Source organism: Azospirillum ramasamyi (assembly GCF_003233655.1).
Classification (GTDB): Bacteria; Pseudomonadota; Alphaproteobacteria; order Azospirillales; family Azospirillaceae; genus Azospirillum; species Azospirillum ramasamyi.
Genome location: NZ_CP029833.1, coordinates 280,825 through 338,495, shown reverse-complemented (window position 1 = coordinate 338,495; position 57,671 = coordinate 280,825). Strand labels below are relative to the sequence as shown.

The 57,671-nt window shown below is 69.4% G+C and carries 45 protein-coding genes, 3 tRNA genes and 2 pseudogenes (1 of these 50 running past the window's edge); 20 read left to right on the top strand and 30 right to left on the bottom strand.

The features are described from left to right. Positions 1-415: 415 nt before the first annotated feature. The gene (locus DM194_RS23795) at positions 416-2,800 is read left to right on the top strand and encodes a cellulase family glycosylhydrolase (RefSeq protein WP_111070029.1); all 2,385 of its coding nucleotides are present in this window, start codon (positions 416-418) and stop codon (positions 2,798-2,800) included. Between the two features lie 95 nt (positions 2,801-2,895). On the opposite strand, the gene DM194_RS23790 is transcribed toward DM194_RS23795, so the two are convergent. The 14 genes from DM194_RS23790 to DM194_RS23725 all read right to left on the bottom strand — a co-directional run bounded on the left by DM194_RS23790 (position 2,896) and on the right by DM194_RS23725 (position 26,627). Beyond that, on the bottom strand, positions 2,896-3,666 hold the full coding sequence (locus DM194_RS23790; protein ID WP_111070028.1) for a polysaccharide deacetylase family protein: 771 nt from the start codon (positions 3,664-3,666) through the stop codon (positions 2,896-2,898). Beyond that, the gene (locus DM194_RS23785; protein WP_111070027.1) at positions 3,663-4,820 is read right to left on the bottom strand and encodes a glycosyltransferase family protein; all 1,158 of its coding nucleotides are present in this window, start codon (positions 4,818-4,820) and stop codon (positions 3,663-3,665) included. The genes DM194_RS23790 and DM194_RS23785 overlap by 4 nt, the downstream gene beginning before the upstream one ends. Further along, complete coding sequence (locus DM194_RS29090; protein ID WP_111070026.1) at positions 4,817-5,572, bottom strand: histidine phosphatase family protein; 756 nt, start codon at positions 5,570-5,572, stop codon at positions 4,817-4,819. Before DM194_RS29090 ends, DM194_RS23785 begins: the two co-directional genes overlap by 4 nt. Further along, the gene (locus DM194_RS23775) at positions 5,569-6,714 is read right to left on the bottom strand and encodes a glycosyltransferase family 4 protein (RefSeq protein ID WP_111070025.1); all 1,146 of its coding nucleotides are present in this window, start codon (positions 6,712-6,714) and stop codon (positions 5,569-5,571) included. Before DM194_RS23775 ends, DM194_RS29090 begins: the two co-directional genes overlap by 4 nt. Next, positions 6,711-8,006: a glycosyltransferase gene (locus tag DM194_RS23770; protein WP_176581495.1), complete on the bottom strand. Its 1,296-nt coding sequence runs from the start codon at positions 8,004-8,006 to the stop codon at positions 6,711-6,713. The genes DM194_RS23775 and DM194_RS23770 overlap by 4 nt, the downstream gene beginning before the upstream one ends. Then, the gene (locus tag DM194_RS23765) at positions 8,003-9,298 is read right to left on the bottom strand and encodes a glycosyltransferase family protein (RefSeq protein ID WP_111070024.1); all 1,296 of its coding nucleotides are present in this window, start codon (positions 9,296-9,298) and stop codon (positions 8,003-8,005) included. The genes DM194_RS23770 and DM194_RS23765 overlap by 4 nt, the downstream gene beginning before the upstream one ends. Before the next feature lie 261 nt (positions 9,299-9,559). Next, a complete protein-coding gene (locus DM194_RS23760) occupies positions 9,560-10,717 on the bottom strand; it encodes an ABC transporter permease (protein WP_111070289.1) in 1,158 nt (385 codons plus the stop codon). Between the two features lie 83 nt (positions 10,718-10,800). After that, a complete protein-coding gene (locus DM194_RS23755) occupies positions 10,801-11,832 on the bottom strand; it encodes an ABC transporter permease (protein ID WP_111070023.1) in 1,032 nt (343 codons plus the stop codon). 6 nt (positions 11,833-11,838) lie between these two features. Next, the gene (locus DM194_RS23750; RefSeq protein WP_111070022.1) at positions 11,839-13,794 is read right to left on the bottom strand and encodes an ABC transporter substrate-binding protein; all 1,956 of its coding nucleotides are present in this window, start codon (positions 13,792-13,794) and stop codon (positions 11,839-11,841) included. Between the two features lie 104 nt (positions 13,795-13,898). After that, positions 13,899-15,701, bottom strand: coding sequence for an ABC transporter ATP-binding protein (locus DM194_RS23745; protein WP_111070021.1), 1,803 nt, complete (start codon positions 15,699-15,701; stop codon positions 13,899-13,901). 207 nt (positions 15,702-15,908) lie between these two features. Next, positions 15,909-19,058 (bottom strand): ABC transporter transmembrane domain-containing protein, encoded by a 3,150-nt coding sequence (locus DM194_RS23740; protein ID WP_246024561.1) that lies wholly within the window; start codon positions 19,056-19,058, stop codon positions 15,909-15,911. Between the two features lie 186 nt (positions 19,059-19,244). After that, the gene (locus DM194_RS23735) at positions 19,245-19,766 is read right to left on the bottom strand and encodes a class I SAM-dependent methyltransferase (RefSeq protein WP_111070020.1); all 522 of its coding nucleotides are present in this window, start codon (positions 19,764-19,766) and stop codon (positions 19,245-19,247) included. Between the two features lie 121 nt (positions 19,767-19,887). Then, positions 19,888-21,192: a homogentisate 1,2-dioxygenase gene (gene hmgA, locus DM194_RS23730; protein WP_111070019.1), complete on the bottom strand. Its 1,305-nt coding sequence runs from the start codon at positions 21,190-21,192 to the stop codon at positions 19,888-19,890. A gap of 128 nt (positions 21,193-21,320) precedes the next feature. After that, positions 21,321-26,627 (bottom strand): two-partner secretion domain-containing protein, encoded by a 5,307-nt coding sequence (locus tag DM194_RS23725; protein ID WP_246024560.1) that lies wholly within the window; start codon positions 26,625-26,627, stop codon positions 21,321-21,323. A gap of 458 nt (positions 26,628-27,085) precedes the next feature. Between DM194_RS23725 and DM194_RS23720 the strand changes: the two genes are divergently transcribed. Then, a complete protein-coding gene (locus DM194_RS23720) occupies positions 27,086-27,709 on the top strand; it encodes a ParA family protein (protein WP_246024559.1) in 624 nt (207 codons plus the stop codon). Between the two features lie 2 nt (positions 27,710-27,711). Further along, a complete protein-coding gene (locus tag DM194_RS23715; RefSeq protein ID WP_111070017.1) occupies positions 27,712-28,446 on the top strand; it encodes a DUF3102 domain-containing protein in 735 nt (244 codons plus the stop codon). 7 nt (positions 28,447-28,453) lie between these two features. Here the strand turns inward: DM194_RS23715 and DM194_RS28505 are convergent, their stop codons facing one another. After that, positions 28,454-29,221: a hypothetical protein gene (locus tag DM194_RS28505; RefSeq protein WP_176581494.1), complete on the bottom strand. Its 768-nt coding sequence runs from the start codon at positions 29,219-29,221 to the stop codon at positions 28,454-28,456. Positions 29,222-29,528: 307 nt separating this feature from the next. On the opposite strand from DM194_RS28505, the gene DM194_RS23705 reads away from it, so the two are divergent. Continuing rightward, positions 29,529-30,434: a LysR family transcriptional regulator gene (locus DM194_RS23705; protein ID WP_111070016.1), complete on the top strand. Its 906-nt coding sequence runs from the start codon at positions 29,529-29,531 to the stop codon at positions 30,432-30,434. Between the two features lie 11 nt (positions 30,435-30,445). Here the strand turns inward: DM194_RS23705 and mmsB are convergent. From mmsB to DM194_RS23665, 8 genes and pseudogenes are all read right to left on the bottom strand, one after another. Then, positions 30,446-31,339, bottom strand: a pseudogene (gene mmsB / locus DM194_RS23700) (3-hydroxyisobutyrate dehydrogenase); the annotation flags it as partial. Positions 31,340-31,370: 31 nt separating this feature from the next. After that, on the bottom strand, positions 31,371-32,516 hold the full coding sequence (locus DM194_RS23695) for an isobutyryl-CoA dehydrogenase (RefSeq protein WP_111070014.1): 1,146 nt from the start codon (positions 32,514-32,516) through the stop codon (positions 31,371-31,373). An 83-nt stretch (positions 32,517-32,599) separates the two neighbouring features. Beyond that, complete coding sequence (locus DM194_RS23690; RefSeq protein ID WP_111070013.1) at positions 32,600-34,099, bottom strand: CoA-acylating methylmalonate-semialdehyde dehydrogenase; 1,500 nt, start codon at positions 34,097-34,099, stop codon at positions 32,600-32,602. A gap of 138 nt (positions 34,100-34,237) precedes the next feature. Continuing rightward, positions 34,238-34,999: an arsenical resistance protein ArsH gene (gene arsH, locus DM194_RS23685; RefSeq protein ID WP_111070012.1), complete on the bottom strand. Its 762-nt coding sequence runs from the start codon at positions 34,997-34,999 to the stop codon at positions 34,238-34,240. Next, positions 34,992-36,023 (bottom strand): ACR3 family arsenite efflux transporter, encoded by a 1,032-nt coding sequence (gene arsB / locus DM194_RS23680; protein WP_111070287.1) that lies wholly within the window; start codon positions 36,021-36,023, stop codon positions 34,992-34,994. Before arsB ends, arsH begins: the two co-directional genes overlap by 8 nt. A gap of 54 nt (positions 36,024-36,077) precedes the next feature. Beyond that, positions 36,078-36,512: an arsenate reductase (glutaredoxin) gene (gene arsC, locus DM194_RS23675; RefSeq protein WP_111070011.1), complete on the bottom strand. Its 435-nt coding sequence runs from the start codon at positions 36,510-36,512 to the stop codon at positions 36,078-36,080. Further along, positions 36,509-37,027 (bottom strand): arsenate reductase ArsC, encoded by a 519-nt coding sequence (locus DM194_RS23670; protein WP_111070010.1) that lies wholly within the window; start codon positions 37,025-37,027, stop codon positions 36,509-36,511. Before DM194_RS23670 ends, arsC begins: the two co-directional genes overlap by 4 nt. Positions 37,028-37,079: 52 nt before the next feature. Next, on the bottom strand, positions 37,080-37,430 hold the full coding sequence (locus DM194_RS23665; protein WP_246024558.1) for an ArsR/SmtB family transcription factor: 351 nt from the start codon (positions 37,428-37,430) through the stop codon (positions 37,080-37,082). Positions 37,431-37,639: 209 nt separating this feature from the next. Between DM194_RS23665 and DM194_RS23660 the strand changes: the two genes are divergently transcribed. Continuing rightward, on the top strand, positions 37,640-38,722 hold the full coding sequence (locus tag DM194_RS23660) for a ParA family protein (RefSeq protein ID WP_246024557.1): 1,083 nt from the start codon (positions 37,640-37,642) through the stop codon (positions 38,720-38,722). 63 nt (positions 38,723-38,785) lie between these two features. Next, positions 38,786-40,186: a M20/M25/M40 family metallo-hydrolase gene (locus DM194_RS23655; RefSeq protein ID WP_111070007.1), complete on the top strand. Its 1,401-nt coding sequence runs from the start codon at positions 38,786-38,788 to the stop codon at positions 40,184-40,186. A gap of 48 nt (positions 40,187-40,234) precedes the next feature. On the opposite strand, the gene mgrA is transcribed toward DM194_RS23655, so the two are convergent. Continuing rightward, positions 40,235-41,278, bottom strand: coding sequence for an L-glyceraldehyde 3-phosphate reductase (gene mgrA / locus DM194_RS23650; RefSeq protein WP_111070006.1), 1,044 nt, complete (start codon positions 41,276-41,278; stop codon positions 40,235-40,237). 399 nt (positions 41,279-41,677) lie between these two features. Here mgrA and DM194_RS23645 point away from each other — a divergent pair, with 399 nt between their 5' ends. The 4 genes from DM194_RS23645 (at position 41,678) to DM194_RS23630 (ending at position 44,314) form a co-directional block, all read left to right on the top strand. Next, positions 41,678-41,929 (top strand): DUF1127 domain-containing protein, encoded by a 252-nt coding sequence (locus DM194_RS23645; RefSeq protein ID WP_246024556.1) that lies wholly within the window; start codon positions 41,678-41,680, stop codon positions 41,927-41,929. A gap of 4 nt (positions 41,930-41,933) precedes the next feature. After that, complete coding sequence (locus tag DM194_RS23640; RefSeq protein ID WP_111070004.1) at positions 41,934-42,368, top strand: GNAT family N-acetyltransferase; 435 nt, start codon at positions 41,934-41,936, stop codon at positions 42,366-42,368. Between the two features lie 49 nt (positions 42,369-42,417). Continuing rightward, entirely contained in the window at positions 42,418-43,434 is a 1,017-nt protein-coding gene (locus tag DM194_RS23635) for a threo-3-hydroxy-L-aspartate ammonia-lyase (RefSeq protein WP_111070003.1), read from the top strand. A 76-nt stretch (positions 43,435-43,510) separates the two neighbouring features. Continuing rightward, the gene (locus tag DM194_RS23630; protein WP_111070002.1) at positions 43,511-44,314 is read left to right on the top strand and encodes a PhzF family phenazine biosynthesis protein; all 804 of its coding nucleotides are present in this window, start codon (positions 43,511-43,513) and stop codon (positions 44,312-44,314) included. A gap of 177 nt (positions 44,315-44,491) precedes the next feature. Here the strand turns inward: DM194_RS23630 and DM194_RS23625 are convergent, their stop codons facing one another. The 3 genes from DM194_RS23625 to DM194_RS23615 all read right to left on the bottom strand — a co-directional run bounded on the left by DM194_RS23625 (position 44,492) and on the right by DM194_RS23615 (position 47,149). After that, positions 44,492-45,025 (bottom strand): GNAT family N-acetyltransferase, encoded by a 534-nt coding sequence (locus DM194_RS23625; protein ID WP_111070001.1) that lies wholly within the window; start codon positions 45,023-45,025, stop codon positions 44,492-44,494. A 41-nt stretch (positions 45,026-45,066) separates the two neighbouring features. Continuing rightward, positions 45,067-45,957, bottom strand: a complete 891-nt coding sequence (rpoH, locus tag DM194_RS23620; RefSeq protein WP_111070000.1) for an RNA polymerase sigma factor RpoH — start codon at positions 45,955-45,957, stop codon at positions 45,067-45,069. 163 nt (positions 45,958-46,120) lie between these two features. Further along, positions 46,121-47,149, bottom strand: coding sequence for an RluA family pseudouridine synthase (locus DM194_RS23615; protein ID WP_246024555.1), 1,029 nt, complete (start codon positions 47,147-47,149; stop codon positions 46,121-46,123). Positions 47,150-47,249: 100 nt separating this feature from the next. Between DM194_RS23615 and DM194_RS23610 the strand changes: the two genes are divergently transcribed. The 5 genes from DM194_RS23610 (at position 47,250) to DM194_RS23590 (ending at position 49,040) form a co-directional block, all read left to right on the top strand. After that, entirely contained in the window at positions 47,250-47,591 is a 342-nt protein-coding gene (locus DM194_RS23610; RefSeq protein WP_111069998.1) for a hypothetical protein, read from the top strand. Between the two features lie 18 nt (positions 47,592-47,609). After that, on the top strand, positions 47,610-48,644 hold the full coding sequence (locus tag DM194_RS23605) for a threonine aldolase family protein (RefSeq protein ID WP_111069997.1): 1,035 nt from the start codon (positions 47,610-47,612) through the stop codon (positions 48,642-48,644). 43 nt (positions 48,645-48,687) lie between these two features. Continuing rightward, positions 48,688-48,763: transfer RNA gene (locus DM194_RS23600), tRNA-Glu, on the top strand. Positions 48,764-48,830: 67 nt separating this feature from the next. Next, positions 48,831-48,906 (top strand) — tRNA-Glu (locus tag DM194_RS23595). A 58-nt stretch (positions 48,907-48,964) separates the two neighbouring features. Further along, positions 48,965-49,040: transfer RNA gene (locus tag DM194_RS23590), tRNA-Glu, on the top strand. Positions 49,041-49,211: 171 nt separating this feature from the next. Here the strand turns inward: DM194_RS23590 and DM194_RS23585 are convergent. Together DM194_RS23585 and DM194_RS23580 are read right to left on the bottom strand one after the other, a co-directional pair. After that, the gene (locus DM194_RS23585; protein ID WP_111069996.1) at positions 49,212-50,402 is read right to left on the bottom strand and encodes a THUMP domain-containing class I SAM-dependent RNA methyltransferase; all 1,191 of its coding nucleotides are present in this window, start codon (positions 50,400-50,402) and stop codon (positions 49,212-49,214) included. A gap of 174 nt (positions 50,403-50,576) precedes the next feature. Continuing rightward, complete coding sequence (locus DM194_RS23580; RefSeq protein WP_111069995.1) at positions 50,577-50,969, bottom strand: hypothetical protein; 393 nt, start codon at positions 50,967-50,969, stop codon at positions 50,577-50,579. Positions 50,970-51,326: 357 nt separating this feature from the next. Between DM194_RS23580 and DM194_RS23575 the strand changes: the two genes are divergently transcribed. Then, entirely contained in the window at positions 51,327-52,130 is an 804-nt protein-coding gene (locus DM194_RS23575; protein WP_111069994.1) for an SDR family NAD(P)-dependent oxidoreductase, read from the top strand. A gap of 236 nt (positions 52,131-52,366) precedes the next feature. Continuing rightward, complete coding sequence (locus DM194_RS23570) at positions 52,367-54,415, top strand: methyl-accepting chemotaxis protein (RefSeq protein WP_176581493.1); 2,049 nt, start codon at positions 52,367-52,369, stop codon at positions 54,413-54,415. Between the two features lie 50 nt (positions 54,416-54,465). Here DM194_RS23570 and gntR read toward each other — a convergent pair whose 3' ends face one another. Beyond that, complete coding sequence (gntR, locus tag DM194_RS23565; RefSeq protein ID WP_111069992.1) at positions 54,466-55,494, bottom strand: HTH-type transcriptional regulator GntR; 1,029 nt, start codon at positions 55,492-55,494, stop codon at positions 54,466-54,468. Between the two features lie 428 nt (positions 55,495-55,922). Here gntR and DM194_RS23560 point away from each other — a divergent pair. From DM194_RS23560 to DM194_RS23550, 3 genes and pseudogenes are all read left to right on the top strand, one after another. Beyond that, positions 55,923-56,486, top strand: a pseudogene (locus tag DM194_RS23560) (gluconokinase); the annotation flags it as partial. 122 nt (positions 56,487-56,608) lie between these two features. After that, complete coding sequence (locus tag DM194_RS23555; protein WP_111069991.1) at positions 56,609-57,190, top strand: TRAP transporter small permease; 582 nt, start codon at positions 56,609-56,611, stop codon at positions 57,188-57,190. A gap of 34 nt (positions 57,191-57,224) precedes the next feature. Continuing rightward, positions 57,225-57,671, top strand: partial view of a TRAP transporter large permease gene (locus DM194_RS23550; RefSeq protein ID WP_111069990.1) — the beginning only. It continues 831 nt past the right edge of the window; 447 of the gene's 1,278 nt are visible here — the first part of the coding sequence; it begins with the start codon at positions 57,225-57,227; its stop codon lies beyond the right edge, outside the window.

The window sequence follows — 57,671 nt, the reverse complement described above, 5'->3', positions numbered from 1 at the left end:
TTACCCCCGAGGTCGTAATTCCGTGCGCCGGTCTAATTTCAATCAAACCCGTGATCGTGTGAATATACGTGGTACATATCAGGCAGGATGTCGCGGATTTTTTGAAACTATGATGCGCGTCCCCGGATGATGGCTATATTGTGTCATCTGTGTCCTTTGGGGTCTTCTTTGACGAAATCAGTGCGTGGAAAGTAGATTTTGAGTAGAGGCAAGAAGGATTGTGGAGATGACCGGATATCCTGTGACCATGATGGGATATAGTTCGTTGCCCTGATCCGTACCCCTCGAACTGTCCTGCGACCGGATGGGCCAAATTTGCCACAAGCTTCGAAAAAACTTAACTGGATTTGGAAAGGTTTCGTTAACCATTGGAGCGCCAGCATGGCTTCAACGAAACGGACATAGGATCAAAGTCATGAGCACGACCACCTCGCCGAGCAAGATCGTCGTAAACGCCTACGGCCAGTCCGCGGACGGCGTCGCGCCGAATTTCAAGCTTCTGGTGGATGGTCAGGAGGTCGGGACGGCCAGTGCGGCGACCACCTCGTCGAAGGCCTACAGCTTCACCGCCGACCTCGCGGCCAACACGGCGCACAGCATCCAGGTCGTTTACGACAACGACACCGCGACCGCCGCCAGCCGCGACCTCTACGTCCAGTCGATCGAGGTGAACGGCCACACGCTGAAGCCGACCGACGCCGTCTACGAACGCCATGACGATGCCGCCCCGGTGCCTACCCAGGCCGGCCAGGAAGCCATGTGGTGGGACGGCGCGCTGACCTTCAGCACCCCCGCCAGCTACTACGCCGCGGCCCCGGCCGCCGCCCCGGCCGCCGGCACCGCGCAGAACACCATCGTCGTGAATGCCTCGGGCAGCACGGCCGGCGGCGAAGGCGCCCGCTTCACCGTTCTGGTGGACGGCAAGGAGATCGGCAAGGCCATCGCCGACAGCACCGATCCCAAGGAATTCAAGTTCACCGCCGATCTGGCCCAGGGCGCGGCCCATTCGGTGCAGGTGAAGTACGAGAACGACACCGTGATCGATGGTGCCGACCGCAACCTGTACGTCCACAGCATCAGCGTCGACGGCAAGACCGTTGCGGCCACCGACGATGCGGTTTCGGTCCAGCGTGAGGCCGACGGTGCCGACCTCGGCGCCACCTCCAACCTCTATTGGAACGCCACGCTGACCGCGAAGCTGGATGCCGGCAACTTCGACGGCTCCACCGGCGACGCCGGCGGCGATACCGGCGGCACCGACGGCGGCAATTCGGGTGGCGGCAATTCGGGCGGCGGCAGCTCGGGCGGCACCACTGGAGGGTCCACGGGCGGCTCCACCGGCAACGGCAGCACGCTGTCGGTCAAGGTGAGCGACGTCACCGTTGCCGATCCCGGCATGGTCGAAAGCCAGAGCAGCGGGACGATCAACGGCTTCCTGAGCACCAAGGGCAACCAGATCGTCGACGAAAGCGGCAACAACGTCCGCCTGACCGGCGTCAACTGGTTCGGCGGCGAGGGCTACAACTATGTGCCCGCCGGCCTGTGGGCCGACAGCTACCAGGGCCATATCGACAGCATGAAGGGCCTGGGCTTCAACGTCATCCGCCTGACCTGGGCGGACGACATGTTCGAGAGCGAGGCCGTCACCAACGGCATCGACTATTCGAAGAACCCGGATCTGGTCGGCCTGACCCGTCTGCAGGTCTATGACAAGGTCATCGACTACGCCGGCAAGGTCGGCATGAAGGTGATCCTCGACCACCACCGCAACGACGGCGGCGCCGGCACCAACGAACACGGGCTGTGGTACACCGACAAGAACCCGGAATCGAAGGTCATCGAGAACTGGCAGATGCTGGCCAAGCACTATGCCGGCAACGACACGGTGATCGGCGCCGACCTGCACAACGAGCCGAGCGTGTCCGCCACCTGGGGCGGCGATCCCGCCACCGACTGGGCCTCGGCCGCCGAGCGCATCGGCAACGCCATCCAGTCCGTGAACAAGGATTGGCTGATGATCGTCGAAGGCACGGAGTGGAGCAGCACGCTGGCCGGCGTGAAGGACCGTCCGATCGAGTTCGACGTGCCGAACAAGCTGGTCTACTCGCCGCACGCCTACGGCCAGAGCGTCTTCAACTTCAGCTGGCTGCAGGACGCCAACTTCCCCAACAACCTGCCGGCGCAGTACGACGGCATGTGGGGCTACATCTACAAGAACAACATCGCGCCCGTGCTGATCGGCGAGTTCGGCGGCCATCTGACCAGCTCGGCCGAGCAGACCTGGGCCAACGCCTTCGTCGATTACCTGAACGGCGACTGGGATCTGGACGGCAAGAGCGACCTGCCGGCCGGCCAGCAGGGCATGAGCTGGACCTACTGGGCCTGGACGCCGGAATCGCATGACGTGGGCGGCCTGCTGAAGGACGACTACAAGACCATCGACATGAACAAGATCAACATCATCAAGTCGGGTCTGGCGTCCGGCACCGGCACGGGCAGCTCCGGCACCGTGGCGGGCACCGACGAGGCGGTCTTCACCGTGCAGCTGGCCAACGCGGTCACCACCGCCACCACCATCGACTATGCGACCGAGGACGGCACGGCCAAGGCCGGGTCGGACTACGCCGCCACCAGCGGCAGCCTGACCTTCCAGCCGGGCGAGACCACCAAGACGGTCACCGTCCAGATCCACGGCGACAACGCCGGCAATGAAGGGACGGAGAACTTCCTGCTGAACCTGACCCACGGCGACACCAGCATCGGCAGCGCCATGGGCTACATCACCGATCTCGCGGCGTAAGCTCTCCCGCGAGGGACGAACCGAAGCAAGGGGGCCGATCCGCGTCAGAGATGGCGCGGGTCGGCCCCCGTCGCTTTTTCAGGGCCGGCACATTTTCAGGGCCGGCACAATGCGCCGACGGCCGGCCATTCCACCGCCGGATGCCCGGCCAGCCGGTCGAGCAGGCGGTCCAGCAGGTTCCAGATCGCCTCGTCATGGACCCGGTGGTGGGTCAGCAGGCCGATGGGCTCATGCGGGCCGCGCCGGCCCTCCCGCCTTTCGCGCAACTCGCGGCACAGCGTGTCGAGCAGGGCGGCGGGCGGCACCGCGGATCGGCCGCCGCGCCAGTCGATCAGGTCCAGATGGGTGTTGATCCAGGCAACCCCTCCCCGCTCCCGCGGCGGCGTGCCGAAGGCGGAGACGGCGCGATAGCCGGCGGCGGCCAGCCGGACGGGCATGTCGGCGGCCATCCGGTTCCAGGGCGGGACGAACAGCGGGAAAAGCCGGCCGCCGAACAGGGCGCGCAGGACGGACAGGCCGCGCTCGGCCTCCACCTGCCGGAGATCGGCGGGACGCTCCGGCCCGAATTCGCATTTCCTGGCGCCGGGGGCGGCATGGTCGGCGTGGGCCCAGCCATGGACCAGCACGGCCGCATGGGGCTGATCCGCCAGCGCGTCGGCGAGGGAACGGCCGGCCTCCGCCGGGATGACGGCAAGGCAGAGCGGGATGCCGGCCGTTGCACAGCGCCGCAGCAGCCGGTCGAGTTGCGGGCCGGCGGCGACCGCGTCGTCGTCGCGCAGCCAGAACGCGCAGCGCCGGCCGAGGCCGCTCCAGCGCGACAACTCCTCCTCCACCGGGTTCCAGTTCGCGGCGCTCCAGTCGCTCATGATCTCTTCTCCGCCAGCATGGCCTCGGCGATCTCGACGCTGCGCGCCGCGCCGGCCAACGATTCCGGGTCGAGCGGCGGGATGCGTGCGCCCATGACGGACTGCAGGGCGCCCGCGAGGCTGTCGGGGGTCAGCTCCGCCTCGCGCAGCATGGCGATGCCGGGGCGGCGGGCCAGGATGGCGGCGCGGATCGTCTGCTCGACCTCCTTGCCGTCCTCGAACGGGCAGAAGACGCTGGGCACCCCCACCGTCAGGCAGTCGAGCGCGGTGTTGTAGCCGCAGCGCCCGACCGAGGCGGATGCCCGGCCCAGCAGGGCGCGGAAGTCGGGGCGTACCGGCTCCACCAGCAGACGGTCGGGCGGGGCCATGGCGCGCAGCCGGTCGGCCAGCGCCGCGTCGCCCTTCGCCACCAGCAGGCGCCAGCGTTGCGGCAGGGCGCCGGAGGCGGCGCATAGGGCGGCGCAGCGGGCGGCGGCCTCGAAGACGGGACGGCCGACCGGGCCGCCGCCTGCCGTGACCAGGATCTCGCCCTGCCCGTCCGTGCCGCCGTCGGCAAGGGCCGGCGGCGGCACGACGAAGCCGGTGTAGCGCAGCAGCGGACGCATCGCCATGGTCAGCGGCCAGCTGTCCTCCAGCGGCGCCACGGCCGGATCGGAATGGACCAGCACGCCGTCATAGAAGCCGAGCAGCCGCCGCTCCGTCTCCGCCACCCGCGCCGGCTTGGAGGGCGGGGCCAGGATGTCGCGTACGGAGGCGAGCGCCAGCGGCGGGGCCGGCAGGCTGCGGGCGCGTTCCAGCAGGGCGTCGAACTCGGCGGCGAGCGCGCGGCGGCCGAAGGGGAACAGCTCGGTGACCAGCACGTCGGGGCGGAGGCTGTCGAGCAGGCCGGTCAGCATCGCCCGCCGCGCCGCGAAGATCCCGGCATCGGCGGGACGCCCGTCGGCGGTCAGCAGGGTGGCGAAGTCGGCGCCGTCGCTCGCCAGCGGCGGCAGCTGGCGCAGGGTGGCGCCGCCGCTGCCGAGATGGGGGGCAGGGCGCCCGCCGCTGACCACGTCGACGCTCCAGCCGCGGGCGGCGAAGGCTTCGGCCAGGGCGAGCGCGCGGCTGAGATGGCCGGTGCCCAGCAGGTGGGTGACGACGATCATGAGCTTCACGACAGGCGCTCCCCCTCGTGGTTGCCGTCCGGGCGCAGGCTGCCGTCATCGCTGAGCGTCATGGCGTAGAGGCGGTCGCGCCTCACCGGAACCGGCGGCGGGCCGCGGAAGTCCCAGCCCCAGGCGAGCGCCAGGGCGACGCGAATCACGCCGATATGGGTGACGGCGAGGTGTGGGCGGGGCATCTCCGCGGGGACAATCGCCCTCTCCTGTCCCGGGCGAGGGAAGGGGCCCGCGCCGCAGGCGTGGGGAGGGTGAGGGGTGGGGCGAGAATCGGGAACCGCATGGATCCTTGGATTACCCCTCACCCTTCCCATGCTTCGCATGGGCCCCTTCACTTTCCCGGGGCGGGAGAGGGAGTGCAGCCAGTCGGTCAGGCGCTGGCGGATGTCGGCGGGGCTTTCGCCGGCGGGGGGGCGGAAGTCCCAGCCCCAGGCTTCGAGGTCGCGGTAGCCGCTGGCGGGGTCGGCGCGCAGGTCGATGCCGCGCAGCCCCTCCCAGGAGCCCCAGTCCATTTCGATCAGGCGGCCGTCGGTGCGGACGGGACGGCCGTTGCCCAGCAGGCGGGCCGTCTCGACGGCGCGGGACAGCGGGCTGGCGTGCAGGACGGCGTCGCGCCAGTCCTCCGGCAGGGTCAGGCGGGACAGGCGCTTGCGGCCCTCGGCGTCGAGCGGGATGTCGGTACGGCCCTGGATGCGCCCCTCGCGGTTCCAGCCGGTGACGCCGTGGCGCAGGAAGGCGAGCCGGATCATGCCGGCGCCCGCCGGGTCAGGCCGGTCAGCAGGGCGCGCAGACGCTCCGCCGCCGCCGGCAGGCCGTGATGCGCCTCGACATGGGCGCGGGCGCCTTGGCCGAGGGAGCGCAGGGCCGGCGGGTCGGCGAGCAGGCCGGCCAGCGCCGCGGCGAAGTCCTGCGGCGTCGGGCCGGTCAGCCGTCCGCCGACGCCGTCGCGGATGACGGTGCCGGTGCCGGCGCTGTCGACGGCGAGCACGGGGAGCCCATGGGCCTGCGCCTCCAGATAGACCATGCCGAAGGCCTCGTTCAGGCCGGGCCAGACCAGCAGGTCGGCGGCGCGGTAATGGCCGGCGAGGTCGGCGGGAGCGCCGGCGCCCAGCAGCCGCACGCGCGGGCCGAAGGGGGCGAACAGCGCCGATACCTCCGCCGCCGCCGGGCCGTCGCCGACGATGTCGAGCGTCCAGGGGCGGGCGGTCGGAAGTTGAGCGGCCAGAAGATGAAGGGACTCGGCCAGCAGGCGGTAGGAGGCGAGCTTGTCGCCCGGCCGCATCATGGCGACGGTCAGCAGGCGGGTTGGCGAGCCCGGCGCCCCGCGCTCGGCGGTGCTCGGTTCCGGGGCGGGCGGCAGGTCGAGGAAGGGGGGCAGCATCGCCACGCGCTGGCCGGGCGGGCCGTAGGCCTCCACCGCCTGCCGGTCGCGGTCGCTGACGCAGAGCACGAGGTCTGCGGCCTCGACGGCGGCCTCGGCGGCGGCGGCGAAGGCGGACCAGGGGCCGGTCAGGCGCTTGCGGGCGCGGGTCGCCTCCGCGACGACATAGGGGATGCCGAGGCTGCGGGCGATGCGCGGCCCGATCAGGTCGGGCGCCTTGTAATAGACATGGTAGCTCAGCCACAGCGACGGGCGGCGCTCCGGCGCGGCGGCGTAGAGGGAGAGCAGGCGGCCGCATTCCGCGTCGGCCCTGGCCGTCAGACGGGCCTGGAGCGCGGCGTCGCCGCTGCCGTCATAGACGCGCAGGCCGCTCGCCACCTCCACCGGTCCGGTCACAGCCAGCGCGCGCAGGATCAGCCGCGCCATCTGGCGGTCGCCGGAGGGCACCGGGTGGTCGACCGGCTTCAGCGGGGCATAGAAGGCGATGCGCGGCGGGGACGGGGCGCTCATGCCGCGGCCTCCGCCAGCCGGCGGACGAGGCGGTCGATGCCGGCGGTCATGCCGAACTCGGCGCGCAGGCGGGCATGGGCGGCCTCGCCCAGCCGCAGGCGCAGCGCCGGGTCGGTGGCCAGCCGTTCCAGCGCGGCGGCGATGGCGGGCGGGGTGCCGTCGGTCAGCAGGCCGTGGACGCCGTCGGCGATGAATTCGGGGATGGCCGACACGGCGGTCGAGAGGATGGCGAGGCGCTGGCTCGCCGCCTCCATCAGCACGTTGGGCAGGCCGTCGCGGTCGCCGTCCCCGGCCACCACGCTGGTCAGCACGAACAGGTCGGCGCGGCGCAGGGACTCGATCACCGCCGCCTGGTCCTGCGCGCCGCGCCAGTCGATGCGGCCGGCCAGCCCCAGCCTTTCGGCCCGCGCGCGCAAGTCCTGCTTCAGGTCGCCGGAGCCGATATGGACCAGCCGCCAGTGCAGACCGTCCGGCAGCATCGCCAGCGCGTCGAGCAGCCGGTCGTAGCCCTTCTTCTCCACCAGCCGGCCGACCGACAGGATCTCCACCGCGCGATCGGGGGCGGAACCGTCGCGGGCGGGGGCGTCCGCGCGGTCCGGCGGGGCGGGAAAGCGACCGAGGTCCAGCCCGTGATAGACGAGGTCGATGCGCGCGGGATCCGCCGCCAGCCCGCGCAGATGCGCCGCCCCGACCGCGGTGCAGGTGACGCCGAAGCGGGCGTCGGCCAGCTTTTCCCGCTTCTCCCATTCCGGGGTGGTCCAGATGTCCTTGGCATGGGCGGAAAAGCCCCAGCCGACGCCGCGGATGGCGGCGGCGTAGCGCCCGACCGAGGCCGGGGTGTGCAGGAAATGGACATAGAGGAAGGGCATGGCGGCGGGCAGCTCCGCCGCCAGCACCAGCGCCTGACCGAAGCGGCGCCCCCGGTTGGCGGTGCGGTCGCGCATCAGGTCGCGCAGCCAGCCCCGCGCCGTGCGGGCCAGCCCGGCCGGATGGCGGACCAGCAGGCGGCCGAGCGCGCGCAGCACCCGCCCCGGCTCGTCGCGCAGGTATTCCGGCAGGTAATGGACCGGCGCGGTGATGCGGTCGTGCAGGGCGTGGCGGCGGGCGTCGGTGGGGCGGCGCAGCGACCAGATCGCCAGATCGACTCCGCGCTCCTGCAGGGCCAGGATCTCCTGCGCGATGAAGGTCTCCGACAGGCGGGGGTATCCCTTCACCACCACGGCCAGCGTGACCGGCCCGCCGGACGGTGCTCCGGGCGGTACAGGGCCGCCCTTCCCCGGTCCGGACGTCATGCGCGCTTGCTCATCGCCATGCGGGACAGGCGCAGCGCCGCGCGGCGGAGCGGGGTGAGGGCCGCCGTCCGGCCGGACGGCCCTTCGGCCTCCAGCAGATCGCGCGTCAGCCCGGCGATGCGGTCCAGACCGCCGAGCAGGCCGGGCAGCGGGCTGGCCGAGGGCGGCGGCTGGGCGGGCAGCGCGCGGATGGCGTCGGCCATCGCCCGCGGGTCGCCGCCGTCGCGGTCGCTGTCCAGCATGCGCAGCAGGCCCAGCGCCTCCGCCGCCTCCGCCCGGATGCGCTGTTCCAGCCGCGGGCGGGTGCGCGGGGCCAGCACCGACGGCTTGTCGAAGGACAGGATCTCGCAGAAGGTGTTGTAGCCGCCCATCGCCACCACGCCCACGGCGCCGGCAAAGAGGTCTTCCATGCGGGAATGGAAATCCAGGGTCTCGACCCGGCCCTTCAGCCGGCCGATGCGGCGGGCGAACGCCTTGCGGTGGGAATCGTCCAGGAAGGGGCCGTAGACGATCAGCGCGCGCGGGCTGAGGTCGGGATCGGCCTCATAGGCGGCGATGGTCCAATCGACCAGGGCGGCGCCGTCGCCGCCGCCGCCGGGGGTGACCAGCACATAGGGAGCGCCCGGCCGGACAGCCGCCCCCTCCGTCGGTTCGCGGCGGAGATAGCCGGTGTAGCGCACCCGAGCCGCCACCTCCGGCGGCAGGTCCAGCCCGTCGAGCGGACGGTAGACCTGCGGCAGGCCGTAGACCCACAGCTGGTCGTAATAGCGCTCCACGGCGGTCACCGCCTCCTTGCGCTCCCATTCCGGCTGCAGGGCCTCGGGCGCGTCCAGCACGTCGCGCAGGCCCAGCACCACGCGGGTGCCGCCGCGCGCCCGCATCTCCTCCAGCGCCGGCAGGAATTCGCCGTGCAGGCCGGTCGGCTCCTTGTCGACGATGGCGAGCGTCGGGCGGAAGGCGCGGGCGGTGGCGCGGATGATCTCCGCCCGGATGGCGGTGGTCTGCTCGATCGGCAGGCCCAGGTTGCGGGCGGTGTAGCCGCCGTCCGGCTGCTTCACCACGCCCGGCAGGCGCACATGGTCGACCCGCTCGGGAAAGTCGAAGCGGCCGGCGACGGGCGAGCCGGTGAGGATCAGCGCCGAGGCGTCGGGAAAGGCCGACACCAGAGCTTGGGCAATCGTCCGCGATCGCCGCAGATGTCCCAGCCCGAAGGTGTCGTGGCTGTACAGCAGGATGCGCGGCGGTGTTCGGTCGGGGTGGATGGACCGAAAAGGAGCCAGGGGCCGGTGCATGCTCGGGCACTCCGCGTCAGCAAGGAGTCGGAACCGAAAAGGCTTGGGGGATCAAGTCATTATGTTCGTCCGATGACCGGTGTGGCCCCGGTGGCCGCGCGTCCGGTCCAGGCGGCGGCGCTCCAGCCTGGACAGAACCCCTCACATGGATCGCGCCGCGCATCAAGCCGACTTCCGGCCAGGCGGAAAAACCAAGCTATGAGGTGCGATATATGAGAGGGGCGCATGCTTGCAGGGCTTGCCGGCCGCCGGGAAAAGGGCTCAGTCGCCATGATAGGGATCCAGGGCGTCACGCAGTCCGTCGCCGAAGAAATTGAAGGACAAGACTACTAGGATCACCGGCAGCATCGGCAATGACACCCATGGATAGGTTTCCACCGCCATAAGGTTCTGGGCGTCGTTCAGCATCACCCCCCAGCTGGTGGCCGGCGGGCGCAGGCCCAAGCCCAGGAAGGACAGCGCCGTCTCGCCCAGGATCATCGCCGGGATCGACAGGGTGGCGCTGGCCAGCAGGTGGCTGGCGAAGTTGGGCAGCAGGTGGCGGCGGATGATCCGCGCCGGGCTCGCCCCCATCAGCTCCGCCGCCATGACGAAATCCTCCTCGCGGAGCGCCAGGAAGCGGGAGCGCACGGCGCGGGCCAGCGACGGCCAGTCGAGCAGGCCGAGGATGACGGAGATGCAGAGGAACACCGTCACCGGGCTCCAATGCGCCGGCACCGCGGCGGAGAGCGCCAGCCACAGCGGCAGCTCCGGCAGGGATTTCAGGATTTCCGACAGGCGCTGCACCCCGGCGTCGATCCAGCCGCCGAAATAGCCCGCCATGCCGCCCAACGTGACGCCGATGGCGAAGGAGACGGCGATGCCCAGCAGGCCGACGGTCAGCGACAGCTGCGCCCCGATGGCCAGCCGCGACAGCATGTCCCGGCCCAGCCGGTCGGTGCCCAGCAGATGCAGCGTCGCCCCCGGCGGCGGGCAGACCAGCCGCATCCGCATCTCCACCAGCCCCAGGAAGCGGTAGGGCTTGCCGGGGCAGAAGAACTCCAGCGGCATCGGCCGGCTGGTGTCCGCCTCGTAGCGCCAGCGATAGTCCTTCAGGTCGGGCTGGCCGGTGGTCGGGTAGACGAAGGGGCCGATGAAGCGGCCGTCGTGGAACAGGTGGATGCCCTGCGGCGGGGCGTAGAGATGCTCCACGTCGCGTTCGTTGGCGCCGTAGGGAACCAGGAAATCGACGAAGGGCAGGCTGAGATAGGACAGCCCGAGGAACAGCGCGCCCAGCACCGCCAGCCGGTGGCGCAGGAACCGCCGCAGCATCAGCCGCCCGGTCGAGGCGCCCGGATCGAAGCGGGGCGCCGGACCGTCCATCGCCGCCGGATCGGGATAGGGCCGGCTGTCGACGTAGTGGTCCCAGCCGCCGCCCATGCCCTCGCCGGTGCCCCCGCCGCTCATGCCGCCACGTATTATGCCCGGTTCTTCCGCGCCCGGACCCGTCATGTCCTGGTTCTTCATGACTGGGCCTTCCTTGCCTTGCCCAGCCGGATGCGGGGATCGAGCAGCGCCAGCGCGATGTCGGAGATCAGCATGCCGACCAGCACCAGCAGCGAGATGAACATCAGGATGAAGCCCGACAGGAAGATGTCCTGCGCCCGCAGCGCCTCCAGCAGGGCCGGACCGATGGTGGGCAGGCTCAGCACGACCGAGATCAGAACCGACCCCGACACCAGCGACGGCAGCAGCGACCCGATGTCGGAGACGAAGGGGTTCAGCGCCATGCGCAGCGGATAGCGGGTCAGCCGGCGCAGCGGCGGCACGCCCTTGGCCTTGGCGGTGACGACATAGGGCTTGCCCAGCTCGTCCAGCAGGTTGGCGCGCAGGCGCCGCACCATGGCGGCGGTGCCTGACAGGCCGATGACGACGGTGGGAACGATCAGGTGCTGCAGGATCGAGCCGGCCTTGGCCCAGCTCATCGGCTGGTTCTCGTATCGGGCGTCCACCAGCCCGCCGATCGGCAGGCCCAGCCATTTCTGGCCGTAATAGAGCAGGATCAGCGCCAGCAGGAAGTTGGGCGTCGCCAGGCCGATATAGCCGATGGTGGCGGCGAGGTAATCGACCCAGCTGTTGGCGCGGATCGCCGCCAGCGCCCCCAGCGGGAAGGAGACCAGATAGACGAACAGCACGGCGGCGACGTTGAGGATGACGGTGAACCACAGGGTTTCGCCCACCACCTCCGCCACCGGCCTGTTGAACTCGAACGACCAGCCGAGGTCGCCCTGCAGCAGGCCGTTGAAGCCGTTCGGCCCCGGCCACAGGCCGATCCAGATCAGGTATTGCTCGGGCAGCGGCCGGTCCAGCGCATATTCGCGGCGCAGGAACTCCGCCTTGGCAAGCCCGGCCTCCTGGCCGGTGGCGCGCAGCTCGGCGATCTGGTTGGACAGATAGTCGCCGGGCGGCAGGTTGATGACGATGAAGATCACGATCGACACCACGATCAGCGTCGGGATCATCACCAGCAGCCGGTGCAGGATGAAACGCGGCATGGGCGGTCATTCCCCCCTGCGGTAAACGCCGGCCGGCTCGGGATCGGCCGGGCGGGCGTCGGCGAAAAAGAACTCGTCGGGCCGGTAGATGCCGAGATAGGCGCCGGGATCCCACAGCCACAGCCCCTTCTCCGGCACGTTGCGCAGGCGGTTGGCGACGGCGATGGGCTGCGGCGTCTTCGCCACCACGCCGATGACGAAGATCTGGTCGGCATGGATGTCGAGCATCGCCGACCACAGGGCGCGCCGTTCCGTCTCGTCGGTGGTTTGGCGCCAGCGGCGGGCGAACTCCATCAGCTCGCGCGCGACCGGCATGTCGATGGCCTCCCCGGCACCGCCGGAGGTCTGGTAATACTGCCCCCATTTCGGCCAGCTGAAATTCTCCTGGGTCATCGGGGCCAGCTCCCCCGGACTGCTGTCGGGATCGGGGACGCCGTTGTCCCAGCCGCCCCACACCGCCATCATCGTCTGGCCGGCATAGACGCGGTTGCGCAGCACGTCGCGGTCCACCATGCGCACCAGCAGCCGGACGCCGATGTCGCGCCAGGTCTCCGCGATGATCTGCAGCGCGTCGGCCACCTCCGGCTTCTCGCCGGCCGATTCCACGATCACCTCCAGCGGGCGGCCGTCGGGCAGGTCGCGGTACAGCTCGCCGCGCTGGCGCTTCAGCCCGATCTCGTCGAGCAGCGCCGCGGCCCGTTCGGGGTCGTAGCCGGTCCAGACGCCGGTGCGCTCCGGCTTGTAGAGCGGGCTTCCCGGCAGCACGTCCACGCCGCTTTCGCGCGCCAGCCCGAAGAAGAGCGAGCGGTTGACGATCCGCCGGTCGATGCCCATCGACAGGGCGCGGCGGAACCGGGGATCGCGCAGCAGGCCGCGCCAGACCGGGTCGTTGTAGTTCAGGTTGGGATAGAGCGCGATCTCCGCCGCCTTGCCCTCCGGCCACAGCAGGGTGCGGTAGTCGCCGCCCCTCTCCCCCGCCACCAGCACCGGCACCTGGGAGAAGGTCAGCCCTTCGGCCTGGAGGTCGGCCTTGCCGGTGGCGACCTGCGCCGGGATCAGCCCGCCGGCCATCACCGTCACGTCCAGCCCGTCGGCGTAGGGCAGCTGCATGCCGCGCGTGTCGAAGCGGTGGTAATAGGGGTTGCGCTGGAACAGCAGATGGCTGCCGGTGCCCTTCGACATCGCCATCCAGGGCTGGAGTGTCGGCTCGTCCGGGTTCTCCATGCGGAACATGTCGTCGCGGGCGTTGTGCAGCGCCGCCCAGTTGCGGACCTTGTACTTTGCGATCAGCGGCGCCAGCTCCGCCTCGCCGGTGTAGCGGGCGTGGAAGCGCCTCAGGTAATGGGCCGGCCGGTAGATGAAGGGCGGCCGGGCGGCGGCCAGCGCGGGCAGGAAATAGGGGTTCGGTTCCTCCCAGGTGAAGCGGGCGGTGACCGCGTCGGGGAAGCTGACCTGCGGCGGCTTGCCGCCCGCCAGCATGAAGCGCGGCGGGCCGGAGGGCGACAGCATCGGATCGTTGGCGACGTCCTCCCACCAGTAGCGGATGTCGTCGCTGGTGAAGGGGGCGCCGTCGGACCAGCGGTGGCCGGCGCGCAGGGTCAGGGTGAAGTCGCGCCCGTCGACGACCGTCACGTCCTTCAGGATGTCGGGCACCAGCTCCCGCTTCTCGTCGTAGCCGACCAGCCGGGCATAGCCGTAGAGCACGGCGATGCGGCTGTTGCGCCGCTGGGTGATGAAGGTGCGGATCCAGCCGCCGGACCGGCCGAGGTCGCGGCCCCTGGCCATCGGATCGACGATCAGCGGCTCTTCCGGCATGCGCTGGCGCACGGGCGGCAGCAGGCCGTAGCGCACCTGATCACGCAGGAGCGGCGGTTCCTGCGGGGTGAAGGCGGCGGCGGGGGCGGTGATGAGGAAGGAAAGGAGGAGGGTGAGGAGAATGCGTTGCAGGATTTTCGCGAGCATCCCGCCGCGCGTCCCCCTCCTCCACCCCGCCGCGAAGCGGCGTGGCCCCACCCTCTCCCCGGGGGGGAGAGGGTGATCCGAGCCGCCGGGGCGAAGGATCGTCCTCATGCCGCCCGCCTTGCGAGACGGCCTCTCACGAAATGACCGGGTGCGGTTTCCACCAGCGGGGGCGGGGCGCCGTCGGGGGTGGGGCGGAAGGGGGCGGGCCACAGGTCGGGGGCGCCGGCGCCGAGCGCCACGGTGGCGACGTCGATCGGGCGGCCGACATCCGGTTCGGGCGAGGCGGCGATCAGCGCGCGAGTGTAGGGATGCAGCGGGGCGGAGAACAGAACGGCGGGCGGCGCCTGCTCCATCACCCGGCCGGCGCGCATCACCGCCACCCGGTCGGCCAGCCGCGCCACCACCGCCAGATCATGCGAGATGAACATCAGGCTGAGGCCGAGCCGCCGCTTGATCGCTTCCAGCAGGTCGAGAACCTGCGCCTGCACCGATACGTCGAGCGCCGAGGTCGGCTCGTCGCAGATCAGCAGCTGGGGGTCGAGGGCGAGCGCGCGGGCGATGCCGATGCGCTGGCGCTGGCCGCCGGAAAAGGCATGGGGATAGCGGCAGGCCCAGGCGGGATCGAGCCCGACCTGCGCCATCAGCGCCCGCACCCGCTCCCACCGTTCGCCGCGGTCGCAGACGCCGTGGATCACCAGCGGCTCCGCGATGATCTCGCCGACGCTCATGCGCGGGCTGAGGGAGGCATAGGGATCCTGGAACACCAACTGGGCGCGGCGGCGGTAGGCGGTCAGCTCCGGCCCCGCGGCGGACAGGAGGTCGAGCGGCGGCTGCCCGGCGGACGGCCGGAACAGCAGGCGGCCGCCGGGGTCCGGCCGCTCCGCCAGCATCGCGAGGCGCGCCAGCGTCGTCTTGCCCGATCCCGACTCGCCGACGATGGCCAGCGTCTCCCCACGGCGCACGGACAGGTCGATGCCGTCCAGCGCCCGGACGCGGGTGGGGCCGCGCTCGTAGGTCTTGGCGACGCCGTGGAACTCCAGGATGGCGTCCCCGGCGGACTCGGCGGCGGAGTCCTCAGCGGCGTCCCCGGCGGCGGCGGGAAGCGCGCGGGCCATCCCGGGAATGCAGGGGGCGGCGGCCATCAGCTTGCGGGTGTAGCCGTGCAGCGGCCGGCCCAGCACGTCGGCGCAGCAGCCCGATTCCATCACCCGGCCGGCGCGCATCACCACCACGGCGTCGGCCATGTTGGCGACCACACCCAGGTCATGGGTGACCAGCAGTACCGCCATGCCGGTCTCCGCCTGCAGCTCCTTGATCAGCGCCAGCACCTGGGCCTGCAGCGTCACGTCCAGCGCCGTGGTGGGTTCGTCGGCGATCAGCAGCTGCGGACGGGCCACCATCGCCATGGCGATCATCGCCCGCTGGCGCAGGCCGCCCGACAGCTGGAACGGGTAGGAGCGGAAGGCGCGCAGCGGATCGGGGAAGCCCACCCGCTCGAACATGGCGAGGCACTTGTCGCGGGCGCTTCGGCGGTTGCAGTTGCCGTGCAGCCGCAGCACCTCCATGGTCTGGTCGCCGATGCTGTGGAGCGGCGACAGCGCGCTCATCGGCTCCTGGAAGATCATCGAGATGCGGCTGCCGCGGATGTCGCGCAGGCCCGACCGCGGCAGGCGCAGCAGATCGACCGCCTCCGCCCCCCGGCCGAACAGGATGGAGCCGCCGGCCACCTTCGCCCCGCGCGGCAGGATGTCCAGGATGCTGCGGCAGGTGAGAGTCTTGCCGGAGCCGGATTCGCCGACCAGCGCCACGCTCTGCCCCGCCCCGATCGAGAAGCCGACGCCGTCGACGACCGGACGGTCGACCGGCGCATTGCGGAAACGGATCGTCAGGCTCTCCACCTTCAGCATCGTTGCGTCTCCCGGCCGCTCGCCAAGCCATTCCCGTTCCGGTGAGGGTTGCCGTCACTCCCTCGCAGCCCCGGCGAGAGGGATGGGGCGAGGGGGATGCTGTGCGTGGCTCCGCGGGAATCCTCGCCGCGCTTTCCCCTCACCCTGACCCTCTCCCCGGGGGGGAGAGGGGATTCCTCTCCCCCCTGCCTCATCGCGATCACTCCATCATGGTTGTGTTGCGGATCGACTGTCGCCGGTGGTTTCGGGGGCCGGTTCGGTAGCCGGTAGGGCGGCCGTTGAGATGGGCGCCGAGCCGGAGGGGCCTTCGCTGGTCAGGCGCTTGCCGATCTGCTGGAGCACCCGCATCGGCAGCTCCGGCGCCGAGGGCAGAAGCCGCAGCATCGCCGCGCCGTCGAGCCGCAGCAGCCGCAGGTCGCTGCGCGCCCGGATGGAGGAGAAGCGGCGGACGCCGGCGAGAAGCTCCACCTCGCCGATCACCTCCGGCGGCTTGATGTAGGCGATGTGCAGCGGCGGCTGGTTGTCGGGCATCAGCCGCACCTGCTCCGCCTCCCCGTCCGCCAGGACGAAGACGAATTCGGACTGCTCGCCGCTGCGGTAGATGAAGTCGCCGGCGGACACCGTCCGCCATTCCGACGCCGCCAGCATGCGGCGCAGCACCGCCTCCGGCATGTCGGAGAAGACGGGAGAGCGCGACAGCAGCCGCAGGGCCGGCTCGTCGGCGCCCTCCCCTTCCCCGGGCACCGTGTCCTCCGGCTGTTCGGTGCCGTTCTGGCCGCGCCGGACCAGCCGGCCGTCCTCCAGGTCGTAGATCGCGTCGAAGGCCGGGTTGTCGGTGATCCGCTCCTCCAGCACGATCATCGTCATGGCCGGCAGGAGTTCCTTCATGCGCAGGAAGATGCGCAGCCGTTCCTCCGGGTCGTAGCTGTTGAGCGCCTGATAGATGACGAAGATGTCGGGCTTCTTCGTCAGGCCGCGGAGCAGCTGCACCCGCTGCCGCACGCTGATCGGCAGCAGCGAGCCGCCGATGCCGACCTCGCCCAGCGCCACCAGGATCAGCACGAAGGCGCGCGCGTCGGTCCGCTCCAGCGCCTCGTCCACCAGGGCGCGCAGCTGGGTGATGGCGCGCGGATCCTCCGTGGTGATGCGGCCGAACAGCAGGTTGTCCATCACGTTCAGGCGCGGGTGGTAGAGGTCCGGATCGAAGATGGCGACCTTGCCGCTCAGCTCATCCGGCATGTCCTCCAGCAGGCGGCGGCGGATCGCCATGACCGCCTCGCGCTCCGGCTCCGGGGCGAAGTCCATGCCGTCGCGCTTGGGCACGATCATCAGGAACATGGTGGCGAACAGCAGCGTGTCCGCGTCGTGGTGGCGGCGATGGGGCCGCTCGGACCGGCGCTTCAGGCGGGTGACCGCCTCCACCAGTTCCTCGAACAGGGCGTCGTCGATGTGCGGATAGCGCATGATCATGACGTCGCCGTTGTCGCTGTCGCGGTAGACGCTGACCACCCGCATGGCGAAGCGGCGGCCGAGATGCACCGCGGAGTCCCACAGCCCGTGCTCCTCCATCAGGGCGCGGATGGTGGGGTCGCTGACCATGCGGGCGACGGTCAGCCGCTTGCCGTCCGGCAGGCCGAACAGCATGTTCTCCGCCAGGCTGGCATAGGGGTTGAAGCGGTCGCGGTCGAAGCGGGCCAGCAGCTTGTCCATCCCGCGTTCGGTGATGGCGTCGCGCAGCCAGTGGCGGGCGCGCAGAAGCGGCTGGGCGACGAAGGGATAGTCTTCGGGGTCGAACACCTCGCGCAGGCCGCGCTGGTAGACGGCCGCCTCGCCGCCGGTCGCCGCCAGACACTGCATGAACCAGGGGCGCATGCTGGCCCAGTCGGTCGCGCCGATCATGGCGAAGTCGGTCCAGATGCCCTCCATGCTGTCGGTGGAGTTGCCGGACGCCTCGGCCTCCACGATCTCGCGCCTTCGGGCGGGGCTCATCGTTTCCGGGTCGTCGGGCGGCGGGCGGTGGCGCAGGCCGTAGGTGATGTTCTGCATCATGCTGCCGGTGAACATGCGCGGTTCCGGGCCGGCATAGGCCATGCGGCGCCCCAGCAGGTCGAGCGGCAGCTGATCCAGCGTGTGGTCGCCGATGGTGATGCGGCCGGAGGTCGGCGGCGACAGGCGCACCAGCACCTCGGCCAGCCGGCGCAGCGCCAGCGCGTTGGTGCCGGCGATGCCGACCAGAGCGCCCGGCGGCACTTCCAGCGTCAGCCGCTGCAGCATGCGGTCGCCGTATTCGTTGGCCCAGGTCACCGCCTCCAGCCGCAGCGGCGCCTTCAGGTCGGCCGGCGTGGCGGGTGTCGATGGGGCCCAGTCGAACAGGAAGGGCGGCGAGAACTGGTCGGCGATCTGCTCGTACTTGATCTGGGCGTCGATCATGTTCTGGTAATAGTCGAGCAGTTCCTTCCAGGGGGTGGTCAGATCCTTGAAGGCCGACAGCGCCGCCACCAGCGCGCCGATGGTCAGATCGCCGTCCAGGACCAGATAACCGCCGATCGAGAACAGGAAGAAGGGCGTGATCTGGTTGATGAAGTTGTTCAGGAACTTGACAAAATACTTGCGCTTGTAGATTTCCATCCTGATCCAATAGATGCTGCCGAGATATTGCGAGAATTCGGCCAGGACGTAGCGGACGGTGCCGTTGACGCGGACCTCGCGGACATTCTCCACGCTTTCGCCGATGCGCTCGGACAGCTGCCGGACCTTGCGCACCCGCTCCTTCCCCAGCAGCTTCACCTTGATCTGCAATTTTGGGATGATGTAGGCCTGCACCGGGATCAGCGCGATCGACACCAGCCCGATGGTCGGCTGCTGGATGAACAGGAACAGCAGGATCGTCAGCATCGTGCCGCCCTGGTAGAGCGGCTGGGCGAAGGAATCGCCGATGAAGCCCGCCAGCGGTTCGGTTTCCGCCGCGACGGTGGAGATCAGCTCTCCCTGGCTGACCTTGGAGAAATGCGGCAGCGGGAAGCGCAGCAGGCGGTCCAGCAGCATGAAGCGCAGCCGCCGCACCTGCCGTTCGCCGACCACCCCCTTGAAGGTGTTGATGCGCATCTTGAAGGCGCCGTTGGCCAGCACCAGCGCCAGGAAGGTGAAGCACAGCACCATCAGGTAGGCCACCGGCCCCAAGGTGACGCCCAGGATCTCGCGTTCCGGCTGGGGATCGGACAAGGCCCGGTTGATGATGATCTTCGGCAATTCCAGCGATGCGTAGAGCACCGGGAACGAGGCGATCGTCAACAGGGCGAGCAGGATCTGCTGTCGGCCACTGTGCTTCCATATGAACTGGAAAATATTGCGGTCCATCAATGGCCTTCCGCGTCGCGCCCGTCATTCGTACCAGCGTCATCCGTGCCGGTGTCGTCCGCCCCGGTGGAGCCCGGCGCCGGTGCCGGCATCCCTGCGGGCGGAAGGGACTGAAGATTGGCGGGAGCCGGGCCGTTTTCCACTGCCGGCCTTACGCCTGCCCCACCGGCATAGGCGCGGCGCCGCTCAGCCGTCCACCCGCCATGCGTGGTAGGGCCAGCGTTCGTCCGCGGGCAGGGGAAGCGGCGTCCAGTTGGGACGCTCCAGCGGCCGGTCGGACAGCACGACGCCGCCCGGCAGCATCAGCGCGTCGATCAGCGGCGCCAGCCATGCCGCCTGCCGGGCGTCGTGGCCGCGGTCGGTGCTGCCGAAATCGGCATGGGCCAGCCGGGCGCAGCGGCCGAACCGCTCCGCCGCCGCCGGCATGGTTTCCTGGAAATCGCCGACGAACAGGCGGTCCTCGTCCGGCGTCAGGTCCGGCGGCACGCGGACCCACATGTCGAAGACCAGGATGTCGCGCGGCGGGAAAAGGTGGCGCAGATGGTCGAAGGTGCGGCCCTTGCCCAGCCCCACCTCCAGCACCATGCCGTCGCGGCCGGCCACGGCGCGCCCGGCCCAGCCCAGCGCGTTGCGCTGCACCGTCATCCGATCGATCATGCGGTCGAGCAGCGACCGGGATTCCATCTCGGTGCCCCTGGCGGTCCCCATCTGCCCCTCCCCTGCGCTCCACGGATCGGCAAGGACACAGTGTGAAATGCCGCAGGCGCGCCGTCGAGACAAATTGTCGCAGGGGGCGGGCGGCGGGTGCTGCCGCTGCCGCCCTGCCCCCTTACGGCCGGGTCGGGTCGAAGCGCTTGGTCAGTCCCTGCCAGCAGCGGTAATAATCGTGCTGAAGCTCGGCGGTTTCCAATGCGTGACGCGTCGGACGGATGACGGCGCGCGTTTCGAACATGAAGGCCATGGTGTCGCCGACCCGCTGCGGCCGGGTGGTGTCGGCGGCGCTGGCCTTGGCGAAGGTCTCGGCATCGGGTCCGTGGCCGCTCATGCAGTTGTGCAAGCTGGCGCCGCCGGGCAGGAACCCTTCCTCCTTGGCGTCGTAGACGCCATGGATCAGGCCCATGAACTCGCTGGCGACGTTGCGGTGGAACCAGGGCGGGCGGAAGGTGTCCTCCTGCACCAGCCAGCGCGGCGGGAAGATGACGAAGTCGATGCTGTCGACGCCGGGGGTGTCGCTGGGCGATTGCAGCACCAGGAAGATCGACGGGTCGGGATGGTCGAAGCTGATCGAGCCGATGGTGTTGAAGCGGCGCAGGTCGTATTTGCAGGGCGCATGGTTGCCGTGCCACGCCACCACGTCCAGCGGCGAGTGGCCGATGGGGGCGCTCCACAGTTGGTCGTCGAACTTCGCCACCAGTTCGAAGGCGCCCTCGACATCCTCGTACCAGGCGTCGGGCGTCAGGAAGTCGCGCGGGTTGGCCAGCCCGTTGGAGCCGATGGGGCCGAGATCCGGCAGGCGGAACGGCGCGCCGAAATTCTCGCAGACATAGCCGCGCGCCGTGCCGTCCGGCAGTTCGACGCGGAAGCGCAGGCCGCGGGGGATGAGGGCGATCTCCTGCGGCTCGACCTCCAGCACGCCCAGCTCGGTGAACAGGCGCAGGCGGCCCTGCTGCGGCACGATCAGCAGCTCGCCGTCGGCATCGTAGAAGAAGCGCCCTTCCATCGACCGGTTGGCGGCGTAGAGATGGATGCCGCAGCCGGTCTGCGCCTGCGGTCCGCCGTTGCCGCCCATGGTCACCAGCCCGGCGACGAAGTCGGTCGGCGCATCCGGCATCGGCGGCGGGCTCCAGCGCAGTTGCGTCGGCGGGGCCGGCATCTCGTCGAAGCGGCTGGTCAGCCGGCCGGAGTCCATCGGCCGGAACGGCTCGTGCACCACCGCCGGGCGGATGCGGTACAGCCAGGAGCGGCGGTTGTGCGCGCGCGGCGCGGTGAAGGCGGTGCCGCTGATCTGCTCGGCATAGAGGCCGTAGGGCGGGCGTTGCGGCGAGTTGCGGCCGACGGGCAGCGCGCCCGGCAGGGCCTCCGTCGCGAATTCGTTGCCGAAGCCGGACCGGTAGGTGAAGGCGGGGGACGTCATGCGGGCAGCTCCCTTTTCCGGGGGATGCGGCCGGCGTGGGGCCGGGCGCGACCATTTGTCGCTCATATAGTTTCTTTTGAAACTATGCGCTAGTGGAAATTGGGGGAGCGGTTGCTGTCGGTGCCCCGTCAGTTCATCGGACGGTCGGGCAGTTCCAGCAGGAAGTCGCCGCCTTCGTCGTAGCCGGCGGTGCGGATCACGCCGTATTGCGGGGTCTGCGGGGCGTCGCGGGTCACGTCGTCGCGGACCTCCTGGTAGAGCGCGTAGCCGTTGCTGTCCTTCGGCAGCGCCAGCACCCGCTTCTTCAGCGCGGCGGCGAAGGGGGAGTTCACGTCGCCGTCGGCCACCGGCTCGTCGCCGCCCGACGACAGCGCCATCACCGAGCGGCGCTGGCGGATCTCCTGCTCGCTGGCGATGCGGCTGGCGTCGACCTTCTGTTCCTTGGTGAAGGCGCCGGAATAGCAGCTGTCCGACACCACCATCACATGCTTGGCCGGCATGCGGCTGAGGAAGCGTCCGATGTCGTTGTTCGACACCCAGTTGCGGGCGCTGGTCGTCTCCGCGTCGGCCGGCAGCCAATAGCCGGTCCCGGTTTCCGCCAGCTCATAGCCGTGGCCGGCGTAATAGACCATCACCTGGTCCTGTTCGCTCACCTCGCGGCCGAGCTTGCGCAGCGCCTCGCCGATCTGGGCCTTGGTCGGATTGCGCAGCACCCGCGTCTCGTAGCCGAGCTGGTCGTTCAGCGCCTTGCCCACCGCCTTGATGTCGGCCTCCGGCGTGACCAGGGCGGGGATGCCGGTGTCGCGGTAGGTGTCGACCGCGATCATCAGGGCGATCTTGCGCGGCTTCGGCGGAGCGGCGGGATCGGGCGCCGCGGCGGCGGCATCGATGGCGATGCGCTGCTCGGTCGTCTTGCCGGTCTCGTCGGTCATGGTCAGCGTGGCTTCGGTCGCCCCCGGCTCCACCGGGATGCTGGTGCGGAACTGCCCCTGCTCGTCGATGAAGACCCAGCGGCCGTTCACCCGCGCCTCGGCCAGATTGGCGCTGTCGGCGACGATGCCGCGCAGGGTCATGGTGCCGCCGCGGGTGCGGCCGCCGCGCGCCTGCTGCAGGGCGGGCGGAGCCGAGGAGGCGGTCGGCCGGCCCAACATGTCCGCCGCCGCAGGGTTCGCCACCAGCTGCCGCAGCGCGCCGGCGAAGGCCTGGGTGCGCTGCTCGCGCTCCACCCGCTGCACCATGGCGAGGTAGGTGCGGACGACCTGGGGCGGCAGGTTGGCCTGGGTCACAGTGGCGCGCACCTGGGCATAGCCGCCGGGCTGGCCGGCGGCGCTGTTCTGCAGGATGCCGCCGACGAGCACCGCCACCGGATCGCTGCTGGCGGTCAGGCCGCCGATCAGGGTGGGGACGGGGACGCTGGCCAGCACCGCCCGCTGTTCCGGCAGCGACAGGCCGCCGGTCGCCAGCGCCGTCACCGCCTGCACCATGCCGCCGCTGCCGGCGGCCTGGATGATGGAGCCGGCCGCCGCCTGGACCTGGGGCGAGGCGAGCAGCTGGGGCCCCGGTTGCGACAGGGTGGCGCCGGAGGCATAGGCCTGCGTCGCCTCCGCCGTGAAGGTGACGGAGCGGCCGGACGGCAGCACCACCGTCGACGGACCGGGGGGAGGCGGTGGCGGCGGCGAGATCGGGGCGCTGCCGGAGGACGAGTTGCCGCCCGTCGTCTGGGTGCCCTGCCCTTCCCCGGATCGGGGGACCATGCTCTGGGTGGCCGTGCCCTGTTCCAGCGCCGACAGGAAGGTCTGCGGGGTGGTTGCGGCGGCCGAGGTTCCGGTGGCCGGGGCGATCGTCGGGGGTGTGGCCGTCGTCGGGCTTGCCATGATCTGCGCCACCGGCTGCAGCACCGTCTGTACGGATCCGTTGCCTGCCAGGGCGGATTGGCCGGTGGAGGATGACGTATCCGAGGAGGCGCTTCCCGTCGATCCGGTTCCTTCCGGATTGGTGCCGGACGCATCCGTTCCGGGCGTGCCGGTGGACGGCGTACCGGGTCCGCCCCCGTCTCCACCGCCGGTTTCCGGTGTGGTGGGAGCGGCCGGTGTCGTGGGGGTGGCCGGCGTGGCCGGAACCTCCGGCACCTCCGGCAACGTCGGGGTCACGGGAGGCGGGGTCACGGGAGGCGGCGTCACCGGGGGGGGAGGCGGCGGTGGTGCCGGCGTGCTGCTGATCGTCACATCGCCGTTCCTGTACACGTCCGATGCCTTTTCACCGGTTCCGGCGGTGCCCTGGAGGGTCACCTCTCCCGCGGCCGCCACGATCTGGATGTTGCCGTCGGTTTCGGCATCCAGGCCGATGCCGGCAACCTCAGAGATGGCCGCAGATGTACCGGCCCTGCCGGTGATGGCAACGCCGCCTGCCGACCTGATTTCCGCCGAACCCTGGATTTTTGCTCCCCAGGCTTCCTCGGCGTCCGCCTCGGAGGCGTCGCCGTCGATCAGAATGGCATCGGCGGCCGTGGAGGCGGATTGGAGGATCGGCCTGCCGCCGTCATCGGAGGCGATCATGACGCCGGCACTCCAGCCGGAATAGGACACGGACTTGCCACGGATGGCGATCTTCCCGGTGCCGGAGCCGATCCTGCTTTGTCCGATGATGGCCACGCCATGGCCGTCGCCATCATAGTGCGATCCCTCGCCGGTGATGGCGATCGTGCCCCCGTCGGAAAGCAGCTCGCTCGATTCGATGGTTACGCCGGTGGCATTTTTTTCGTTGCCGGTCGCCGGCGAAGCTCCGGGATCGTTCCCGCCGCCCAAGGTGATGGCGCCGCCATGGGTTTGGATCGTGCTGCCGGCGATCAGGATCGGGCCGCTTGAGTCCGCGCCGCTGTTTACGACCACCGGAGTGCCGGACGAATTGATGGTGGTGGACATCAGCGAGACGCCGCTCCCCGCCTTGAGCGTCGTCGTGCCGCCGCCGGTCAGCGCAAGGTTCATCGTTATCAGGTCGCGCGCCGCGTCAACGCGGATGGCGCCCGATTGGGTGGTCACGGTCGACGAGTCCAGCACGATGTCGTCGTTCCACCCGCCGCCGCTCGTCAGGGTGATCGACGTGCCGCCCAGCCCGATCAATTGAGAGGAGCCCTCGATCACGATTGCCTGGTTGCCGACTCCGCTCTCGCTTCGGTCGGTCCCGCCCGAGCCCGCGATGATGATGGCGCCATTGTCGCTCTCGAGCCTCGAACCTCTCAGCCTGACGCCCAAGGAATTGCCGATTGGATGGCCGGGGAAATAGTCCTGGTCGTTGTGTCCGGCGGCGCCCGTGACCGTGACGATGCCGCTCAAGCTGTGCACCGTCGCCGCGTCGAGCAGAACACCGAGGTTGTCGCCGCCGTACAGGTTCTGATCACAGGTCTGTACCGGGCAGTTACTGATTCCTCCCGCGCCGGTGAGCGTGACGGCCCCGCTGGTGGTCAGCAGTTGGCTGTTGCGGAGCGCGATGCCGTGGTTTCCGCCGCCGTCATAGAGCCCGCCATTCCCACTGATGGTGATGGAGCCGGCGCCGGTATCGATGGTGGCGTTGAGGAGATTGACGCCCGATGCGTAGCCGGCGAGCGGCAGTCCTGTTGCCGCGTAGAGCGAGGGATTGATGCCGCCGCCCACCAGAAACGAGCCGCCGCGGGTGTTGATCGAAATGGCTCCGCTTTCTTTACCGATCCGAACAGCACCATCGCGCGTATCCTCGTCTCCGGTGTTTCCGGCGTTCAGGACGAGGGTGAGCGCCCCGGAGTCCGACCGGATGCCTTCATTGACGATGATGTTCCGGTAGGCATTCAACGTCAGCGAAGTGTCCCCGCCGTACGACTTGACGATCGCCTCGTCGACGGTGATGTCGCCGTTACCGCTGATGGCGCTGTCGGTCTGCAGCGTGACGGCGGTGCCGGTATTCAGCGACGCTTCGATCGTGGCGGCGCTGATGGTCCCTCCGCTCGACGATACCCTGATGTCGGTCGGATCGAGCAGCCAGGACCCGCCCTTCCCTGCCGATGCCCCGGCATCGACCCGGCCGCGCACCTGCAGCGACAGCTTGCCGGAGGTTTCCACGAAGCCGCCGTTGCCGCCGGCCGCACCGCCGCGGGCGGAGATGGCGCCGTCGAAGCGGGTGCCGCCGTCGGCCCACACCACGACCTTGCCGCCCTTGCCGCTCTCGGTGGCGTCGGCGGCGATGGTGGCCGCCTGCGCCACCACCGTCTCGGCGGACGGCGGCACCGGCTTGCGCGCCGGGCGGATGCCGTAGCCGGCCAGCGTGGCGGCGGACGCCTTGCCGCCCTGCACGTCGCCGCCGACCAGCACCTCCCCTCCCCCGGCGGCGCCGGACGCATCGATGCGTGCCTTGCCGGTCAGCGCCGTGCGGTCGCCCGACACGCTGACGGAACCGCCGGTCTGGCCGGCATTCCTGCCGCTGGCGTCCAGCGTGCCCGACACCTCCACCTCGCCGCCGTCGCCCAGCAGGACGATGTCGCCGCCCTGCTGCTCCACCCGCCGGGCCTGGACGGTGCCGGACATGTTGACGACGCGGTCGACCAGCCCCTTGGCGGCCGAGGCCGTCATCTGTACCCGGCCGCCGTCGGCGAAGATCCTGCCGCTGTTGCTGACCAGGGCGTCCACCGGCTTGCCGTCGGCGCCGACGGGCCGCGCGTCGGTCTTGGCGTCCACCGCGATGTTGATCTTCTGGTCGCCGAACAGGTCGACGACGAAGCGCCGCCCGGATGCCAGCGTCACCTCGCCCATGCGGGCCTGGATGGTGCCGCGGTTGGCGACGCCGGGGGCGACCAGCGCCGCCAGCCCGGCCTGCGCCACCGTGATGCTGCCCTCGTTCTCCACCGTCGCGGTGGAGCCGGCCCGCCCCTCGAAGCTGTGGCGGCCGGCCATGAAGTCTTCGTTGCGGATGTCGTGGGTGGTGGCGACCAGCCCGCCGACATCGACGCTGGCGTTCGGTCCGAACAGGATGCCGTTCGGATTGACGAGCCAGACCTGCCCGTTGGCGGTCAGCCGCCCCATGATGGCGGAGGGATCGGGGCCGGTGACGCGGTTGAGGGTGATGGAATTGGCGTCGGGCTGCTGGAAGTTGGTGTGCTCGCCCTCGGCGATGCCGAAGCGCTTCCAGTCGATCACCGCCTTCGGGGTGGATTGGATGACGTCGAGCCGGCCGGGGCCGGTGGACTGGATGACGGCGCTGCCGTCGGTGACCACGCCGCCCTCGGGGTTGGCGAAGGCGGGCAGGGCCGGCAGGCCGAGGGCGGCCACGGCGGCGATGACCGCCAGACGCGCCGCCCCCGCCAGCGCGGTGCCGCGGCACAGGGCCTGCCTCAGTCCGGTCCCGGGATGGTCCCTCCGCGCCTCCACAGCCTGTCCCGCCGATCCGTCCGTCACACCCGATCCCCGCATCACCGATCCACTCCCCAGCGCAAGCCCCCGATGCCCGTGGGAAGGCGATACCCTGTCCGTATTCTTGGAATGCGAAACATTTTAGCGACGTGCGACCGAGGCGAAAATGCCGAAAGTGGTGACGGAATGTTTCGTTGCCGCAATACGGGATGGCGCGTGTGTCGCGCCGGAAGCGTTACCGGTAACGGAACCGGTGCGGAAAGCGTTACCAGTAACGCCTCCCCGGTACAGAAATGCCCTATTTCAATGGTTCAGGTCCCGCCTTTGCCCTTTCGAGCCGGCGGTCGATCCGCTAATAAGAAGGGCATCACGCGTTGCAGGGGGAACAGATGGCCGATCCGACCGCCGTCGCCACACGGAAATCTGCAGGCAGACCGGCAGGTAAATCAACCGGCAGGCAGGCGGGCCAGAATGCCGCCGATTCGGTACAGAAAGCTGCACAGAAGCCCGCCCGCTGGGTGGTCTACAGCGCGCCGAAGGGCGGAACCGGAAAAACCACCAGTTGCAAGAACACCGCGGTGGCGGCCGCCAAGGACGGAATGCGCGTCGCGACGCTGGATTTCGATCCGCAGCGCACGCTGGGGCAGTGGCACGAACTGCGCCGCCCGCACGAGGTCGCCGTCATCGACCATTATGAAGGCACGCTGGAGGAGATCGACGCGGCGCTCGCCCAGATCGACCCCGCCCGCTACGACGTGGTCTTCATCGACACGCCGCCCTCGGTGGAGCTTTATCCCGAAGCGACCAAGATCCTGCTGCGCCGCGCCGACCTCGTGCTGGTGCCGACCGGCGTGGGGCGTTTCGACAAGATGAGCGTCATCCCCTGGATGGAGTTCCTGCGCGATTACGGCCGCCCCGCCGCCTTCCTGCTGAACCGGGTCAAGCGCCGGTCGGTCAGCCTGCGGGAAGCGAAGCTGGAGCTGGGCCGGGTCGGCCGGCTGGTGCCGCATGAGGTGCCGGACATCGAGGACATGCACCGGGTCGACGACATCGGCTGCTCCATCGTCGATGTCGGCGCGGTGAACGGCGCCGACGAATGCCTGGGCGCCTGGTACTTCATCCGGCACGAGTTGGGGATCTGACCATGGCCAACGTGAAGTCCTTCATGAAGAAGGTGGCGGAGCAGGGCAAGGCCGCTCCCGCACCGGCCGCCCAGCCCTCGGCGCCCGCCGTGCCGGCCCGCACCGCCGCGGCGGTGGCGCCGTCCAAGGCCGACCGCCGGGCATCGGACATCAGCGACGCCATCGTGCCCTGCCACACCCGGCAGGAATTCGCCCAGGAAATCCGCTATCACTGGAACCGCAGCCGCAAGGAGTTCCTGTCGATCGGCCGCTATCTGAACCGCGCCAAGGAGATCCTGCCCCATGGCGAGTTCGAGGCGATGATCGAGAGCGACATGCCGTTCTCGGTCGAGACCGCCTTCCGCTTCCGCGCGGTGGCGGAGGCGGTGGATACCGGGCGGCTGTCGCTGGACGTGCTGCCGGGGGCGGAAAGCGTCGCCTACCAGATCGTCACCATGACACCGGACGAGCTGGAGCGCGCCAAGGCGCAGGGGCTGATCCGTCCCGACGTGACCCGCCGCCAGCTGATCGACTTCAAGCGCTCTCTGCGCCCGCCGAAGGACGTGACGCCGAACGACAGGCGCCGCCAGCTTCTGGCCGAATATGCCCGGCTGCGCGCCCGCTTGGCCGAGGTTCGCGACGAGCTGCGGCGCGACCACGGCATCGACCCGGAGCATGACTATGGCCGGGGGCGCACCGGCGTCACCATCGACGTCGAGGCGGAGGATGTCGGCACCGGCGCGGATGACGGGGCGTAAAGGAGCCTCAGTTCCGGTGCGACGTGTGGGAGCCGGGCATGCTGTCGCCGCCGGACCGGCGCGGTGACGACTGGCCGCCGATCAGGTCGGTCAATGCGCGGAAATCGCGCTGGAAGTTGCTGAAGAAGTCGCCGCTGCCGTTGCGGGAAACCCGTGCGGCCGAGGCGCCCATCGCATGGCTTTCGCTGTGGCTGGAATTGCGGCTCGACGTGCGGGTGCGCCGTTCCGGGACCTTCGGCTTGCGCGGCGGCGTCAGCGCGGGCGGGGGAGGGGCGTCGGGCAGGGAGGCGATTTCCGGCGCACGGGCGAAGGCGTCGCGGCACAGGCCCTGCTCGACCACCTGGTCCAGCTGCTCCGGGGCCAGGAGCCAGCAGTCGAAGGCGTCGGTCTGGGGCATGGCCGGCGCCTGCACCGTCACCGCCGGAACCTGAACCGCCGGAATCTGAAACGCTGCCGGTTCCGTCACGGGTTCCGCTGCCGGTTCCATCGGTGCGACGGCTGCCGGTTCCGCCGCCTGCACCATTACCGGCTCAACTGCCGGCTCCTTCGCCGGGACCGCGACGGGTTCGATTGCCGGTTCCATTGGGGCTTCCAATGGGGGGGCCGCTGCCGGCTCAACCTTCGGGACCGCCGCCGGAGCAGCCGGAGCCGGAGTATGGGCGGGGGAGGGCGGGGGAGCCTCGGCCTCCGGCGCGGAGAGCAGCGGTTCGGCGACGACCGGCAGCGCCGCAACCGCGGCAAGGACGACGAGCGCCGCCGCCGCAGTCGTTGCCATCAATGCCCCGCACCACTTCCCCGTCCGGCCCTCGCCCGGCATCGCCTGTCCTTTCCTTGTGTGCAGTCGTCAGGAACGCCGCTTCCCTCAACAGATAAACGCAACAGGCGGGCGCTTCGTCCGCGCGAAATGGGGGCGGCCCCCGAAAGATGCGGTACCTCTTCGGGGCAGGTTCTTTCGGTGCTTCGCTTCGTGCCGGGTGCGGCGTTGTCGCAGAGGCGGGTTGGCGCTCTTGTCAGAGGGGCGGGTTGATGGGACAGTTCGGCCCCAGCTTCACCAGCGAGAATGGACGGCGGCGCCGGCGGACATGGCCGATTTCAATTGGAACGACCTGCGATTCTTCCTGGCGGTGGCCCGCGCCGGCACATTGACCACGGCGGCCCAGCGCCTGCGTGCCGACCACACCACGGTCAGCCGCCGCATTTCGGCGCTGGAGGATGCGTTGCGCGTCACCCTGTTCGAGCGCCGACCCAGCGGTTTCACCCTGACGCCGCAGGGCGAGCGGCTGAAGCAGACCGCCGAGGTGATGGAGAGCGCGGCCTTTCTCGCCCAGGGCATGGTGGCGGACGGCGATCTGGCGCTTGCCGGCGCGGTGCGCATCGGGGCGCCCGACGGCTTCGGCAGCTGTTTCCTGGCGCCGCGCATCGGGGCCTTGTGCGAACGCCACCCGGAACTGGAGGTGCAGCTGGTCGCCATGCCGCGCGTCTTCAGCCTGTCGAAGCGCGAGGCCGACATCGCCATCAGCCTGTCCCGCCCGCAGGAAGGGCGGCTCTATGCCCGCAAGCTGACCGATTACCGGCTGGGGCTGTACGCTACCGCCGCCTATCTGGAGGCCCGGCCGCCGATCCGCAGCCGCGCCGACCTGCGCGGCCATTCCTTCATCGGCTATATCGACGACCTGATCTTCGCGCCCGAACTGGACTATGTCGAGACGATCGGGGAGGTGGCGCCGCGCATCAAGAGCAGCAGCCTCGTCGCCCAGATGAAGGCGACGCTGGCCGGGGCGGGGCTGTGCATGCTGCCCGCCTTCATCGCCGGCGGAGAGCCCGATCTGGTGCCGGTCCTGCCGGATGAGGTGACGATCACGCGGTCCTTCTGGCTGATCGTGCATGAGGATCTGCGGTCGCTGGCCCGCATCGCCATGACCGCGGACTACATCGCCGATCTGGTCCGGCGGGAGCAGGCGCTGTTCCTGCCCCCGTCGGCGGCCTGATAGGTTCCGGCCTACCCCTCGCCGCGCAGCATGCGGATGATGCCGGAGAAGTCGGTGCCGCCTTCGCCCTGCGCGTTCATCATGGCGTAGAGCTGCGCCGCCGCGGCACCCAGCGGGGTGGGGGCGCCGGCGCTCTGCGCCGCTTCCTGGGCCAGCTTCAGATCCTTCAACATCAGCGCCGCCGCGAAGCCGGGCTGGTAATCGCGGTTGGCCGGGCTGGTGGGGACCGGGCCGGGGACCGGGCAATAGCTGGTCAGCGACCAGCACTGGCCCGACGAGGTGGACGACACGTCGAACAGCGCCTGATGCGACAGCCCGAGCTTCTCCGCCAGGACGAAGGCCTCGCAGACGCCGATCATCGAGATGCCGAGGATCATGTTGTTGCAGATCTTTGCCGCCTGACCGGCGCCGGGGCCGCCGCAATGGACGATCTTCTTGCCCATCGCCTCCAGGATCGGGCGGGCGCGTTCGAAGGCCTCGGCCTCGCCGCCGGCCATGAAGGTCAGCGTGCCGGCCGCCGCGCCGCCGACGCCGCCCGACACCGGGGCGTCGAGCGAGACGGCCCCCTTGGCGGCGGCCAGCGCATGGGCCTTGCGGGCGGAGTCGACGTCGATGGTGGAGCAGTCGATCAGCAGCGTGCCCGGCCGCGCCACCGCGACGATGCCCGTGTCGCCGTCATAGACGCCCAGAACATGCTTGCCGCCCGGCAGCATGGTGACGACCACCTCCGCCGCCGCCGCGATGGCCGCGGGGGATTCGCCGATGGTGACGCCGGCCGCCTCGGCCGCGTCGATCGCGGCGGTGGACAGGTCGAAGCCCACCACCCGATGCCCCGCCTTCACGAGGTTCGCGGCCATCGGGCCGCCCATGTTGCCCAATCCGATGAAACCGATCACCGCCATCGTCGCGTCTCCCGTCGTTTGTTTTTGGTTTGCGTTACGCCATCCGCCCGATCTCGCTGCGCGAGACGATCAGGCGCATGATCTCGTTGGTGCCTTCCAGGATCTGGTGGACCCGCAGGTCGCGGACGATCTTCTCCACGCCGTAATCGGCCAGATAGCCGTAGCCGCCGAACAGCTGCAGGGCGTCGTTCGCCACCTCGAAGCCGGTATCGGTGGCGAAGCGCTTCGCCATGGCGCAGAGGCGGGTGGCGTCCTTGCTCTTGGCGTCCAGCGCCGAGGCGGCGCGGTGGACGAAGGTGCGGGCGGCCTCCAACTCCGTCGCCATGTCGGCGATGCGGAACTGCAGGGCCTGGAAGCGGTCGAGCGTCTGGCCGAAGGCCTTGCGTTCGCCCATGTAGGTCAGGGCCTTGTCCAGCGCCGCCTGGGCGCCGCCGATGGAGCAGGCGGCGATGTTGATGCGGCCGCCGTCCAGCCCCTTCATGGCGAATTTGAAGCCCATCCCTTCCTGCCCCAGCAGGGCGGAGGCGGGAACGCGGGCGTCCTCCATGATGACGGCGCGGGTCGGCTGGGCGTTCCAGCCCATCTTGTGCTCGTTGGCGCCGAAGGAGAGGCCGGGGGTGTCCTTGGGCAGCAGGAAGGCGCTGATGCCGCCGGGGCCGTCCTCGCCGGTGCGGGCCATGACGAGGTAGAGGTCGGAACTGCCGGCGCCGGAAATGAACTGCTTGGCGCCGTTCAGGATATAGCTGTCGCCGTCGCGCACCGCCCTGGTGCGCAATGCCGCGGCGTCGGAGCCGGCATTGGCCTCGGTCAGGCAATAGCTGGCCAGCCATTCCATCCGGCAGAGCTTGGGCAGCCAGTAAGCCTTCTGCTCGTCATTGCCGAAACTGTCCACCATCCCCGCCACCATGTTGTGGATGGAGATGTAGGAGGCGATGGTCGGACAGCCCTGGCTCAGCGCCTCGAAGATCACCACGGCGTCGAGACGGCTGAGCGCCGAGCCGCCATGGTCCTCCGACACATAGATGCCGCCCATCCCGAGATCGCCGGCGGCGCGCAGCGTGTCGGTCGGGAAATGCTTCTTCTGGTCCCATTCGACGGCGTTCGGCGCCAGCTCGTCGCGGGCGAAGGACAGCGCCATGTCGCGGATGGCGGCCTGGTCTTCGGTCAGTTCAAAGGACATGCGTCACCTCCTGCGATTCCCCCTCTTCCGCCTCTCGCACAAAGGTCGTTCATGCGAGAGGCGGAAGAGGGAAGGATACCTCATCACTCCATGGTCGGAATGACGAAGCTGGCGCCTTCCTTGACGCCCGAGGGCCAGCGCGAGGTGACGGTCTTGGTCTTGGTGTAGAAGCGCACCGAATCCGGCCCGTGCTGGTTCAGGTCGCCGAAGCCCGAACGCTTCCAGCCGCCGAAGGTGTAGTAGGCCAGCGGAACCGGGATCGGAACGTTGATGCCGACCATGCCGACATCGACGCGGGAGGCGAAGTCGCGGGCGGCGTCGCCGTCGCGGGTGAAGATGGCCACGCCGTTGCCGTACTCGTGGTCGTTCGGCAGGGCCAGCGCCTCCTCGTAGCTGTCGGCGCGGACGACGGAGAGCACCGGGCCGAAGATCTCCTCCTTGTAGATGCGCATGTCCGGCTTGACCTCGTCGAACAGGCAGCCGCCCATGTAGAAGCCGTTCTCGTAGCCCTGCATCTTGAACTCGCGGCCGTCGACCGCCAGCTTCGCGCCCTCCTTGACGCCGATGTCGACGTAGGACTTCACCCGCTCCAGATGCTCGCGCGTCACCAGCGGGCCGAAATCGGCGCTGCCGTCGGTGGAGGGGCCGATCTTCAGGCCTTCCACCCGCGGGATCAGCCGCTCCATCAGGGCGTCGGCGGTCCTCTTGCCGACCGGCACGACCACGGAGATCGCCATGCAGCGCTCGCCCGCCGCGCCATAGCCGGCGCCGATCAGCGCGTCGGTCGCCTGGTCGAGGTCGGCGTCCGGCATCACCAGCGCGTGGTTCTTGGCGCCGCCGAAGCACTGCACGCGCTTACCGTTGGCGCAGCCGCGGTTGTAGATGTATTCGGCGATCGGGGTGGAGCCGACGAAGCCCACCGCCTTGATGTCGCGGTCGTCGAGGATGGCGTCCACCGCCACCTTGTCGCCGTGGACGACGTTGAGGATACCCGGCGGCAGGCCGGCTTCCAGCATCAGCTCGGCCAGCTTGACCGGCACGCCCGGCGTGCGCTCCGACGGCTTGAGGATGAAGGCGTTGCCGCAGGCGATGGCCGGGGCGAACTTCCACATCGGGATCATGGCCGGGAAGTTGAACGGCGTGATGCCGGCGACCACGCCCAGCGGCTGGCGCATCGAATAGATGTCGATGCCGGGGCCGGCGCCGTCGGTGAACTCGCCCTTCAGCAAATGCGGGATGCCGCAGGCGAACTCCACCACCTCCAGGCCGCGCTGGATGTCGCCCTTGGCGTCGACGATGGTCTTGCCATGCTCCAGCGACAGCAGCAGCGCCAGCTCGTCATAATCGCGCTGGACGAGATCGAGGAAGCGCATCAGCACGCGGGCGCGGCGCTGCGGGTTCATCGCGGCCCAACCGCGCTGCGCCTCCTTGGCGTTCTCCACCGCGGCGCGCATCTCCTCCGCGCTCGCCAGCGGCACGCGGGCGCGCACCTCGCCGGTCATCGGGGAGTAGACGTCGGCGAACCGCCCGGACGTTCCGGAAACCAGCTTGCCGCCGATCAGGTGCTGAAGTTCGGTGGTCATCCTATTGTCCTCCCATGGGATTGTTTGTCACCATGTGGACCTGTCCGGCTCTTCGGATCGACCCGAAACTTTGCGCAACGGTTGTGCAGGAATGCGGCAAGGGTCCCGGCGGCGGGCCGGGACCGCGGTGCCGCGGGATCAGTCGGCCTTCTCCCCGCTCATGGCCGCGGCGACCAGGGCTTGCGCTTCGCTCGCCTCCTTCAGCCCGGCCTCGCGGCGTTCGCTGTAGCGGCTGGTCAGATAATCGCCGCGGTCGCGCACCAGCAGGGTGAACTTGACCAGTTCCTCCAGCACGTCCACCACGCGGTCGTAGTAGGGCGAGGGCTTCATCCGCCCGGCCTCGTCGAACTCCTGGTAGGCCTTGGCCACCGACGACTGGTTCGGGATGGTCACCATCCGCATCCAGCGCCCCAGCACCCGCATCGCGTTGACCGCATTGAAGGATTGCGAGCCGCCGGAGACCTGCATCACCGCCAGCGTCCGCCCCTGCGTCGGCCTGATGCCGCCGCTTTCCAGCGGCAGCCAGTCGATCTGGCATTTCAGGACGCCGGTGATGGTGCCGTGGCGTTCCGGGCTGACCCACACCTGGCCTTCCGACCATTGCGACAGGGCGCGCAACTCCGCCACCTTGGGATGGTCGGCCGGCACGCTGTCCGGCAGCGGCAGGCCGCTTGGGTCGAAGATGCGGGTTTCCGCCCCCATGCGGCGGAGCAGCCGGGCCGACTCCTCGGCCAGGAAGCGGCTGTAGGACCGTTCCCGCAGCGAACCGTAGAGCAGCAGGATGCGCGGCGGGTGCTTCGACGGCCGCGCCGGTGTCAGCCTGTCGGGGGCGGGTACCTCGAAGTAGGGCTCGTCCAGGCTCGGGAGGGAGTCGTGTTCGCCGGGATGGATATCATGCATGGGTGCGTCCCTCGTACCAGGGTTTGGTCGTCTTGACGATCTTCACCACCGACAGCATCACCGGCACCTCGACCAGCACGCCGACCACGGTGGCGAGCGCGGCGCCCGAGCCGAGGCCGAACAGGCTGATGGCGGCGGCGACCGCCAGCTCGAAGAAGTTGGAGGCGCCGATCAGGGCCGCCGGCGCCGCCACGCACCACGCCACCCCGAACCGGCGCGACAGCCAATAGGCGAGGCCGGCGTTGAAATAGACCTGGATCAGGATCGGCACCGCCAGCAGCAGGATGACCAGCGGCTGGGCGAGGATTTGCTCGCCCTGGAAACCGAACAGCAGCACCAGCGTGGTCAGCAGCGCCACCAGCGAAACCGGCTGGATCAGGTTCAGCGTCCGCTTCAGCGCGGGCTCGCCGCCGCTGGCCAGCAGTCCGCGGCGCCACAGCTGGGCGGCCACCACGGGGATGACGATGTAGAGCAGCACCGACAGCAGCAGCGTGTCCCACGGCACGGTGATCGACGCGACGCCCAGCAGCAGGCCGACCAGCGGCGCGAAGGCGAAGACCATGATGATGTCGTTCAGCGCCACCTGGCTCAGCGTGTAGTGCGGCTCTCCCTCGCACAGGTTCGACCAGACGAAGACCATGGCGGTGCAGGGGGCGGCGGCCAGCAGGATCAGGCCGGCGATGTAGGAGGAAATCTGGTCCTGCGGCAGCAGCGGGGCGAACAGGTTTCCGATGAACAGCGTACCCAGCAGCGCCATTGAGAAGGGCTTGACCGCCCAGTTGATGAACAGCGTCACGCCGACGCCGCGCCAATGCTCTTTCACCCGTCCCAACGCACCGAGGTCGATCTTCAGCAGCATCGGCACGATCATCAGCCAGATCAGCACAGCCACCGGCAGGTTGACCTTGGCGACCTCCGCCGCGGCGATGGCCTGGAAGACGCCCGGCACCAGATGGCCGAGCGCGATGCCGGCGACGATGCACAGCGCGACCCAGACGCTGAGGTAGCGCTCGAAAAGCCCCATGGAGGGGCGGGCCGCCGGGGCGGCCTGGATGTCAGCGGTCATGATCCGTGTCCGTCAGGAGGCATTGCCGACGCGGCGTCCGGCGCCATCGACGACCTGCTCGCCGTCCTCCTTGGCGAAGGTGCCGCGCTGGGCATCGGGGAGGATGTCGAGAACCGCCTCGGACGGGCGGCACAGCCGCACGCCCAGCGGCGTCACCACGATCGGCCGGTTGATCAGGATCGGGTGCGCCGTCATGGCGTCGAGCAGTTGGTCATCGGTCAACGCCGGGTCGCCGAAACCGAGTTCGGCATAGGGCGTGCCCTTCTCGCGCAGGACGGCACGCACCGGCACGCCCATGCGGCGGATCAGGTCGGCCAACTCGGCGCGCGTCGGCGGCGTCTCCAGATACTCGATCACCGCCGGTTCGACGCCGCTGTTGCGGATCAGCGCCAGCGTGTTGCGCGAGGTGCCGCAAGCCGGGTTGTGATAGATGGTGACCGGCGTCATCGCGCCTCCTCCGGGGTGGCGGACACCTGCCCCATGTCGTCCAGCTTTCGCTTCAGCGCCAGCCGGTCGAGCGAGGCGATGGGCAGGCTGACGAAGGCCTGGATGCGACGCTGGATATGCCCGAACACTGTGGCGGTGAAGGCTGCCTTCTCCGCGTCGCTGCGCTGGGCACTCGACGGGTCGGGGAAGCCCCAGTGCGCCGTCATCGGCTGGCCGGGCCAGATGGGGCAGACCTCGCCGGCGGCGTTGTCGCAGACGGTGAAGACGAAATCCATGTGCGCGGCGCCGGGGGCAGCGAATTCGTTCCAGGCTTTGGAGCGCAGTTCGGCGGTCGGGAAGCCAAGCCGTTGCAGCAGGTCGTGGACATAGGGGTTGATGCGGCCGGACGGCTGGCTGCCGGCGCTGAAGCCGCGGAAGCGGCCCTTGCCCTCTCGGTTCAGCAGGCATTCCGCCATGACGCTGCGGGCGCTGTTGTGGGTGCACAGGAACAGGACGTTGTAGACGCGGTCGGTCATCGCTGGATTGCCTTTCCGGGCCGCGGGGAGTGCGGCGGTTGGGATCGGAGCCTCAGGTGTCGTGGTCACATCCGACGGGACCACACGGGACGGCCTGGGTCAGGTCGGCGGAACAGAGTTCAGGGCGGCCCTGGCAGCAGTCCTCCATCAGGAAGGCGATCAGCCGGCGGGTGCCCTCATAGTCGGATGCGTAGAAGATCTGCCGCTGCACCCGCCAGGAGCGGAGCAGGCCGGCGCGTTCCAGCGTTGCCAGATGATGGGACAGGGTGGAGGCGGGGACCCCCACCTGCTGGGCGATGTCGCCGGCTGTCAGCCCGTTCGGACCCACCGTGATCAGCAGGCGGAAGACGGCCAGACGTGTTTCCTGGGCGAGGGCGGCGAAGGCGTTGGTGGCGGCTGTCATTTCCATGATTCGACAATAGTCGAAATGTCAGGGCGGGACAAGTGACGGTTCCGTGAAGGCCCCGGCGCCCCGCGGGGCCGCTTGGGGAACCCCCGAACGTGTGGGAAGACTTGAGGCGCCACGGCGCTTATAGTGCGCCCTCGCTTCCGGCCCGGCGCCTCCGGTCCGGGGTGGAGGGATTGCCGCAGAAACGGCGAAGCGGAATGGACATGACCAGTCACGAAGACGTCTTCGACACGCCGGAGACCCGTCAGCCGACCATCCTGTCGGTCTACAACCAGAAGGGCGGCGTCGGCAAGACGACCACCTCGGTCAATCTCGCCCTGACCCTGGCGGCAATGGGCAAGAGCGTCGTCCTGATCGATTTCGACCCGCAGAGCAGCGCGACCAGCAACTTCCTGCTGCGCGACAAGGCGAAGGTCGGCATCAACGACCTGCTGCGGCAGGAGACCTTCGTCGAGGACGCCATCACCCCGACCGCCTTCGACGGGCTGTCGATGATCGTCGGCGCGCGCAAGCTCTATTCGCTGGAACATGCGCTGGACAGCCGCGGCGGGTCGCAGCGCGGCCTGCGCAAGGCGCTGCATTTCTCGCGCAACCCGCCCGACTACGTCGTCATCGACTGCCCGCCGGCCCTCGGCCATCTGGCCGCCGGCGCGCTGGCGGCGTCGGACCGGCTGGTGGTGCCGGTGTTCCCCGGCCGCTACGCGCTGGACGGGCTGCGGCGCACCCTGCAGGTGGTGGAGCATATCCAGAACGGGCTGAACCCCAACCTGTCGCTGGCCGGCATCCTGATGCTGTCGATCACCAACGACGAGGTCGGACGCGAATCGCTGACCCAGCTGCGCAACGAGTTCCCCGACCTGATGTTCCGCACCGCCTTCCCCTATGACGTGGATGTGGTGAAGGCCACCTACCGCCGCATGCCGGCGGCGATCTTCGCGCCGGAGGGGCGGACCACCGCCCGTTTCGCGGCGCTGGCCTGGGAGATCATCCACGGCCGCGGCACCGCGCCCGACGAGGCCCAGCTGAAGCCGGCGCTGGACCGCATCCGGTCGTGGCACGAGGCGACCGACACCTCCTACAGCGCGCGGCGCGCCTCCTCCATCGACGAGGCGGACGAGCCGTCGGGCGGCGGCGGCGCCCGGCAGGCGGAGCGCGGGCAGTCCACCGGCCGCGGCGGGATGGGGGCGGGGCTTGTCGGGCTGGTGATCGGGCTGGCCGGCGGCTTCGTGCTGGGAGCGGCCGTGGGGCAGCCGATCCTGGGGAGATTGCTTGGGCTTGGGGGGTGAGTGTTCCCCTCTCCCGGGGCGGGAGAGGGCTTCGTGCGCGTCTACAATAATGAAGAGGCCGTCATGCTTCCTGTCGATGCCGTGCTGCGCAAGGTGGATTCCTCCTTCGAGGAGTCGGTCGGGCGGCTTTGCGAGCTGCTGCGCATTCCCTCGGTCAGCACCGATCCCGCCTATGCCGGCGATGTCCGCCGTGCCGCCCAATGGTGCGCCGACAGGCTGGCGGCGATGGGCTTCACGGTGACGATCCACGAGACGCCGGGCCATCCCATCCTGGTCGCCCATAATCCGGGGCCGGCGGGTGTGGAGACGCCGCATGTGCTCTATTACGGCCATTACGACGTGCAGCCCGCCGATCCGGTCGAGCTGTGGAACAGTCCGCCCTTCGAGCCGGCGATCGTCGAGGCCGAGCGGGGCCGCCGCGTCGTCGCCCGCGGCGCCGCCGACGACAAGGGCCAGACCATGACCTTCATGGAAGCCTTCGAGGCCTGGCATGCCGTCCACGGCTCCATCCCCATCCGCGCCACCGTGCTGCTGGAGGGCGAGGAGGAGACCGGCAGCCCGTCGCTGCCGCGCTTCCTGAAGGAGCATGCGGAGGAGCTGCGCGCCGATTTCTGCCTCGTCACCGACACCAACGCCTGGGACGTCGACACCCCGGCGATCACCACGCGGCTGCGCGGCCTGCTCTATCTGGAGGCCACCGTCACCGGGCCGAGCCACGACCTGCATTCCGGCCTGTTCGGCGGCGCCGTGCCCAACCCGATCAATGTGCTGACCGGCATCCTCGGCCAGATCCACGATGCCGACGGGCGGGTGCGCTTCGACGGCTTCTATGACGGCGTGCGCGAGCTGCCGGACGACCTGCTGGCGCAGATCCGCGGCCTGCCGCTGGACGAGGCGCAGTTCCTCGGCGCGCTCGGCCTGACCCGCAGCCATGGCGAGGCGGGGCGGACCCTGCTGGAGCGCATCTGGACCCGGCCGACCTGCGACATCAACGGCATCTGGGGCGGCTACACCGGCGAGGGATCGAAGACGGTCATCCCGGCCAAGGCGTCGTGCAAGCTCAGCTGCCGCCTGGTGCCCGGCCAGGATCCGGCGGCCATCGAGGCGTCGGTCGAACGCTTCTTCGAGGAACGGCTGCCGGCCGACTGCACGGTCAGCTTCCGCCGCTTCAGCTCCTCTCCCGGCATCGAGGTGCCGACCGACACGCCGTGGATGCAGGCGGTGCGCGGCGGGCTGAAGGATGCGACGGAGCGCGACGGCGTGCTGATCGGCGGCGGCGGGTCGATCCCCATCGTCGGCTGGTTCCGCGAGCATCTGGGGCTGGACACCATCCTGGTCGGCTTCGGCCTGGACGACGACCGCATCCATTCGCCGAACGAGAAGTTCGAGCTGAAATGCCTGCGCAACGGCATCCGCAGCCATGCTGCGATCCTGGGTCGTCTGGCGGCCGGGCAGGTCGGCTGACGCCGGGTCGCGGGCCGGGGGGCGATGCCGTCCCCCGGCCCGTCATGCTCAGCCGGCCTCGGCGGAGGAGGAGGCGCTCCACAAATTGATGCCGGCGTCGGCGACGGCGTGGGTGTCGATCTCCGCCAGTTCCTCCGGCGAGAAGGACAGGTTGTTCAGCGCGTCGAGCGAGTTGTCGAGCTGCTCCACGTTGCGGGCACCGATCAGGGCGGAGGTGATGCGCGGGTCGCGCAGAACCCAGGCCACCGCCATCTGCGCCAGCGTCTGGCCGCGCCGCTGGGCGATGGCGTCCAGCGCACGGATGCGCTCCAGGTTCTCCGGCGACAGGAAATGCGCCCGCAGGGTGCCGCCCTTGGCGGCGCGGGCGTCGGTCGGGCGGTCTCCCAGATACTTGTTGGTCAGCATGCCCTGGGCCATCGGCGAGAAGGCGATGCAGCCCATGCCGAGATCGTCCAGCGTGTCGAGCAGCCCGCCTTCGATCCAGCGGTTCAGCATGGAATAGGAAGGCTGGTGGATCAGGCAGGGGGTGCCCAGCTCCTTCAGGATCCCGGCCGCCCGCCGCGTCATCTCCGGCGAGTAGGAGGAGATGCCGACATAGAGCGCCTTGCCCTGGCGGACGATGTGGTCGAGCGCGCCCATCGTCTCCTCCAGCGGCGTGCGCGGATCGACGCGGTGCGAATAGAAGATGTCGACATAGTCGAGACCCATCCGCTTCAGGCTCTGGTCCAGGCTGGAGACCAGATATTTGCGGGAGCCCCAGTTGCCGTAGGGACCGGGCCACATCTCGTAGCCGGCCTTGGTCGAGATCACCATCTGGTCGCGGTAGGGGCGGAAATCGCTGGCGAGGATGCGGCCGAAATTCTCCTCCGCCGAGCCCGGCGGCGGGCCGTAGTTGTTGGCGAGGTCGAAATGGGTGACGCCGCGGTCGAAGGCCCGGCGCAGCACGGCGCGCCCGGTGGCGAACACGTCGGTCCCGCCGAAATTCTGCCACAGCCCCAGCGAAATGGCCGGCAGGTCGAGCCCGCTGCGGCCGGTGCGGCGGTAGCTCATGCCCGCGTAGCGCTGTTCGGCGGCAAGGTAGGGCGGCTGCATGGCGTTCTCCCGATGTGAGTCCAAGTGATATATCAGCATAGGGCGGCGGAGCGGTGCCGTGCAATGGCGCGGCCGGTCATATCGCTCCAAGGCTGCGCCGCCTCTGCCGGGCCGGTCGGACGGTACAATTGGGCCATGACAATCACCGGGCCGAAGCCTGACTTGTCACGCAAACCATTCGGGTGATCCAACCATTTCCGAGAAGACGGCTAAAATCCTTCGTTCTCAATGGTTTTCCCGATTGAATGTGAAAGGCGAAGCTGGCCTGTGGCCGAAAAGATACATCCGACATCGGAAATGTAATGGTGACAATGTTCCATTTGACCCCGACGATTGCGTCTCCATAATCCTGATTGTCTCGATTGTTCGAGCGATGTGCGCCAGATTATGGAGGATCCGATGCGCCACACCGACGTGACCCGCAGTTCCGGCACTTTCACGGCAGCCCCGGGCGCCGTCCCGGCCGCCGACCGCGTCGCCCGTGTCGCCTCGCGTCCCCTCTGGCGGGTGCTCGACCTGTTGTTTTCCGCGCTGGAACGGCGCAAACAACGTCAGGCGTTGATGTGCCTCGACGACCATCTGCTGAAGGACATCGGCGTCAGCCGGGCCGAGGTGGAACGGGAAGCGTCGAAGCCGTTCTGGCGGGGATGAGACGATGGCCGACCAATCCGTTCACTTCCAATCCGTTCAGGTCCAGTACGCGGTCGAACCGGACCTGACCGCGGGCGATTTCATCGACGTTCTGGAACGCTCCGGGCTGGCGGAACGCCGGCCCGTGGGCGACCGCCCGCGGGTGGAGGCGATGCTGCGCAACGCCGGCCTGATCGTCACCGCAAGGGACCAAGGCCGGCTGGTCGGCGTCGCCCGGTCGATCACCGACTTCGTCTATTGCTGCTACCTGTCCGACCTCGCCGTCGACCGCGCCCTTCAGGGGCGCGGCATCGGAAAGGAGCTGATGCGCCGCACCCGCGACGCGATGGGGGAGGGCACCATGTGCCTGCTGCTGTCGGCGCCCAAGGCCATCAGCTTCTACGAGCAGGCCGGGCTGAAGCGGCACGAACAGGCCTTCCTGTTCACCGATCTGGAATAAGGCCCTGGACCAAGGCCCTGGTATCAGACAAGGGGGGAACTTCGCCGCCATGCCCGACATGATCACCGCAAGCGGAACCGATACCACCGGCCTCGCCATTTCCTACGCCGACGTGGCGGGCGCGGCGGAGCGGATCGCCGGCGTCGCCCACCGCACGCCGGTGCTGACCAGCCGCACCGCCGATGCGCTGACCGGCGGCGCGCTGCTGTTCAAGTGCGAGAATTTCCAGCGCACCGGCGCCTTCAAGATCCGCGGCGCCTACAACGCCATCGCCCGCTTCACGCCGGTGCAGCGCGCCGTCGGCGTCGTCGCCTATTCGTCCGGCAACCACGCCCAGGCCATCGCGCTGGCCGCGTCGATGCTGCGGGTGAAGGCCACCATCGTCATGCCGATGGACGCCCCGGCGGCCAAGCTGGCGGCGACCCGCGACTATGGCGCCGAGGTGGTGCTGTACGACCGCTATGCCGAGCCGCCCGACGCCGCCGTCGCCCGCGTGCTGGAGGAGCGGGGCGGCACCTACATCCCGCCCTTCGACCACCCGCATGTGATGGCCGGCCAGGGCACCGTCGCCAAGGAGCTGATCGAAGACGTGACGGCGGCGGGCGGCGCACCGCTCGATATCCTGGTCGTGCCGACCAGCGGCGGCGGGCTGCTGGCCGGCTGCGCCATGGCGGCGAAGACGCTGAACCCCGGCTGCCGCGTCATCGGAATCGAGCCGGAGGCCGGCAACGACGCCCAGCGGAGCCTGCGCAGCGGCGGCATCGTCCGCATCGAACCGCCGAAGACCATCGCCGACGGTGCCCAGAGCCGTGCGGTCGGCCAGCTGACCTTCCCGGTGATGCAGCGGCTGGTCGACGACATCGACACGGTCACCGACGACCAGCTGGTCGACGCCATGCGCTTCTTCGCCAGCCGGATGAAGATGCTGGTGGAGCCGACCGGCTGCCTCGCCGCCGCCGCGGTGCTGTCCGGCAAGCTGGATGTGCGCGGCAAGCGCGTCGGGATCGTCGTCACCGGCGGCAACGTCGATCTCGCCCGCTTCGCCTCGCTGGTGCAGGCGGGCTGACCTCGCTTTCCCTGGGAACGCCTCCCCCAAGACGTAAGGGAGCCACTTCATGACCGGGCCGACGAGCGGAAAAACCATGCGCCTGCCGATCTATCAGGTCGATGCCTTCACCGACCGCGTCTTCGCCGGCAATCCGGCGGCGGTCGTGCCGCTGGAATCCTGGCTGCCCGATTCGCAGCTGCAGGCCATCGCGGCGGAGAACAATCTGGCGGAGACCGCCTTCTTCACCCGCAGCGGCCAAGGGGTGGAAGGGGGATATGAGCTGCGTTGGTTCACCCCGGCGGTGGAGGTCGATCTGTGCGGCCACGCCACGCTGGCGACCGCCTTCGTCATCTCCACGATTCTGGAACCCGGCCGCGCCCATATGGATTTCGCCACCCGGCAGGCCGGCACGCTGACCGTCACCCGCGACGGCGACCGCTACACGCTGGACTTCCCCAACCGTCCGGCCAGCCCGGCGGAGCGTCCCGACCCCAATCTGCTGGCGGCGCTGGGCGGACCGGCGCCGGCGGCGGTGCTGAGCGGACGCGACTATCTGGTGGTCTACGACTCGGCCGACGCGGTGCGGGGGCTGGCGCCGGATATGGCGCTGCTGTCGAAGCTCGATCTGTGGGCCGTCTGCGTCACCGCGCCGGGAGACGGCGGCGCCGATTTCGTGTCGCGCCTGTTCGCCCCGGCCCAGGGCATCCCCGAGGATCCGGTCACCGGCTCCACCCACTGCATGCTGACCCCCTATTGGGCGGAGCGGCTGGGCAAGACCGTGCTGACGGCGCGTCAGGTCTCGGCCCGCGGCGGCGACCTGCTGTGCGAGCTGGCCGGCGACCGGGTGAAGATCGGCGGGCAGGCGGTGCTGTACCTGGAAGGCTCGATTCTGGTGTGATACCGGCGAACGCTTGAACTGACCTTTCAAGCGTTCGCCGGCCGCCGCGGCGGCGGCGGCGCGCCCCCATGGGCGCGGTAAAGCCTGCGTGGCGTTTGAACGCGATACGGCGGGTCAATTCATTGGCCCGCCAGTATGACGCCGCGGAGCGTTGGTTCCGACTTACGCCCGCCGGTATCACATGACCTTTTCGAAGCGGAACATCTCGCCGCCGCCGGGCAGGCCGGACGGGCCGGGGAAATGCGGGTCCGGGTGCCGGTCGCTGAAGAACTCGACGATCTTGAAGCCGCACTTGTTCACATAGAAGTGGATGTTGCGCTTTTCGAAATAGGGGGTGTGGGTCTGCCAGACGCGAGTCGCCGGATACATCCGCTCGATGGCCGTCCAGGCCTTGAAACCCAGGCCCCGGCCATGCTTCTGCGACGAAATGAAGAAGAGGTCCAGCGAGTTGCGGTTCGTCTCCTCGTCGATCACGACGACGGCGCCGCCGACCCGCTGGCCGTCGCAGAGGATGTGAAGCAGCACGGTGCCCGGCACCGTCATGGAGTGGTCGAGATCGTCGCCGCGGGGGATCGAGTCCTCCGGCAGGCAGCCGAACTCCTCGATGACGGCGACGGCGAAGGAGTCTTCCATCTCCTGCTTGAAGGCCGGCAGATCGTGGGGGGCCACGGGTGCCAGCGTAACCTGGGGATCCTGCATCGTCCTGGACATGCCACTGTTGCGGCGTCGGCGGAGCGGCCGGACGGGCTCCCTTACGCCTCCGTTTCCATCTTCTGTTCAACCGCGGCGGCCTTGATCGCCTTCTGCAGCTTTTCGAAGGCGCGGACCTCGATCTGGCGGACGCGCTCGCGGCTGATGCCGTATTTCTGCGACAGATCCTCCAGCGTCGTCGGCACCTCGCGCAGCCGGCGCTCGGTCAGGATGTCGCGCTCGCGGTCGTTCAGCGCGGTCATGGCGTTCGCCAGCAGCTTGCGGCGCTTTCCCAGCTCCTCGCGGTCGGCCAGGATGATTTCCTGGTTGGCGCTCTCGTCCACCAGGAAATCCTGCCATTCGCCCTCGCTCTCCGCCCGCAGGGGCGCGTTCAGCGAATGGTCGGGGCTGGCCAGGCGCCGGTTCATGTTGACGACGTCCTGTTCCGGCACGTCCAGCTTGGTGGCGATGGCCTGGACCTGCTCCGGCGACAGGTCGCCTTCCTCGATCGCCTGCATCTGGCCCTTCAGCCGGCGCAGGTTGAAGAACAGCTTCTTCTGGGCGGCGGTGGTGCCCATCTTCACCAGCGACCAGCTGTGCAGGATGTATTCCTGGATCGCCGCGCGAATCCACCACATGGCGTAGGTCGCCAGCCGGAATCCGCGGTCGGGATCGAACCGCTTGACCGCCTGCATCATGCCGACATTGCCTTCGGAGATCAGCTCCGACAAAGGCAGGCCGTAGCCGCGGTAGCCCATGGCGATCTTGGCGACCAGGCGCAGGTGGCTGGTGACGAGCTGGTGGGCGGCGCCGGAATCCTCATGCTCCTGCCAACGCTTGGCCAGCATGTATTCCCGCTGCGGCTCGAGCATCGGGAACTTGCGGATTTCCTGGAGATAGCGGGACAGATTGCTCTCGGACCCGATCACCGGAAGGTTGGACGCCGTCGCCATGGTTCTAAGACCCCCTCTATGACGGCCGGTGCGCGCCGACATGAATTCAAGCGCACACTGCCGTTCTTCAGTGCGGGTTCCATAGGCCCCTTTCAATGAGCGGTCGGCGGAACCTCGCCATTGACCGGGAGTCTAACCAAGAAAGATTTCCCGGTGTACCGTTTTAAACCGTTTCCAAGGTGACAATTAGTTCATGAATATCGGCCGGGATTGGAGAGCGGAAGGTCACGATCTCGCCGCTGACGGGATGGCGGAAGGTCAGGGCCGCGGCATGCAGCGCCTGTCGCGGAAAACCAACAAGGCTGCCCCGCGCCGGTTCCGGCAGCAGGGAGGCGAATTTGCCCCCCGGCCGTCCCGACCGGCCGCGGCCATAGAGCGGGTCGCCGACCAGCGGATGGCCGATATGGGTCAGGTGGACGCGGATCTGGTGGGTGCGCCCGGTCTCCAGCACGCATTCGACCAGCGAGGCGGCCATGCCGAAGCTCTTGACCACGCGGTACTTGGTGGCGGCGTGTTTTCCGCCGCCGGTCACCACCGCCATCTTCTTGCGGTCGGCGCTGCTGCGGCCGATGTTGCCCTCGATCCGGCCCTGTGTCGGGTTGGGCACGCCCCAGACCAGCGCCAGATAGGTGCGGCTCAGCGTGCGGTCGGAGAATTGCTCCGACAGGCCATGGTGGGCGCGGTCGTTCTTGGCGACCACCATCAGGCCGCTGGTGTCCTTGTCCAGCCGGTGGACGATGCCGGGCCGCCGCACCCCGCCGATGCCGGACAGGCTGTCGCCGCAATGGGCGAGCAGGGCGTTGACCAGCGTGCCGTCCGGGTTGCCGGCGGCGGGATGCACGACGAGGCCGGCCGGCTTGTCGATCACCAGCACGTCGGCATCCTCGTACACCACGTCGATCGGGATGTCCTGCGGCACCGGTTCGGCGGTTTCCGCCCCCGGCACCTGCACCTCGAAGGTCTGGCCGGGTTTGACCCTCAGGGACGGGTCCGTTATCGTCCGCCCGTCGCCGCGCACGCAGCCCTGTTCCAGCAGGGCCTGCACGCGCGACCGCGACAGGTCCGGCAGACCGGCGGCCAGCGCCTTGTCCAGCCGTTGGCCGGCCGCCTCGTCGGGAACCGTGTAGGCCAGCGGCCCGGCGGTTTCCGCGGGCGAACCGGCGTCTTCCGGATCGAAGAATTCGTCGGACATGTCGTCGGGTGTTTCGGCGGGCATTTCGGCGGGTGTCTTTGCGGCCATCGGGCGTGCGTGTCGCGTCCTGTTTCAATCGTCCGGGAGTGGACCCCAAACCGTGCAGATCCTCAAGGCACTCGTCGTCATCATGGGCGTTATGATCATCGCCGGCTCCACCTTTCTGGGGGTGGAGGTGTACAAGCGGATGTCGGACCCCAACCGCACCTCCCTGACCGCCAACGCCCCCGCGCCGGCTCAGGCCGTCGACGTGACGCTGGACGTCCCGGCCGGTTCCCGCATCGGCGAGGTTCTGGCGGTGGGCAACCGCGTCCTGTTCAAGGTGACCCTGCCGGAAGGGGCGGATCGCCTTTACCTGATGGACCCGCGCAACGGCGCCGTCACCGCCACCATCACCGCCGGCCCGATCTCCGGTCCCGACTCCGGCAAGACCGTCCCTTGAAGAACAGGGTTCCCGATCATGTATGACTTCCGCAGCGACAATGTCGCCGGTGCCGCGCCCCAGGTGATGACGGCGCTGGCGGCATCGTCGTCCGGCACCGCCGCCCCCTACGGCAACGATCCCTGGACGGTGCGGGTGACGGAGCGGCTGTGCGCGATCTTCGAGACCGAGGTCGCGGTCTTCCCGGTCGCCACCGGCACCGCGGCCAACGCGCTGGCGCTGTCGGCGCTGGTGCCGCCCTATGGCGCCGTGCTGTGCCATGACGAGGCCCACATCGCCATCGACGAATGCGGCGCGCCGGAGTTCTTCACCGGCGGCGCCAAGCTGGTCCCGCTGGCCGGCGAGCATGGCAAGCTGACGCCCGACGCGGTGTCGCGCCACATCGCCAGGGCCGGCGTCGGCGTGGTCCACCGCGTGCAGCCCGCCGCCCTCAGCCTGACCCAGGCGACCGAGGCCGGCACCGTCTATACCCCGGCGGAGGTCGAGGCTCTGGTCGAGGCCGCCCATTCCAACGGCATGGCCGTGCATATGGACGGCGCCCGCTTCGCCAACGCCATCGCCCGGCTGGGCTGCGCGCCGGCCGACGTGACGTGGCGGGCCGGGGTCGACGTGCTGACGCTGGGCGGCACCAAGGGCGGCTGCCTCGCCGCCGAGGCGGTGGTGTTCTTCAACCCGGCGATGGCCGAGGATTTCGGCTTCGGCCGCAAGCGCGGCGGCCATCTGGTGTCGAAGATGCGCTTCCTGTCGGCGCAGCTCGACGCCTGGCTGGCCGACGGCTTGTGGCTGAGCCTCGCCGCCCACGCCAACGCGATGGCCGACCGGCTGACCGCCGGGCTGACCGCGCTTCCCGGCGTCGAGCTGGCCCATCCGGTCGAGGCCAACGAGCTGTTCGTCCGCCTGCCGGCGGCATATGCCGAGGCGTTGGAGGGGGCCGGCTACGGCTTTTACCGTTGGGATGACGGCACCGCGCGATTCGTGACGGCGTTCGACACGCCGGCGGCGGCGGTGGACGGCTTGCTGGGTATTTTGCGCAGTCTGCAAGAAAAGGCTTGATCGGCGGGGCAGGCTTGGTTAGAAACCCGCCCACGCCGATGACGTCCCCTTCGTCTAGAGGCCTAGGACACCGCCCTCTCACGGCGGTAACAGGGGTTCGACTCCCCTAGGGGACGCCAACCTTCCGAGGTTGGGTCGAGCGGCCGGTGGCAGCCTCCACCGCCGCTTCATACATCGGGACCAGACGTCCCCTTCGTCTAGAGGCCTAGGACACCGCCCTCTCACGGCGGTAACAGGGGTTCGACTCCCCTAGGGGACGCCATCCACCGTTGGATGCCACCGGTTGGATGCGTTGTCAGAGCGTGTTTTGAAGGTACAACGTCCCCGTCGTCTAGAGGCCTAGGACACCGCCCTTTCACGGCGGCGACACGGGTTCGACTCCCGTCGGGGACGCCACTTCAGTCTGTTTCACTTCGGAATGCCATGGCCTCGCGGGTTTGCGGGGCTTTTTTGCGTTTGCCCGCATCGGCGCCGGTTTTTGGACGCTCGGGCGCCGCGACAGGGTCGCTGTGGGCATCGCCTGGATCCCCGCCTTCGCGGGGATGAGGCCGATGGACGGTGGCCGGGTCAGGCCAACGCCTCCGTCCGATACAGCGTTACCCGGATGCCGCCGTTCGACACCGACACGCCGCCTTCCATAAAGGGAAGCTCCGTCGCCTTGGCCAGGGCGGCTTCGTTGGTGACGATGCCCACGCGCCAGCCGGCGAAGTGCGTCCTCAAGGTCTGGCCCATGGCGTGGTAGAGCGGGATCAGGGACTTGCCTTCGCCGATGCGGGCGCCGTAGGGCGGGTTGACGATGACGAGGCCGGGCGGACCCTCCGGCGGGGTCAGGTCGCTGATGGCGTGGTGGGCGAAATCGGTCCAGGCGGAAACGCCGGCGCGCTCGGCGTTGGCACGGCTCATGGCGACGGCGCCGGCGTCGCGGTCGCTGCCGTAAAAGCGCACCGTCGGCGGCGTGGCCGCGCCGCTGCCGCGCAGGCTCCGCCAGACGGCGGGGTCGAAATTGGCGAGCTGCTCGAAGGCGAAGGACCGGGAGCGGCCGGGCTTCAGGCCGGCGGCGATCTCGGCGGCCTCGATGACGAAGGTGCCGGAGCCGCACATGGGATCCACGACGGGAACCGGGGCGCGCCCGTCATAGCCGCACTGGCGCAGGAACAGCGCCGCCAGCGTTTCGCGCATCGGCGCCTTGTTGACCGCTTCCTTGTGGCCGCGCTTGTGCAGGGACTCGCCGGAACTGTCGACGCTGATGGTGCAGAGGTCGTCGTCGATGCGCGCCTTGATCTGGACGGCGCGGGTGTCGTCCTCCGGCGCGTCCTTATCGGCGGATTTGCCGGTCTTCTTGGGCGCGGCCTTGACGATGGGGGCGCCCAGCTCCTCGGCGATGGCGCGTTCGATGCGCTGGGCGGCGGCGCCCGCGTGGTAGATGCGCGAGCCCTTGCAGGAGGCCTCGACCCGCACCGGCACGTCGGCGCGCAGGATTTGCGCCCAGGGAACGCGGCGCGCCCGCTTGTCCAGCTGCGCCAGATGGAAGGCGCGGAAGGAGGCGATGCGCGCCAATACGCGGGTGGCGCCGCGCAGTTCCAGATTTGCCCGCCAGACCTCGGGCCAGCCGCCGGTGACCGTCACGCCGCCCTTCACCGCGGTGGGGTTGGCGAAGCCGCGGTCGCCGGCCTCCGCGCACAGCACGGGTTCCAGGCCGGGGGCGGCCACCAGGAAAATCTCGAAATCTTGGTCGGTATGGACTGGGTCGGTGTTCATCCCGCCTACATAGCCCGAAGGCCGGCCGTCTTCGACAGGATTCTCGCGAAAGGACGGCGAGGCGGGAGCCGGTCCCGTCGCCGCGCGGCGCCGCCGCTCATGTCGGTCGGCGGACGTCCGCGGCAGGATCGGGAACGGGTGCTTTGGGCTCGGGCACGCGCTACCGGCAAAAGGTTACCGGTAGGAGCTGTGCGAGGCGATGGCGTCTCCGCGGATGGCATCGGTGCGGATGCTGGAGTCACCCGAGGCGGACAGGCCGACGACATCGTCTGGAGCGGTGGTGGCGAGGCCGAGCTTGCCGCGGGCGAAGTTCAGGTAGGCGCTGGCGCCCTTGGTGTCGCCCTGCGCGGCGAGCGAGCGGGCGACCGACAGGGCGTTGCGGGCGGCGTCGCGCTCGGTGCGCTCGGCGGTGAGGGCATCGGACTGGGCGACGGCGGCGGAGGTGGAGGCCAGCAGGTTGTCAAAACCGGCATCCTGGGCGGCATTCGCCGAACCGGCGGCAAAGGTCAGGGCCGACAGCGACAGGGTGGCGGCAACGGCGGCGGTGGCGAACTTCTGCGTGAACATGACGATGTCCTTATTCGAAGATTGCCCTGCCGGGGGTGCGCCCGGAGACGGGGGGATTCGTCACCGGGCGCGGGGCGGGGCAGGAGGTTGATATTCGACCGGCGCCGGGGAGCGTCGGCCGTGAAGAGAAAGTTAACCATCGGCCGCCGCCGGATAAATCCGACAGTTCCGACAACACTGTTCGCCTAAAAACAACAATCGCCCCTTGACGTTCGGCCCTGGATTGACGGGGGGAAGCGGCGGCCCCTATGATCGGATTGGAACACGAACAATCAGGCTGCCTTTCGATTCCGAAAATATTCCCGAACATAGTCCGGGGACACATAAGGCGGCCTGCCATCAGGGGAGCACGGGTTCATGACCGCGACCGAATTTGCCGATTGGCCCGCCGACCTGCTGGCGCAGGAGTTCCGCGGCAAGCGGGTTCTGGTGACCGGCAGCAGCCGCGGCATCGGCGCCGCGGTGGCGGCGGCCTTCGCCCAACTCGGCGCCCGCGTCGCCATCCATGGCCGCGACGCGGCGGCCGTCGAGGCTGCTGCTGCGGGAATGGCGGCGGCGGGGATGGCGGCGGGAGTGATCCCGCTGGCCGGCGACTTCGCCGACAAGGCGGAGGTCCGCCGGGTGGTGGAAAGCGCGGTGGACCGGCTCGGCGGGCTGGATGTGCTGATCAACAATGCCGGCACCATGCTGGGCCGGGTGGCGCTGGGGGATATCGACGACGATTTCCTGCAGAAGCAGTTCGACCTGAACGCCGCCTCCGCCGTCATCGCCAGCCGGACGGCGCTGCCGGCGCTGATCGCGTCGAAGGGGGCCATCGTCAACACCGGCTCCATCTCCGGCCGGACCGGGGGCAGCGCCGGGTCGTCGCTCTACAGCGCGGCCAAGGCCTTCCAGGCCAGTCTCGCCCGCTCGCTGGCGACGGAGCTCGCGCCGCACGGCATCCGCGTCAACGCGGTGTCCCCCGGCACCATCGACACCGATTTCCACCAGCGCTATTCGACCCCGGACAAATTGATGCAAACCGTGGCGCGCATTCCGCTGAAGCGGCTGGGAACGGCGCAGGATTGCGTCGGCGCCTACCTGTTCCTCGCCTCCGGCCGGCTGGCCGGCTACATCACCGGGCAGGTGATCGAGGTGAATGGAGGGCAGTTCTATAACTAACGGCCGGGTTTTGCAGTTTAGGAGCGATGGAAGCGACAAATTGCAAAACATTGACGCGATTTTTTGCAAACTGCGACGGGTCGCCGACAGTCGGCCTGCCACTCAGGGCATTTTCGTAGGGTAGAAAAGCAATCCGACCGTTAATGGTCCGTTGGTATTGTTCTTGTATGATGCGGCATCATTCAGTGGTCTGAACAAAGACCGCTCCATCGCCAGCGGATGCCGGAATCATCATCATGAACGCAACCAGCCAGAGCCAGCCCGCCAAGGCGGGAGCCTTTGCCAATCTTCATACGGCGACCAAGATCTACACCGGCTTCGGCGTCACGCTGGCGCTGCTGGTCGGGCTGGGGGCGGTGTCCTGGACCGGCCTGCGGTCGAGCGACGACGCGCTCCGCCAATACGCGGTGCAGTCGCATGTCGCCATGTCGGTGGCGGAGGCGGACACCAACATGGCCGACGCCCTGGGCTCGGCGGAGGAGTTCGTGTCCAGCGGCTCGCCCGCGGTGGCCGACGAGTTCCGCAGCGACATGGTGATGTTCCGCCAGAAGCTGGAAGCCGCCATCGAGCGGATGACCCGGACATCCGACCTTCAGGCGGCGCAGGAGATCACGTCGCTGCACCAGACGCTGACCGCCGGCTTCGACAGTCTCGTCGCCGCGCGGACGGAGCGCGACCAGATCGTCGCGTCGGTGGTGAACACGCTGGGCGCCGAAATCCGCCGCACGCTGAGCGATACCGTCAAGGCGGAACGGGATGGCGGCAACCTCGACCGCGTCGTGCGCGCGGCCGATGTCAGCGAACAGTTCCTGCTGGTCCGCGTGCTGGTCGCCCGCTTCGTGGCGGAAACCAAGCCGGAGGATCTGGAGCGCATCCGCAAGGATCTGGCCGACCTGGGCACGAAGGCGGAGGCGCTGCGCGACGGGATGGCGGACGGCCCGGTCAAGGCCAAGCTGGCCGACGCCGTCGCGAAGCTGCCCGCCTACCGCGTGGGGATCGAGCGCATCGCGGTGCTGAGCGCCGATCTGAAGTCGCTGAACAGCCAGACGCTGGGCAAGGCCGGCAAGGAGATCGGCGACAAGATCGGCCTGATCCGCTCCAACTCCGCCGACTTCCTGGCTCAGCTGGAGCGCACCGCCGCCGCCGAGGTCGCGGCGGCCGAAAAGCGCGGCACGGCGGTCACCATTGTCGCCGTGCTGGCCGGCCTGCTGCTGGCCTGGGCGATCTCGCGCGCCATCACCCGGCCGCTCGGCGCCATCACCGGGGCGATGGGGCGTCTGGCCCAGGGCGACCTGAGCGTTGCCGTCACCCACGCCGATCGCCGGGACGAGATCGGCGCGCTGGCCCGCTCGCTCGAGGTCTTCAAGACCAACGCGCTGGAGATGGAGCGCATGCGCAAGGCGCAGGAGGAGAGCGAGCGCAAGGCCGCCGAGCACCGCCGCGAGACCATGATGCAGATGGCCGACACCTTCGAAAGCACGGTGAAGGGCATCGTCGACACCGTCGCCAATGCCGCCACCGGCATGCGCGACGCCGCCACGGCGCTGACCGCCACCGCGCAGGAGGCGAGCGAGCGCTCGCTGCTGGTCGCCAGCGCCTCGGAACAGGCGTCGGCCAACGTACAGACCGTCGCCACCGCGACGGAGGAACTGTCGGCCTCGATCTCCGAGATCGGCCAGCAGGTGGAGAACTCCACCCGCATCGCCACCCAGGCGGTGGCCGACGCCGACGGCGCCGACCGCACCATGCGCGAACTGGTGACCGCCGCCGAACAGATCGGCGCGGTGGTGGAGCTGATCAGCGGCATCGCGGCCCAGACCAACCTGCTGGCGCTGAACGCCACCATCGAGGCGGCGCGGGCGGGCGAGGCCGGCAAGGGCTTCGCCGTCGTGGCGAGCGAGGTGAAGGCGCTGGCCACCCAGACCGCCAAGGCGACCGACGAGATCCAGGCCAAGGTGCAGGAGATCCAGCACACGACCGGCGACGCCCAGAAGTCGATCGGCAGCATCGGCCGCACCATCGGCCGCATGAGCGAGATCACCACCGCCATCGCCGCCGCCATCGAGGAGCAGGCCTCCGCCACGCGGGAGATCGCCAGCAGCGTCACCCAGGCCGCCCAGGGCACCGAGGAGGTTTCGAGCAACATCGCCGGCGTCAGCACCGCCGTTCACGAGACCGGCGACGCCGCCGGCCGCGTCCGCGGCACCTCGCAGGAACTGGCCGCCGAAGCCGAGCGGCTGCGCCGGGAGGTCGGAACCTTCATCGCGACGGTGCGCGCGGCGTAAGACGCCATCGGGGCGGGGAAGCCTGGGCGGGCTTGGCTGACAGGCCCGGCTCAGGTGCTCTCCCGCGCGATGAAGGTCAGCCCCAGGTCGACGCGCCGCCGCGGCGGTTCCTTGCCGTCCATCAGGTCGAGCAGCATGGCGGCGGCATGGCGGCCGATGGCGTAGCGGGGCGTGGCGACGGTGGTCAGGGTGGGGGTGGTCCAGGCCGACGCCGGCAGGTCGTTGAAGCCGGCGATGGCGAGCTGGTCCGGCACCCGGATGCCGCGGCGCTGGCATTGGAACAGAGCGCCCTGCGCCAGATCGTCGTTGCAGAAGAAGACGGCGTCGCAGTCGGTGTTCTCGGCCATCAGCCGGTCGATCATCGCCGCGCCCAGATGGATGGAGGAGGGGTCGGGCAGGCGCCACACCCGCGACTCGTCATACAGTCCCGCCTCCTCCAGCGCATGGCGGTAGCCGTCCAGCCGGGACAGCGTGCGGGGGTCGAGCTGCACGGCGACGAAGCCGATGCGGCGGTAGCCGCGCTCCAGCAGATGGGTGGTCATCAGCCGCCCGCCCTCCTCCTGCGAACAGCCGACGCTGAGGCTTTCGGGATCGTCCAGCAGCTCCATCATGTGGACGGTCGGGCTGCTCAGTGCCGACAGGTAGGTGCGGGTGACGTCGGTATGGTCGGTGCCGGTCAGCAGGATGCCGTCGGGCTGGAACTGAAGATAGGTGCGGATCAGCCGCTCCTCCTCCTCCGGGGAGTAGTGGGTGACGCCGATCAGGGCGCGGTAGCCGCGCGGCAGCAGCATGTCGTGGATGCCGGCCAGCGTCTCGACGAAGACCATGTTGGTCATCGACGGGATCAGCACGGCCACCGTCATCGACCGCGCCGACGCCAGCGCGCTGGCCGCCTGGTTCGGCACGTAGCCCATCGACTGCGCGGTGTCGAGGATGCGCTGGCGAAGATCCGGCCCGACCAGCTCCGGCCGCTTGAAGGCGCGCGACACGGTGATGGCGCTGACGCCGACCCGCTCCGCCACGTCGGCCATCGTCGCCCGGCCGGTGCGCGAGGAGCGCGGCTTGCGCGCCTTGACCATCGGGGATGCAGGCCGATCACCGCCACGCGTCGTCACAGGGCTCCATCCTTCCGATTTTGGCCGGTCGTTTCCGACCGATGAGTGGCCGGCGCGAAGAAGCGCCGCGCAGGGGTGCTGATTAGCGTCGTGGAGCATGGCAGGCAAGAGCCGCTTGTTCCGGCGGCCATCACCTGCAACCCACGGTAAGTCCGAGCGCCCTTGCAAACCGGTTCGTACGCAACTCAAACAAAACTCTTTACGCCAGTCAAGGTTAGCGCTAACAGTACTGTTGTCTCGTGTCGGCGTCATCCGTGCATTCGGGCCGTAAGGCTGCGGGTGTTCCTTTGGTCCGCACATGATAGCGCTAACAAGGTTTTGTAGTGCGTGGCCGCCGTGACCCGATCGGGCGCGGATGCCGCCTTGCACCGGCAATCGGGAACATGAGCCCCATGAACGGTCCCTCCACCGCGCCGTCTCCCGCCGGCGCCAGCCCGCCGGACAGCTTGCCCGCCGCGCCGCCGATCGTCGTGGTGATGGGTGTCGCCGGCTGCGGCAAGTCCAGCGTCGGCCAGAGCCTTGCCGCGGCGCTGGGCCATGCCTTCATCGAAGGCGATGCGCATCATCCGCCCGCCAACATCGCGAAGATGTCGGCCGGCATCCCGCTGACCGACGACGACCGCGACGGCTGGCTGGGCACGCTGGCCGGCTTCATCGCCGATGCGCATCGCGAGGGGCGCGGGCTGGTGGTCGCCTGTTCGGCGCTGAAGCGGCGCTACCGCGACCGGCTGCGCGGCGATTGCGAGCGGGTCGTCTTCCTGCATCTGCACGGCGACAAGGCGCTGATCGCTTCGCGCATGGGGGCGCGCACCGCCCATTTCATGCCGACCGCCCTGGTCGACAGCCAGTTCGCCGACCTGGAATTGCCCGTCGCCGACGAGGCGGTCCTGTCCTATGAGGTGACGTTGCCGGCCGAGGCCATCGTCGCCGACGCCCATGCCCGCCTGACCGGCGGCAACGGAATGACTCATGGCGGCCCGGCCGCCGGCCGTGAGAATGGCGGCCCGGCCGCCGGCCCTGAGTGTGGCGGCTCCGCCGCCGGCCCTAACAATGGCGGCTCCGCCGCCGGGAGGACCGCATGAAACGCGTGGCGGATCTGCTGGAGCGGATCACCGAATGGATCATGGCGCTGATGCTGGCGATCATGGTCGGTCTCGTCTTCGGCAACGTCGTCCTGCGCTACGTCTTCAACAGCGGCATCGTCGCGGCGGAGGAGATCGCGCGGCTGATGTTCGTCTGGATGGTGTTCCTGGGCGCCACCGTGGCGCTGCGGCACCAGCGGCACCTGGGGCTGGAGATCGTGCAGAGCCGCCTGCCGGCCAAGGTCCGCCGCGTCTGCGCGGTGATCGCGCACCTGATGATGCTCTACGCCCTGTGGCTGTTCGTCCAGGGAAGCTGGATCCAGCTGCTGATCGGGATGGAGACCTTCTCCACCGTCCTGCGCTTCCCCATGGCCTTCTACGCCGCGGCGGGCTTCTTCCCGGCCATCGCCATGGCGTTGATCGTGCTGGCCAACCTTGTGCGGATCGTCACCAACCAGCCGGACGCCCGCATCCCCGGCGATCCCGACACGATGATGGACAGTCCGGAATCGCTCGGCCCCGCCGTGGCGCCCCCGGCACCCGCCGCGCATGGCGGCGCAGCCGTCGCCAAGCACTGAGCCCAGACGCCCTCCTGCGGACGGAGATTCCGCCATGACCCTCACCATCTTCCTGGGCTCCCTGTTCGGCCTGATGCTGCTCGGCATGCCCATCGCCTTCGCGCTGATGCTGACCGGCGTCGCGCTGATGGTCCACCTCGACTTCTTCGACGCCCAGCTGGTCGCCCAGAACATGCTGAGCGGCGCCGACAACTATCCGCTGATGGCGGTGCCCTTCTTCATCCTGGCCGGCGAGCTGATGAACGCGGGCGGCATCTCCCAGCGCATCATCAACCTCGCGGTCAGCCTGGTCGGCCACATCAAGGGCGGGCTGGGGTACGTCACCATCGGCGCCTCGGTGATGCTGGCCAGCCTGTCGGGGTCGGCCATCGCCGATACCGCGGCGCTCGCCACGCTGCTGATCCCGATGATGCGCGACCACGGCTACCCGGTGCCGCGCTCGGCCGGCCTGATCGCGTCCGGCGGCATCATCGCCCCGATC

Bases quoted from the DNA above. Each gene is read 5' to 3' on its own strand.
- DM194_RS23795 (WP_111070029.1), top strand. From the start codon at position 416: ATGAGCACGACCACCTCGCCGAGCAAGATCGTCGTAAACGCCTACGGC.
- DM194_RS23790 (WP_111070028.1), bottom strand. From the start codon at position 3,666: ATGAGCGACTGGAGCGCCGCGAACTGGAACCCGGTGGAGGAGGAGTTG.
- DM194_RS29090 (WP_111070026.1), bottom strand. From the start codon at position 5,572: ATGATCCGGCTCGCCTTCCTGCGCCACGGCGTCACCGGCTGGAACCGC.
- DM194_RS23775 (WP_111070025.1), bottom strand. From the start codon at position 6,714: ATGAGCGCCCCGTCCCCGCCGCGCATCGCCTTCTATGCCCCGCTGAAG.
- DM194_RS23770 (WP_176581495.1), bottom strand. From the start codon at position 8,006: ATGACGTCCGGACCGGGGAAGGGCGGCCCTGTACCGCCCGGAGCACCG.
- DM194_RS23765 (WP_111070024.1), bottom strand. From the start codon at position 9,298: ATGCACCGGCCCCTGGCTCCTTTTCGGTCCATCCACCCCGACCGAACA.
- DM194_RS23760 (WP_111070289.1), bottom strand. From the start codon at position 10,717: ATGGGCGGCGGCTGGGACCACTACGTCGACAGCCGGCCCTATCCCGAT.
- DM194_RS23755 (WP_111070023.1), bottom strand. From the start codon at position 11,832: ATGCCGCGTTTCATCCTGCACCGGCTGCTGGTGATGATCCCGACGCTG.
- DM194_RS23750 (WP_111070022.1), bottom strand. From the start codon at position 13,794: ATGCTCGCGAAAATCCTGCAACGCATTCTCCTCACCCTCCTCCTTTCC.
- DM194_RS23745 (WP_111070021.1), bottom strand. From the start codon at position 15,701: ATGCTGAAGGTGGAGAGCCTGACGATCCGTTTCCGCAATGCGCCGGTC.
- DM194_RS23740 (WP_246024561.1), bottom strand. From the start codon at position 19,058: ATGGACCGCAATATTTTCCAGTTCATATGGAAGCACAGTGGCCGACAG.
- DM194_RS23735 (WP_111070020.1), bottom strand. From the start codon at position 19,766: ATGGGGACCGCCAGGGGCACCGAGATGGAATCCCGGTCGCTGCTCGAC.
- hmgA (WP_111070019.1), bottom strand. From the start codon at position 21,192: ATGACGTCCCCCGCCTTCACCTACCGGTCCGGCTTCGGCAACGAATTC.
- DM194_RS23725 (WP_246024560.1), bottom strand. From the start codon at position 26,627: ATGCGGGGATCGGGTGTGACGGACGGATCGGCGGGACAGGCTGTGGAG.
- DM194_RS23715 (WP_111070017.1), top strand. From the start codon at position 27,712: ATGGCCAACGTGAAGTCCTTCATGAAGAAGGTGGCGGAGCAGGGCAAG.
- DM194_RS28505 (WP_176581494.1), bottom strand. From the start codon at position 29,221: ATGGCAACGACTGCGGCGGCGGCGCTCGTCGTCCTTGCCGCGGTTGCG.
- DM194_RS23705 (WP_111070016.1), top strand. From the start codon at position 29,529: ATGGCCGATTTCAATTGGAACGACCTGCGATTCTTCCTGGCGGTGGCC.
- DM194_RS23695 (WP_111070014.1), bottom strand. From the start codon at position 32,516: ATGTCCTTTGAACTGACCGAAGACCAGGCCGCCATCCGCGACATGGCG.
- DM194_RS23690 (WP_111070013.1), bottom strand. From the start codon at position 34,099: ATGACCACCGAACTTCAGCACCTGATCGGCGGCAAGCTGGTTTCCGGA.
- arsH (WP_111070012.1), bottom strand. From the start codon at position 34,999: ATGCATGATATCCATCCCGGCGAACACGACTCCCTCCCGAGCCTGGAC.
- arsB (WP_111070287.1), bottom strand. From the start codon at position 36,023: ATGGGGCTTTTCGAGCGCTACCTCAGCGTCTGGGTCGCGCTGTGCATC.
- arsC (WP_111070011.1), bottom strand. From the start codon at position 36,512: ATGACGCCGGTCACCATCTATCACAACCCGGCTTGCGGCACCTCGCGC.
- DM194_RS23670 (WP_111070010.1), bottom strand. From the start codon at position 37,027: ATGACCGACCGCGTCTACAACGTCCTGTTCCTGTGCACCCACAACAGC.
- DM194_RS23665 (WP_246024558.1), bottom strand. From the start codon at position 37,430: ATGACAGCCGCCACCAACGCCTTCGCCGCCCTCGCCCAGGAAACACGT.
- DM194_RS23660 (WP_246024557.1), top strand. From the start codon at position 37,640: ATGACCAGTCACGAAGACGTCTTCGACACGCCGGAGACCCGTCAGCCG.
- DM194_RS23655 (WP_111070007.1), top strand. From the start codon at position 38,786: ATGCTTCCTGTCGATGCCGTGCTGCGCAAGGTGGATTCCTCCTTCGAG.
- mgrA (WP_111070006.1), bottom strand. From the start codon at position 41,278: ATGCAGCCGCCCTACCTTGCCGCCGAACAGCGCTACGCGGGCATGAGC.
- DM194_RS23645 (WP_246024556.1), top strand. From the start codon at position 41,678: ATGCGCCACACCGACGTGACCCGCAGTTCCGGCACTTTCACGGCAGCC.
- DM194_RS23640 (WP_111070004.1), top strand. From the start codon at position 41,934: ATGGCCGACCAATCCGTTCACTTCCAATCCGTTCAGGTCCAGTACGCG.
- DM194_RS23635 (WP_111070003.1), top strand. From the start codon at position 42,418: ATGCCCGACATGATCACCGCAAGCGGAACCGATACCACCGGCCTCGCC.
- DM194_RS23630 (WP_111070002.1), top strand. From the start codon at position 43,511: ATGCGCCTGCCGATCTATCAGGTCGATGCCTTCACCGACCGCGTCTTC.
- DM194_RS23625 (WP_111070001.1), bottom strand. From the start codon at position 45,025: ATGTCCAGGACGATGCAGGATCCCCAGGTTACGCTGGCACCCGTGGCC.
- rpoH (WP_111070000.1), bottom strand. From the start codon at position 45,957: ATGGCGACGGCGTCCAACCTTCCGGTGATCGGGTCCGAGAGCAATCTG.
- DM194_RS23615 (WP_246024555.1), bottom strand. From the start codon at position 47,149: ATGTCCGACGAATTCTTCGATCCGGAAGACGCCGGTTCGCCCGCGGAA.
- DM194_RS23605 (WP_111069997.1), top strand. From the start codon at position 47,610: ATGTATGACTTCCGCAGCGACAATGTCGCCGGTGCCGCGCCCCAGGTG.
- DM194_RS23585 (WP_111069996.1), bottom strand. From the start codon at position 50,402: ATGAACACCGACCCAGTCCATACCGACCAAGATTTCGAGATTTTCCTG.
- DM194_RS23580 (WP_111069995.1), bottom strand. From the start codon at position 50,969: ATGTTCACGCAGAAGTTCGCCACCGCCGCCGTTGCCGCCACCCTGTCG.
- DM194_RS23575 (WP_111069994.1), top strand. From the start codon at position 51,327: ATGACCGCGACCGAATTTGCCGATTGGCCCGCCGACCTGCTGGCGCAG.
- DM194_RS23570 (WP_176581493.1), top strand. From the start codon at position 52,367: ATGAACGCAACCAGCCAGAGCCAGCCCGCCAAGGCGGGAGCCTTTGCC.
- gntR (WP_111069992.1), bottom strand. From the start codon at position 55,494: ATGGTCAAGGCGCGCAAGCCGCGCTCCTCGCGCACCGGCCGGGCGACG.
- DM194_RS23555 (WP_111069991.1), top strand. From the start codon at position 56,609: ATGAAACGCGTGGCGGATCTGCTGGAGCGGATCACCGAATGGATCATG.